This window comes from Sphingomonas sp. PvP055, from assembly GCF_040546365.1.
Taxonomy (GTDB): Bacteria; Pseudomonadota; Alphaproteobacteria; order Sphingomonadales; family Sphingomonadaceae; genus Sphingomonas; species Sphingomonas echinoides_A.
The window spans coordinates 3,138,897-3,196,041 of sequence record NZ_JBEPNS010000001.1 but is presented as its reverse complement, the minus strand read 5'-3'; the positions used below and the strand labels follow the sequence as shown (position 1 = coordinate 3,196,041).

At 64.9% G+C, this 57,145-nt stretch carries 51 protein-coding genes, 1 tRNA gene and 1 pseudogene (2 of these 53 only partly in view); 28 read left to right on the top strand and 25 right to left on the bottom strand.

All coding sequences use genetic code 11. The features are described from left to right. The 3 genes from gntA to hppD all read right to left on the bottom strand — a co-directional run. Positions 1-696, bottom strand: partial view of a guanitoxin biosynthesis heme-dependent pre-guanitoxin N-hydroxylase GntA gene (gntA, locus tag ABIC16_RS15080; RefSeq protein WP_277971509.1) — the 5' portion only. It extends 12 nt beyond the left edge of the window; the window shows 696 of its 708 coding nt (coding positions 1-696); the start codon lies at positions 694-696; the stop codon falls past the left edge of the window. 56 nt (positions 697-752) lie between these two features. Further along, complete coding sequence (gene hmgA / locus ABIC16_RS15075) at positions 753-2,039, bottom strand: homogentisate 1,2-dioxygenase (RefSeq protein ID WP_354291710.1); 1,287 nt, start codon at positions 2,037-2,039, stop codon at positions 753-755. A gap of 156 nt (positions 2,040-2,195) precedes the next feature. After that, a complete protein-coding gene (gene hppD, locus ABIC16_RS15070; protein ID WP_354291709.1) occupies positions 2,196-3,260 on the bottom strand; it encodes a 4-hydroxyphenylpyruvate dioxygenase in 1,065 nt (354 codons plus the stop codon). Between the two features lie 80 nt (positions 3,261-3,340). Between hppD and ABIC16_RS15065 the strand changes: the two genes are divergently transcribed. The 12 genes from ABIC16_RS15065 to ABIC16_RS15010 all read left to right on the top strand — a co-directional run bounded on the left by ABIC16_RS15065 (position 3,341) and on the right by ABIC16_RS15010 (position 22,756). Beyond that, positions 3,341-3,793 carry a MarR family winged helix-turn-helix transcriptional regulator gene (locus ABIC16_RS15065; RefSeq protein WP_277970982.1) on the top strand — a complete coding sequence of 151 codons (453 nt, stop codon included), beginning with the start codon at positions 3,341-3,343 and terminating at the stop codon, positions 3,791-3,793. A 135-nt stretch (positions 3,794-3,928) separates the two neighbouring features. Continuing rightward, the gene (locus ABIC16_RS15060; protein WP_354292345.1) at positions 3,929-6,061 is read left to right on the top strand and encodes an autotransporter assembly complex protein TamA; all 2,133 of its coding nucleotides are present in this window, start codon (positions 3,929-3,931) and stop codon (positions 6,059-6,061) included. Next, a complete protein-coding gene (locus tag ABIC16_RS15055) occupies positions 6,061-10,284 on the top strand; it encodes a translocation/assembly module TamB domain-containing protein (RefSeq protein ID WP_354291708.1) in 4,224 nt (1,407 codons plus the stop codon). Before ABIC16_RS15060 ends, ABIC16_RS15055 begins: the two co-directional genes overlap by 1 nt. Positions 10,285-10,346: 62 nt before the next feature. Next, a complete protein-coding gene (locus tag ABIC16_RS15050) occupies positions 10,347-11,840 on the top strand; it encodes a flavin-containing monooxygenase (RefSeq protein ID WP_354291707.1) in 1,494 nt (497 codons plus the stop codon). A gap of 108 nt (positions 11,841-11,948) precedes the next feature. After that, positions 11,949-12,584 (top strand): CerR family C-terminal domain-containing protein, encoded by a 636-nt coding sequence (locus ABIC16_RS15045; protein ID WP_354291706.1) that lies wholly within the window; start codon positions 11,949-11,951, stop codon positions 12,582-12,584. Then, positions 12,581-13,723 (top strand): HlyD family secretion protein, encoded by a 1,143-nt coding sequence (locus tag ABIC16_RS15040; RefSeq protein WP_354291705.1) that lies wholly within the window; start codon positions 12,581-12,583, stop codon positions 13,721-13,723. Before ABIC16_RS15045 ends, ABIC16_RS15040 begins: the two co-directional genes overlap by 4 nt. Position 13,724: 1 nt before the next feature. Continuing rightward, a complete protein-coding gene (locus ABIC16_RS15035) occupies positions 13,725-15,326 on the top strand; it encodes a DHA2 family efflux MFS transporter permease subunit (protein WP_354291704.1) in 1,602 nt (533 codons plus the stop codon). Then, positions 15,323-16,828: an efflux transporter outer membrane subunit gene (locus ABIC16_RS15030; RefSeq protein WP_354291703.1), complete on the top strand. Its 1,506-nt coding sequence runs from the start codon at positions 15,323-15,325 to the stop codon at positions 16,826-16,828. The genes ABIC16_RS15035 and ABIC16_RS15030 overlap by 4 nt, the downstream gene beginning before the upstream one ends. A 37-nt stretch (positions 16,829-16,865) precedes the next feature. Further along, positions 16,866-18,035 carry an acetylornithine deacetylase gene (gene argE / locus ABIC16_RS15025; protein WP_354291702.1) on the top strand — a complete coding sequence of 390 codons (1,170 nt, stop codon included), beginning with the start codon at positions 16,866-16,868 and terminating at the stop codon, positions 18,033-18,035. A gap of 395 nt (positions 18,036-18,430) precedes the next feature. Then, positions 18,431-19,810 carry an EAL domain-containing protein gene (locus tag ABIC16_RS15020; protein WP_354291701.1) on the top strand — a complete coding sequence of 460 codons (1,380 nt, stop codon included), beginning with the start codon at positions 18,431-18,433 and terminating at the stop codon, positions 19,808-19,810. Between the two features lie 46 nt (positions 19,811-19,856). Further along, a complete protein-coding gene (locus ABIC16_RS15015; protein WP_354291700.1) occupies positions 19,857-22,304 on the top strand; it encodes an ATP-binding protein in 2,448 nt (815 codons plus the stop codon). A gap of 62 nt (positions 22,305-22,366) precedes the next feature. Further along, entirely contained in the window at positions 22,367-22,756 is a 390-nt protein-coding gene (locus ABIC16_RS15010) for a response regulator (RefSeq protein WP_354291699.1), read from the top strand. A gap of 30 nt (positions 22,757-22,786) precedes the next feature. On the opposite strand, the gene ABIC16_RS15005 is transcribed toward ABIC16_RS15010, so the two are convergent. Further along, positions 22,787-23,689: a methyltransferase domain-containing protein gene (locus ABIC16_RS15005; RefSeq protein WP_354291698.1), complete on the bottom strand. Its 903-nt coding sequence runs from the start codon at positions 23,687-23,689 to the stop codon at positions 22,787-22,789. On the opposite strand from ABIC16_RS15005, the gene ABIC16_RS15000 reads away from it, so the two are divergent. The 5 genes from ABIC16_RS15000 to ABIC16_RS14980 all read left to right on the top strand — a co-directional run bounded on the left by ABIC16_RS15000 (position 23,683) and on the right by ABIC16_RS14980 (position 26,153). Continuing rightward, the gene (locus ABIC16_RS15000) at positions 23,683-24,408 is read left to right on the top strand and encodes a ComF family protein (RefSeq protein ID WP_354291697.1); all 726 of its coding nucleotides are present in this window, start codon (positions 23,683-23,685) and stop codon (positions 24,406-24,408) included. The two genes, ABIC16_RS15005 and ABIC16_RS15000, sit on opposite strands and share 7 nt — an antisense overlap. Positions 24,409-24,453: 45 nt before the next feature. Beyond that, positions 24,454-24,711, top strand: coding sequence for a glutaredoxin 3 (grxC, locus tag ABIC16_RS14995; RefSeq protein ID WP_354291696.1), 258 nt, complete (start codon positions 24,454-24,456; stop codon positions 24,709-24,711). Next, positions 24,708-25,541, top strand: coding sequence for a carbon-nitrogen hydrolase family protein (locus tag ABIC16_RS14990; RefSeq protein ID WP_354291695.1), 834 nt, complete (start codon positions 24,708-24,710; stop codon positions 25,539-25,541). Before grxC ends, ABIC16_RS14990 begins: the two co-directional genes overlap by 4 nt. Then, complete coding sequence (locus ABIC16_RS14985; protein WP_354291694.1) at positions 25,538-26,008, top strand: DUF1178 family protein; 471 nt, start codon at positions 25,538-25,540, stop codon at positions 26,006-26,008. Before ABIC16_RS14990 ends, ABIC16_RS14985 begins: the two co-directional genes overlap by 4 nt. Before the next feature lie 68 nt (positions 26,009-26,076). Continuing rightward, positions 26,077-26,153 (top strand) — tRNA-Arg (locus ABIC16_RS14980). 91 nt (positions 26,154-26,244) lie between these two features. On the opposite strand, the gene ABIC16_RS14975 is transcribed toward ABIC16_RS14980, so the two are convergent. The 5 genes from ABIC16_RS14975 to ABIC16_RS14955 form a co-directional block, all read right to left on the bottom strand. Beyond that, the gene (locus ABIC16_RS14975; protein WP_354291693.1) at positions 26,245-26,880 is read right to left on the bottom strand and encodes an SOS response-associated peptidase family protein; all 636 of its coding nucleotides are present in this window, start codon (positions 26,878-26,880) and stop codon (positions 26,245-26,247) included. Between the two features lie 100 nt (positions 26,881-26,980). Next, positions 26,981-27,964: a phospholipase C/P1 nuclease family protein gene (locus ABIC16_RS14970; RefSeq protein ID WP_354291692.1), complete on the bottom strand. Its 984-nt coding sequence runs from the start codon at positions 27,962-27,964 to the stop codon at positions 26,981-26,983. A 25-nt stretch (positions 27,965-27,989) separates the two neighbouring features. After that, positions 27,990-29,126 carry a YdcF family protein gene (locus tag ABIC16_RS14965; protein WP_354291691.1) on the bottom strand — a complete coding sequence of 379 codons (1,137 nt, stop codon included), beginning with the start codon at positions 29,124-29,126 and terminating at the stop codon, positions 27,990-27,992. A 35-nt stretch (positions 29,127-29,161) separates the two neighbouring features. Then, positions 29,162-31,690, bottom strand: coding sequence for a TonB-dependent receptor (locus ABIC16_RS14960; RefSeq protein ID WP_354291690.1), 2,529 nt, complete (start codon positions 31,688-31,690; stop codon positions 29,162-29,164). 170 nt (positions 31,691-31,860) lie between these two features. After that, positions 31,861-32,730: a CE1 family esterase gene (locus ABIC16_RS14955; RefSeq protein WP_354291689.1), complete on the bottom strand. Its 870-nt coding sequence runs from the start codon at positions 32,728-32,730 to the stop codon at positions 31,861-31,863. Between the two features lie 200 nt (positions 32,731-32,930). Here ABIC16_RS14955 and ABIC16_RS14950 point away from each other — a divergent pair. Then, a pseudogene (locus tag ABIC16_RS14950) lies at positions 32,931-33,041 on the top strand (methyl-accepting chemotaxis protein); the annotation flags it as partial. A gap of 40 nt (positions 33,042-33,081) precedes the next feature. Beyond that, entirely contained in the window at positions 33,082-33,894 is an 813-nt protein-coding gene (locus ABIC16_RS14945) for a cache domain-containing protein (protein WP_354291688.1), read from the top strand. A gap of 2 nt (positions 33,895-33,896) precedes the next feature. Here ABIC16_RS14945 and ABIC16_RS14940 read toward each other — a convergent pair whose 3' ends face one another. The 4 genes from ABIC16_RS14940 to ABIC16_RS14925 all read right to left on the bottom strand — a co-directional run bounded on the left by ABIC16_RS14940 (position 33,897) and on the right by ABIC16_RS14925 (position 38,254). Beyond that, positions 33,897-34,925, bottom strand: coding sequence for a potassium channel family protein (locus tag ABIC16_RS14940; RefSeq protein WP_354291687.1), 1,029 nt, complete (start codon positions 34,923-34,925; stop codon positions 33,897-33,899). 99 nt (positions 34,926-35,024) lie between these two features. Then, a complete protein-coding gene (locus tag ABIC16_RS14935) occupies positions 35,025-35,306 on the bottom strand; it encodes an SWIB/MDM2 domain-containing protein (RefSeq protein WP_277971004.1) in 282 nt (93 codons plus the stop codon). Between the two features lie 43 nt (positions 35,307-35,349). Next, complete coding sequence (locus tag ABIC16_RS14930) at positions 35,350-35,553, bottom strand: hypervirulence associated TUDOR domain-containing protein (protein WP_354291686.1); 204 nt, start codon at positions 35,551-35,553, stop codon at positions 35,350-35,352. A gap of 118 nt (positions 35,554-35,671) precedes the next feature. Continuing rightward, positions 35,672-38,254 carry a TonB-dependent receptor gene (locus ABIC16_RS14925; RefSeq protein WP_354291685.1) on the bottom strand — a complete coding sequence of 861 codons (2,583 nt, stop codon included), beginning with the start codon at positions 38,252-38,254 and terminating at the stop codon, positions 35,672-35,674. A gap of 253 nt (positions 38,255-38,507) precedes the next feature. On the opposite strand from ABIC16_RS14925, the gene folE reads away from it, so the two are divergent. From folE to ABIC16_RS14910, 3 genes are read left to right on the top strand one after another with little or no spacing between them, the layout of a single operon-like run. Continuing rightward, positions 38,508-39,128 (top strand): GTP cyclohydrolase I FolE, encoded by a 621-nt coding sequence (folE, locus tag ABIC16_RS14920; protein ID WP_277971007.1) that lies wholly within the window; start codon positions 38,508-38,510, stop codon positions 39,126-39,128. Continuing rightward, on the top strand, positions 39,128-39,892 hold the full coding sequence (locus tag ABIC16_RS14915) for an SDR family oxidoreductase (protein WP_354291684.1): 765 nt from the start codon (positions 39,128-39,130) through the stop codon (positions 39,890-39,892). Before folE ends, ABIC16_RS14915 begins: the two co-directional genes overlap by 1 nt. Then, entirely contained in the window at positions 39,889-40,251 is a 363-nt protein-coding gene (locus ABIC16_RS14910) for a dihydroneopterin aldolase (protein WP_354291683.1), read from the top strand. Before ABIC16_RS14915 ends, ABIC16_RS14910 begins: the two co-directional genes overlap by 4 nt. Before the next feature lie 42 nt (positions 40,252-40,293). Here the strand turns inward: ABIC16_RS14910 and leuA are convergent, their stop codons facing one another. Continuing rightward, positions 40,294-41,952: a 2-isopropylmalate synthase gene (gene leuA, locus ABIC16_RS14905; RefSeq protein WP_354291682.1), complete on the bottom strand. Its 1,659-nt coding sequence runs from the start codon at positions 41,950-41,952 to the stop codon at positions 40,294-40,296. Between the two features lie 236 nt (positions 41,953-42,188). Between leuA and ABIC16_RS14900 the strand changes: the two genes are divergently transcribed. Beyond that, positions 42,189-42,581, top strand: a complete 393-nt coding sequence (locus tag ABIC16_RS14900; RefSeq protein ID WP_277971011.1) for a BLUF domain-containing protein — start codon at positions 42,189-42,191, stop codon at positions 42,579-42,581. A gap of 43 nt (positions 42,582-42,624) precedes the next feature. On the opposite strand, the gene ABIC16_RS14895 is transcribed toward ABIC16_RS14900, so the two are convergent. From ABIC16_RS14895 to miaA, 5 genes are all read right to left on the bottom strand, one after another. Continuing rightward, complete coding sequence (locus ABIC16_RS14895; RefSeq protein ID WP_277971012.1) at positions 42,625-43,245, bottom strand: YceI family protein; 621 nt, start codon at positions 43,243-43,245, stop codon at positions 42,625-42,627. A gap of 244 nt (positions 43,246-43,489) precedes the next feature. After that, positions 43,490-44,509, bottom strand: coding sequence for a ketol-acid reductoisomerase (gene ilvC, locus ABIC16_RS14890; RefSeq protein WP_354291681.1), 1,020 nt, complete (start codon positions 44,507-44,509; stop codon positions 43,490-43,492). A 118-nt stretch (positions 44,510-44,627) separates the two neighbouring features. Beyond that, positions 44,628-45,143 (bottom strand): acetolactate synthase small subunit, encoded by a 516-nt coding sequence (gene ilvN / locus ABIC16_RS14885; protein ID WP_277971083.1) that lies wholly within the window; start codon positions 45,141-45,143, stop codon positions 44,628-44,630. 133 nt (positions 45,144-45,276) lie between these two features. Next, the gene (locus ABIC16_RS14880) at positions 45,277-47,022 is read right to left on the bottom strand and encodes an acetolactate synthase 3 large subunit (RefSeq protein WP_277971084.1); all 1,746 of its coding nucleotides are present in this window, start codon (positions 47,020-47,022) and stop codon (positions 45,277-45,279) included. A 77-nt stretch (positions 47,023-47,099) separates the two neighbouring features. After that, the gene (miaA, locus tag ABIC16_RS14875; RefSeq protein ID WP_354292344.1) at positions 47,100-48,029 is read right to left on the bottom strand and encodes a tRNA (adenosine(37)-N6)-dimethylallyltransferase MiaA; all 930 of its coding nucleotides are present in this window, start codon (positions 48,027-48,029) and stop codon (positions 47,100-47,102) included. Between miaA and serB the strand changes: the two genes are divergently transcribed. After that, positions 48,022-48,903, top strand: a complete 882-nt coding sequence (gene serB, locus ABIC16_RS14870; protein WP_354291680.1) for a phosphoserine phosphatase SerB — start codon at positions 48,022-48,024, stop codon at positions 48,901-48,903. The two genes, miaA and serB, sit on opposite strands and share 8 nt — an antisense overlap. Before the next feature lie 4 nt (positions 48,904-48,907). Here the strand turns inward: serB and ABIC16_RS14865 are convergent, their stop codons facing one another. Beyond that, a complete protein-coding gene (locus tag ABIC16_RS14865; RefSeq protein WP_502958353.1) occupies positions 48,908-49,807 on the bottom strand; it encodes an SPOR domain-containing protein in 900 nt (299 codons plus the stop codon). Positions 49,808-50,005: 198 nt separating this feature from the next. Between ABIC16_RS14865 and ABIC16_RS14860 the strand changes: the two genes are divergently transcribed. From ABIC16_RS14860 to ABIC16_RS14850, 3 genes are all read left to right on the top strand, one after another. Continuing rightward, positions 50,006-50,173: a hypothetical protein gene (locus tag ABIC16_RS14860; protein WP_354291678.1), complete on the top strand. Its 168-nt coding sequence runs from the start codon at positions 50,006-50,008 to the stop codon at positions 50,171-50,173. Then, positions 50,170-51,465, top strand: coding sequence for a tetratricopeptide repeat protein (locus ABIC16_RS14855; protein ID WP_354291677.1), 1,296 nt, complete (start codon positions 50,170-50,172; stop codon positions 51,463-51,465). Before ABIC16_RS14860 ends, ABIC16_RS14855 begins: the two co-directional genes overlap by 4 nt. Positions 51,466-51,554: 89 nt before the next feature. Beyond that, positions 51,555-52,640, top strand: coding sequence for a PA0069 family radical SAM protein (locus ABIC16_RS14850; protein ID WP_354291676.1), 1,086 nt, complete (start codon positions 51,555-51,557; stop codon positions 52,638-52,640). Positions 52,641-52,682: 42 nt separating this feature from the next. Here ABIC16_RS14850 and ABIC16_RS14845 read toward each other — a convergent pair whose 3' ends face one another. The 3 genes from ABIC16_RS14845 to ABIC16_RS14835 all read right to left on the bottom strand — a co-directional run bounded on the left by ABIC16_RS14845 (position 52,683) and on the right by ABIC16_RS14835 (position 55,429). After that, complete coding sequence (locus tag ABIC16_RS14845; RefSeq protein WP_354291675.1) at positions 52,683-53,081, bottom strand: cupredoxin domain-containing protein; 399 nt, start codon at positions 53,079-53,081, stop codon at positions 52,683-52,685. A gap of 129 nt (positions 53,082-53,210) precedes the next feature. Next, on the bottom strand, positions 53,211-54,446 hold the full coding sequence (locus ABIC16_RS14840) for a dihydroorotase (RefSeq protein WP_354291674.1): 1,236 nt from the start codon (positions 54,444-54,446) through the stop codon (positions 53,211-53,213). Next, complete coding sequence (locus ABIC16_RS14835) at positions 54,443-55,429, bottom strand: aspartate carbamoyltransferase catalytic subunit (RefSeq protein WP_277971092.1); 987 nt, start codon at positions 55,427-55,429, stop codon at positions 54,443-54,445. Before ABIC16_RS14835 ends, ABIC16_RS14840 begins: the two co-directional genes overlap by 4 nt. Positions 55,430-55,684: 255 nt before the next feature. Here ABIC16_RS14835 and ABIC16_RS14830 point away from each other — a divergent pair, with 255 nt between their 5' ends. Further along, complete coding sequence (locus ABIC16_RS14830; RefSeq protein ID WP_277971093.1) at positions 55,685-56,263, top strand: PEPxxWA-CTERM sorting domain-containing protein; 579 nt, start codon at positions 55,685-55,687, stop codon at positions 56,261-56,263. 68 nt (positions 56,264-56,331) lie between these two features. Here ABIC16_RS14830 and ruvX read toward each other — a convergent pair whose 3' ends face one another. Both ruvX and ABIC16_RS14820 read right to left on the bottom strand, forming a co-directional pair. After that, positions 56,332-56,796, bottom strand: coding sequence for a Holliday junction resolvase RuvX (ruvX, locus tag ABIC16_RS14825; protein ID WP_354291673.1), 465 nt, complete (start codon positions 56,794-56,796; stop codon positions 56,332-56,334). Continuing rightward, on the bottom strand, positions 56,793-57,145 hold the 3' portion of the coding sequence (locus tag ABIC16_RS14820) for a DUF3089 domain-containing protein (protein ID WP_354291672.1). 802 nt of this gene lie beyond the right edge of the window; only the last 353 of its 1,155 coding nucleotides appear in the window; its start codon lies off the right edge, out of view — the gene reads right to left on this strand; the stop codon is at positions 56,793-56,795. Before ABIC16_RS14820 ends, ruvX begins: the two co-directional genes overlap by 4 nt.

Here is a 57,145-nt window from a genome sequence, read left to right as displayed (position 1 = left end):
GCCCGAATAGCGGAACGGGCAGGCCCAGGCTTCGTCGACCACGCGCCCGCTATATTGCCGCGCTTCGCTCATCTCGCCGTGGCGCGCGAGCATCGGGTTGCGCGAGCCGGCGAGGACTTCGTCGCGCGTCAGGATCTTCTCGCGCATGCCCTCATATTTGCCCTGTGCGCGCAGCGTCTCGAACTGGTCGTGCAGGTTGAACACCATGGTCGGACGCGCGAAGCGGCGTGCGGGGCGGCTGGCGTTGGGGTGGAGGCCGACGATGAAGAACGCTTCGCCGCCGAAGCTCAGCGAGAAATGCGGGCTGTCGGGGTCGGTGCTGACCGTCGTGTCATAGTCCTGGCCACGCCAGACGTCCTTGTCCGAGATCGACTGGACACGTTGCCACAAAGCCGCCTCGAACTGTGCCTCGCTGAGATCGTCCGGCCCGTCGAAGATGACCGCGAAGCTGCGGAACAGGCCAGGGTCCTCGCGGTAGGCGGCGGCGAAATGCATCAGCCCGTCGTGGATGCGCAGATCGTCCCACGCGCTGTCGAGCCGATCGCACGCGAGGACGGACAGCGTTCCTTTCGCAAGCGCCGCCTTGGCGCCGACACAGGGGAAGTCCGCTTCCGCGACATGCGCATCGAGCAGGGCCTGAAAATCGTGCTGCGCACGATGTTTCCACGGGAACAAGGGAGTCTGGGGCGTAGGCATAGACCAACAAGACTCTTGCATCGCATGCCAGTTCCGCGAATTCTTGCTGATAAGGGTCAAGTGTTCGGCAGTTGCGCTTTGGGAAAGCCCGACCAAGCCGAGTCGTAATCTTCGTCCAGCGAACTCGTTTCTGCGGCGAACCGGGTTGGCGTGAAGACCCAGCGGCTTTCGATCATGAACGCCATCGTGCCATCGATCCGGCGCGGCGCGAGTGGCGCAGTGCTTGCCGCGGACCAGGTCGCGACGTCGGGGCCATGCCCGCTCATCTGATTGTGGAGCGACAGCGCGCCGGGGACGAAGCCGTCCGCCTTGGCGTCATATTCGCCTTTGATGAGGCCCATGCACTCGCTCATCGTGTTGCGGTGGAACCATGGCGGGCGGAACGTGTCCTCGGCCACCATCCAGCGCGGCGGGAAGATGACGAAGTCGACGTTCGCGGTGCCGGGCACGTCGCTGGGCGAAGTGAGGACGGTGAAGATCGACGGGTCGGGATGATCGAAGCTGATGCTGCCGATCGTGTTGAACCGCGCAAGATCATATTTGCACGGCGCGTAATTGCCGTGCCACGCGACGACGTCGAGCGGCGAGCGGCCGAGGTTGGTGGTCCACAGGCTGCCGAGGAATTTCTGGACGAGTTCGTAGTCGCCCTCGACGTCTTCGTACCAGGCGACCGGCGTTTCGAAGTCGCGCGGATTGGCAAGGCCGTTCGCGCCGATCGGGCCGAGGTCGGGGAGGCGGAAGGGGGCGCCGTGGTTTTCCGCGACATAGCCGCGGGCGGTGCCATCGGGGAGCGTGACGCGGAAGCGGATGCCGCGCGGGATGATCGCGATTTCGCCTGGAGTGAGGTCGATCCTTCCGAGTTCGGTGTAGAGCGTGAGGCGGCCTTGTTGCGGGAGGATCAGCAACTCGCCGTCCGCCGAGACGAACGCGCGGTTCACCATGTCCTTGGTTGCGCGGTAGATATGCATGGCGACGCCGGTCTGCGTCTTGGGGCCTTCGCCCGCGACGAGCATTGTCGTGAGCGAGTCTAGCCAGTCGGCGTCTTGTGGTTCGAGTGGGCCCCAGCGGAGGCGGTTGGGGGCGAGGGGTTCGTCGGTGGTGCCGGGGGCGAAGAGCGGGGCGCCTGCGTAGCGCGTGAAGGCGGGGTGCGCGGCGGAGGGGCGGAGACGGTACAGCCACGAGCGTTTGTTCTCGTGGCGAGGGGCGGTGAAGGCGCTGCCGCTAAGCTGTTCGGCGTAGAGGCCGAACGCTGGTTTCTGCGGCGAGTTGCGGCCGATCGGGAGCGCGCCGGGGATGGCTTCTGTGGCGAAGTGGTTGTTGAAGCCGGTCATGGGGTTGGTCATTTCGGTCTCCAATTATTGGGATGTCGCTTGTTACGGCCCCACCCCAACCCCTCCCCTGAAGGGGAGGGGCTTCTCGGTTGCGCTCGTCTTCTTCTTTAGCCCCTCCCCTTCAGGGGAGGGGTTGGGGGTGGGGGACGCCTCGCAGAGACTAACGCCTCAAGCCTCAACCGCCCCCGGCACCACGCCCCGCCGGATCTGGTCCAGCTCGATGCTTTCGAACAACGCCTTGAAATTCCCCTCGCCAAAGCCGTCATTGCCCTTGCGCTGGATGATCTCGAAGAAGATCGGTCCGACCATATTCTCGGTGAAGATCTGCAGCAGCAGCCCGCCACCCGTCTCCGGCGCGCCGTCGATCAGGATGTCGCGCTTGCGCATTTCTTCGACGTCGTGATCGTGCCCGGGCAGGCGCTTGTCGATCAGGTCGAAATAGGTCTGCGGCGTCGTCTGGAAGCGGATGCCGTTCGCGCGCAGCGTGTCGACCGTCTTGAAGATGTCGTCGGTCGCGAGCGCCAGATGCTGGATGCCTTCGCCCTTATAGTCCTTGATGAACTCCTCGATCTGCGAATGCTCGTCCTGGCTTTCGTTCAACGGGATTCGGATCTTGTCGTCGGGCGCGGTCATCGCCTTGCTGAACAGGCCCGTCGCTTGGCCTTCGATGTCGAAATAGCGGATCTGGCGGAAGTTGAAGATCCGCTCGTAATAATCCGCCCAATAGGCCATCCGCCCGCGCTGGAGATTGTGCGTGAGATGGTCGAGCGTGTGGAGCCCGACGCTGTGATCGTCCACGCCCGCGCCCGCGACGGGGGTGAAGTCGGTCTCATAGATCCGCGATTTCTCGTCGACCAGATACAGGTTCGCGCCGCCGATTCCCTCGATCGCGGGAAGGTCGAGCTCGTCCGGACCGACGGCGCCCTTCACCGCGACCGCGCCGCGCTCGACCGCCATCTTGAGTGCATCCTCGCCATCGGCAACGCGGAACGCCATCGCGTTGGCCGAGGGGCCGTGCGCGTTGCGGAAGCCAGCGACTTGCCCCGCGTCATCCATGTTGAGCAGGAAGTTGATGTCGCCCTGCGCATAGCGGCGGACGTTCTTGGACTTGTGGTTGCCGACGTGCGTAAAGCCCATCTTGACGAACAGGTCGGCCATCGCCTCGGGGTTGGGCGAGGTGAATTCGACGAATTCGAACCCGTTCAGGCCCATCGGGTTTTCGGTGGCAGTCATCGCATCGGCTCCGAGATGGTTTCAGATGAAACGATATAGCGGTCTTGCCAACACCGGTCCATCCCTTATCCCTTTGTTCCATGACGACGCTCAAGCTCGACCAGTTCCTACCGTATCGCTTGTCGATCGTTTCGAACCGCGTTTCCTCCGCGGTGGCGAGCACGTACCAGGCGCTGTTCGGGCTCAAGATCCCGGAGTGGCGGCTGGTCGCGATCATCGCCGAGGGGGAAGGCGCGACGCAGCAGGCGCTTGGCGTTGCGACGCGGATGGACAAGGTGACGGTCAGCCGCGCCGCCGCCGCGTTGGTCGAGCGCGGGCTGATCGAGCGCAGACCCAATGCGAACGATCAGCGATCGCACATGCTGACGCTGACCGAAGCGGGGCGAACGTTGTACGAGAATGTCGCGCCCAAGGCGCTCGAGCTGGAATCGCAGGTTTTCGCCGGGTTCACCGCGGCGGAGATCAAGGCGTTTCGCGCGATGCTCGACAGAATAGAGACGTCCGCGGCCCCGTTTGACGCCGATCGTGCCTGAAACGGTTCGTCGCATGTGCGGCAACCATGGCAAATTGCGTGGAAACCATTTTGAATTCACGCGTTAGGGGCGCTAAGCGAAGGACCTGCAAATCTGGCCGTCGTGTGAAGTGGGGAAGCGTAAGTCTTGATATCATTGGCGTATTCGAGCGGGCTTCTCGCCATCGCGGTAGCTAGTCTGCAACAGGCGCCTTCTCCTGTGACGGCTGCGCAACAGAATCCTGGGCAGGCCGCCGGACAGGCATCCGAGCCGCCGATCGTGTCGGATCCGGAGTTCGACAAGGCGTTGCCGCCGCTCAGCAACGATATCAACGCACCGCTCGAACCGATGATCCCCGTGCCCGTCACGCCAGCCGGGGTACCGGTCGCGCCACAGCCGACGGCCGTTGCACCCGTGCCGGGTGCTCCGGCAAGCGGGACCGCAGCGAACCCGACGCCTGTACCAAACATTCCGGCCGATCTTGCACAGCCGCTCGCGCCCCTCGCCAGTTTCGATACGACCCCGCTGGTCGACGTTGCGGTCAAGGACGAAAAGGCTCCCGAGATCCGTTACGAAACGGTGATCCGCGGGCTCGATCCACTCAAGCTGACCGCGCAGTTCAACGGGTTGTCCGCGCTCAAGGGCGGCAAGGGCAAGGCGCCCAACGGCACCGTTATCGCCGCGCGCGGTCGTGAAGACGAGCAGCTGGCGATCCGGCTGATGAAGAGCCTGGGATATTATGACGGTACCGCGGTTTCGACGATCGAGACCGTTCCCAACGACAAGACGCGCGTCAAGGCGATCGTCTCCGCGACGCCGGGGAAGCAGTATAAGCTCGGCACGATCGTGGTGAAGGCGGATCCGACGATCCCGCCGACGCTGATCCGCGACGCGCTGCCGCTCAAGGTCGGCGAGCCGATCGACGCGTTGCGCGTGCAGGGGGCGGAAGCCAACGTCGCGCTGACCTTGCCGCAACAGGGCTATCCCTTTGCCAAGGTCGGAGAGCGCGACATCCTGCTCGACGATCTGGCGGGCACGGGCGACTATACGTTGCCGGTCGAGGTCGGGGCGCGGTCGTCGTTTGGGACGACCACGACCGAGGGACGTCTCGCGTTCGGGGCGGAGCATGTCCGGGTGTTGCAACGGTTCAAGCCGGGCGAACTCTACGACAACCGCAAGGTCGACGATCTGCGCGCGGCGCTGGTCGCGACCGGGTTGTTCTCGACCGTATCGGTCGAGCCCAAGCCGACCGGGAACATCAACCCGGACGGTACCGAGCAGGTCAATCTGCTGGTCGAGCAGGAACGCGGCAAGCCGCGCTCGCTTTCGGCAAGTGCCGGATATAGCACGGGGCAGGGCGTGCGGGTCGAAGGGGCGTTCACGCATCGCAACGTCTTCCCGCCGGAAGGCGCACTGATCGGGACCGCGGTCGTTGGGACGCAGGAACAGGGCGTCAGCGGGACGTTCCGCCGCTCCAACGCCGGGCGGCGGGACCGTACCGTGACGCTGGGCGCTGGCGTCAATCACTCCAATTATGACGCGTTCGACGCCTTTACGGCGACGCTTTCGGGCCGGATCTCGTACGATTCGACGCCGCTTTGGCAGAAGAAGTTCACTTATGCCTACGGTTTTGAAGTCGTCGGCACGAACGAGAGCGTTTATGACTTCAACCGCGGCGAACGGGTCCGCGGCACCTATTTCATCGCGGCATTGCCGGGGCAGGTTCAGTTCGATCGGTCGGACAGCTTGCTCAATCCGACCAAGGGCTATCGCCTCAAGCTCAGCGTCAGCCCCGAGACGTCGGTGCGCGGCGCGGTGCGCCCGTATGCGCGCACGCTGATCGAGGCGAGTGCGTATTATCCGATTGGGCAGAGCATCGTGATCGCGGGGCGCGTTCGGGCCGGCGCGATTCCGGGGATCGAGCGCGACGATCTCGCCCCCTCGCGGCGCTATTATGGCGGCGGCGGCGGATCGGTGCGCGGGTACGGCTATCAGCGGCTCGGGCCGCTCGACCCGCAGGGCAATCCGGTCGGCGGGCGCAGCATCAACGAATTCGCGATCGAGGCCCGCTATCGCTTCGGCAATTATGGGATCGTGCCGTTCATCGACGCCGGTAACGCCTATTCCAGCGTGCTGCCCAAGGGATCCGACTTGCGCTTCGGCGCGGGGATCGGCGGGCGTTTCTATACCAATTTCGGGCCGTTGCGCGTTGACGTCGCAACGCCGCTCAACCCCCGCAAGGGCGACGGCAAGGTCGCGCTCTATATCTCGATCGGACAGGCCTTCTGATGGCGGACGAAGAAACCGCCGTCGTTGTACGGCGCCCGTTGTGGCAGCGGATTCTCAAGTGGATTGCAGTCACGCTCGGCGTGCTGGGCCTGTTGGCGATGGGGATCGTCTTCGGGCTGGATACCGCGCCGGGTCGGCGCGTGATTGCCAATTTCATCGGGGATTATAAGACCGCGGGCGGGCTCAACATCCGTGTCGGGCGGATCGAGGGATCGATCTACGGCAAGATGGTGCTCAACGACTTGCGCGTGAGCGATCCGCAGGGCGTGTTCCTGACGTCGCCGCGGATTGCGGTCGACTGGCGGCCGTTCGATTACGTCAACAACCATATCAACGTGCTGTCGGCACAGGCGAACCTCATCACGATGACGCGCTCGCCGGTGTTCAAGCCGACGCCGACCGACCCCAATGCCCCGATCCTGCCCGATCTCGACATCGATATCGGTCGCCTGACCGTCAACCGGATGGTGCTCGGCAAGGCCGTGATGGGCACGGCGCACATCATCAAGATCGACGGCGCGACGCATATTGCGGACAAGCGCGCGCAGATCACCGCGAACGTCGATGCGCTGACCGGCCCCGGCATTGCTGGCGGCGATACGTTGCGTTTGAAGCTCGACGCGGTACCGGATTCGGACCGGCTCGGGATCGACGCGCGGATCGTCGCGCCGGCCCGCGGCGTGGTTGCGGAGATGAGCGGCATCAAGGCGCCGCTCGACTTCACCATTGCGGGCAAGGGCGGCTGGAAGGCCTGGACCGGCAAGGCGACGGGGACGCTCGGCGGCGCGCAGTTCGCCGACCTCAACCTTGCCGCGCATAACGGCTTCTTCCAGGTGCGCGGGACGACCAAGCCCGGACTCTATCCCGGTGGCGCGCCCAAGGACGAGGCGACCCCGACCAACCCGATCGCGCGGATCACCGCGCCAGCGCTCGAAGTGTCGATCGACGCGCGGCTCAACGAACGCAAGGTCGACACCGTCGTCGCGCTCAAATCGGACGCGATGGCGGTCAACGCCAAGGGTCTGATCGATCTCGCACAAAGTGCTTTCGGGCAGTTTGCGGTCGAGGCCAAGCTGCTCAAGCCCGGTGCGATCTTGCCCAACCTCAACGGACGTGACGTTGCGGCGCGGGTCGTGCTCGACGGCAAGTTTGCGACCCCAACGGTCAATTACGTCATCAGCGCAGGCGTGCTGGGCTTCGGCGAGACCGCCGTGCAGCAGCTTTATGCCTCGGGTCTGGCGCGCGTGAACGCCGACCATATCGTCATCCCGGTCGCCGCGCGCGCCGCGCGCGTCACCGGTCTCAACGCAGCGGCGGGTGGTTTGCTCGATGCTGTCGCGATCAATGGCAGCTTCGCGATCGCCAACGGTAAGGTCCTGTCGGACAATCTGCGGATCCGCTCGCGCAAGATCGATGCGACCGCGCTGGTCGTCGCGGATCTCGCCAAGGGCACGTATCGCGCCGCGCTGAACGGGCGGGTGAACGATTACCGGGTCGAGAGCTTCGGGATCGTCAGCGTCAAGACCGACGCCAAGCTCGTCACCATGCCCGGCGGGTTCGGCATCACCGCGCATGTCGCGGCACGCACGTCGCAGATCTTCAACGAAGGCGCGCGCAACTTCCTCGGCGGCAACGCTGCGGTGACCGCGGACGTCGGGTACGATCCCAACGGGATCATCACCTTCCGCAACCTGCGAATGAACGCTCCTCAGTTCCGCGTGACGCGCGGGCAGGGGCGCTATGATCCGCGCGGGCCGCTTGCGGTCGATGCGGATGCCTATTCGACCCAATATGGCCCGCTGTTCGCGCGCGTCACGGGCACTGCGACCAAGCCGGTCGTGTTGCTCCGCGCACCGCGTCCGGGCGTTGGGATCGGGCTCGTCAATCTGGAAGCGCGCGTCCGGGGCACGGGCACGAGCTACCTCGTGCTTGCCAAGGGCGGCACCAATTACGGGCCGTTCACCGCCGACCTCAATGTCGTTCCGGCGGCTCCGCTAACGGTCGACATCCGCAATGCGCGCTTTGCCGGGATCGACTTCAAGGGTCGCGTCCAGCAGCTCGCCGCCGGGCCATTCGGCGGTCGCATTACCTTCGCGGGCTCGGGCATCAGTGGCGCCGCCTTGCTCGGTGCGCAGGGGCAGTATCAGAAGGTCGATGTCGCGGCACGCGCAAGCAACGCCAAGATTCCGGGGATGGTCGACTTCACGATCGGTCGCGCGATCGTCAATGCGCGCGCCATCCTGACCCCGACGCCGCAAGTCGTCGCGGACGCACAGGTCGCGGATCTGCGCTATGGGCCTACGGTTATCTCGACCGCGCGTGCCAAGGTGAACTACGCCGGTGGTTCGGGCACCGCGCAGCTTGTCGCTGCGGGATCGAACGGCGTGCCGTTCCGCCTTGCCGCCAACGCGCGGCTCAGCCCGAAGCAGTGGCTCGCGGCGCTTCAGGGGCAGGCCAATGGCATCGGCTTCCGCACCGCCAACCCGGCGCGGATCGACATCGATGGGTCGACCTATCGCCTCCAGCCGACGCGGATCGACTTCGACAATGGCTCGGCGCGCGTTGCGGCGGTTTATGGGTCGGGGCTTTCCGCGCAGGTACGGCTCGACAAGCTCGACCTGTCGGTGGCGAATGCATTCGTTCCCGATCTCGGGCTCGGCGGCGCGGTGACGGGGTCGATGGATTACGCGCAACCGCGCGGCGCTTCGGTGCCGAAGATCGCGGGTCAGTTCCGCATCGCCAACTTCACGCGCTCGAGCCTCGCCAGCGTATCCGAGCCGGTCGACGTGGTCGGCCAGATCGGCCTGACCGATGCGGGTGGTGAAGCGCGTGCGCTCGTCCAGCGCGGCGGGACGACGGTGGGCCGGATGGTCGCAACGTTGCGGCCCTTGGGGGGCGGCGACAGCTGGGTCTCGCGGCTGATGGCGGCGCCGCTTTCGGGGGGCATTCGCTATAACGGTCCGTCGGGTGTGCTGTTCTCGCTTGCCGGACTTAGTCGCCAGCAATTGTCGGGTCCGATCGCGATCGCTGCCGACTTCGGCGGGCGGGTCGATGCGCCGCAGCTCAACGGCATCATCCGCGCGGATTCGCTGACCTATGACAATGAAGTCTACGGCACGCGGCTCAGCCAGATGAAGATCCTCGGGCGGTTCACCAACGACCGGCTCGAGATCACGCAACTTTCGGCCCGCGCTGGTGACGGTACGGTTCAGGCGCGTGGCTCGGTCGGGTTCGCGGCGGCTTCGGGCTTCCCGATCGATATCCAGGCGACGCTCAACAATGCGCGGCTTGCGCGGAGCGATGCGCTGGGCGCGACCGCGACGGGCACGATTGCGATCACCAACTCCAAGGCGAATGGCGGGCTGATCAAGGGCGATATCCGCATTCCCAACGCGCGCTATGAGATCATTCGCCAGGGTCAGGCCGAAGTGCCTGAGCTGACCGGGGTCCGGCGCAAGAGCGATCTGGTCAAGGCTGCGGGCGCACCGCAGGCCGAGGCTCCGGTCGGGCTGTTCAAGCTCGATATCCGGATCCGTGCGGACAACGAGCTGTTTGTTTCCGGCATGGGGCTCGAGTCCGAATGGGAAATGGACATGCGCGTTGCGGGCACGTCGGCGGCACCGCAGGTGATCGGCCGGCTGCAACTTGTGCGCGGGACCTATTCGTTCGCGGGCAAGCGGTTCGAAGTCACAAAGGGCGACATCCGCTTCAACGGCGGACCGCTGACCGACCCGGAGATCAACATCAGCGCGACCACCACGACGAGCGACGTCGAAGTGACGATCAACGTGACGGGGACGGGGCAGAAACCGCAGATCGCGTTCACCTCGACCCCGGCCTTGCCGCAGGACGAAGTGCTCAGCCGCCTGTTGTTCGGGAGCTCGGTGACCAACCTGTCGGCGATCCAGGCGGTCCAACTGGCGTCGGCGCTCAATTCGCTGCGCGGGTCGGGGGGTGGGCTCAACCCGCTCGGCAAGCTGCGCTCGGCGACCGGAATCGACCGGCTGCGGGTGCTCGGGGCGGACGATGCGACTGGTCGCGGCACCTCGCTGGCCGCGGGCAAGTATCTGACCGACAACATCTACGTCGAAGTCATCACCGATGCCCGCGGGTTCACCGCTACGCAGCTGGAAGTTTCGTTGACCAAGGCTTTGAGCGTGCTGTCGCAAGCCGGGTCGTTCGGTGGGTCGAACATCACGGTGCGCTACAAAAAGGATTTCTGATCGCAACCTAATGCTTCCCCGCGGGTCTCAGATCGAATATTGAGTATCCTCGGAGAGCGATCATGAGCGAGCGAGCAGCGGAGCATTTCGACGTGGTCGTGGTCGGTGCCGGAATATCCGGTATCGGCGCGGGCTATCATCTGCAGACGCAGAGCCCGGATCGTTCCTACGTCATCCTGGAAGGGCGGGGGCAGTTGGGCGGGACGTGGGACCTGTTCCGCTATCCCGGGATCCGGTCGGATTCGGACATGTACACGCTGGGCTATTCGTTCCGGCCGTGGACCGAGGCCAAGGCGATCGCGGACGGACCCTCGATCCTCAACTACGTGACCGAGACCGCGCGCGACTTCGGGATCGACCGGCACATCCGCTTCGGCCACCACGTCAAGCGCGCGGCCTGGTCGACCCCGGATGCGTGCTGGCGAGTCGAGGCGGACGGGCCGGACGGGCCGGTGGTGTTCACCTGCGCGTTCCTGTTCATGTGCAGCGGCTATTACAATTACGCGCAAGGGCACACACCCGAATGGCCGGGGACCGAGGCGTTCGCCGGGCGGATCGTTCATCCGCAATTCTGGCCCGGTGATCTCGACTATGCGGGGAAGGAAGTCGTCGTCATCGGCAGCGGCGCGACCGCGGTGACGCTGGTGCCCGCGATGGCGGACACCGCGTCGCATGTGACGATGCTCCAGCGCTCTCCGACCTATGTCGTGTCGCGTCCGGCGGAAGATGCGGCGGCCAACTGGTTGCGGCGCAAATTGCCCGCCAAGCTTGCGTATCGGCTGGTGCGGTGGCGCAACGTGTTGATGGGGATGCTGTTCTTCAATCTCGCGCGCAAACGGCCGGCACAGACCAAGGAACGGCTGATCGGGCTGGTGCGCGATCAGCTCGGGCCCGACTATGACGTGGCGACGCATTTCACGCCGAACTACAATCCGTGGGACCAGCGGTTGTGCCTGGTGCCCGACGCCGATCTGTTCGAGGCGATCAAGGAGCATCGCGCTTCGGTCGTGACCGATCGGATCGTCCGGTTCACGCGCAACGGGCTGCTGCTGGAATCGGGCACCGAGCTTCCGGCGGACGTGGTCGTCACCGCGACCGGGCTGGAATTGCAGTTGCTGAGCGACGTCGCGTTCAGCGTCGACGGGGTGCCGGTCGATCTGGCCGACACGTTCAACTATAAGGGCATGATGTACAGTGACGTGCCCAACATGGCGTCGTCGTTCGGTTACACCAACGCGTCCTGGACGCTCAAGGCGGACCTGACCTGCGGCTACGTCTGCCGGTTGCTCAACACGATGAAGAAGCGCGGGGTGCGCCAAGCCACGCCGCGGGTCGGCGGGGCGGATCTGGCACCTGCGCCGTTCCTCGATTTCACCTCGGGCTATGTCACGCGCGCGATGGCGAAGTTTCCGAAGCAGGGGAGCAAGGCGCCGTGGCGGGTGCATCAGAATTACGCGCGCGACCTGCTGGCGCTGAAATACGGGTCGGTGGATGACGGGATGGAATTCTCGAACCCCGTCCCCGTTCCTGCGCGAAAGGTGCCGGTCTCGGCCTAGCCTCGAAACGCTTCGTAGAAACCGGGAACCCCACCCGTATTCAAATGTTTCTCGGGCATTGCTGCAATGCAACTTGTGCCGTTCGTTCGAACGAACTAGAGGCGCGGTGTGCTGCAGCAACGACTCCTGGACATTGCGATCGTCGAATTCGGGGCCAAGGGTCTTGAAGGCGCGAGTACGCGCGGGATCGCCAAGGCCGCAGGGACGGCGATGTCGTCGATCACTTATCACTACGGCGGCAAGGAAGGGCTGTACCTTGCCGCGGCCGACCATATCGCCGCGCGGCTTGGCGAACATATGGCACCCGCCCTTGCGCTCGGCACGCTGTCGCCTGGCATGACTGCGCGCGCCGCGCGTACTGCCATCCAGCACATTCTGGCCCGTTTCATCGAGATGATGGGCACCAAGAACAGCGCCTTCTCGCTGTTCATCGTCCGTGAGCAAATGGAGCCGACCGAAGCGTTCGACCGGATCTATGGCGGCCTGATGGGCAAGCTCCTCGAAACGATCGTCGAGCTCGTGCGCATCGCGACGGGACGCGACGATCCGCTTGCGTGCGAGGTCGCGGTCCTGACGCTGATGGGCCAGATCGGCATGCTGCGCGCTTCGCGAGCGACCGCGCTCAAGGTGCTGCGCCGCCCGTCTCTCGATACCGAAGTGCTGACCGCGCTTGCCGCGCGGATCGCCGCCAATACCGACGCCATTCTCGACCGCATGATCGCCGAACGACAGGAGCTTCCATGAGCGACGACCACAACGCCGCCAAGCAGGACGACGCCCAGGAGGCGGACAAGCAGAACGATAGCCAGGACGGTGCAGACAAGAACGACGCCCCCAAGAAGCCGTCGATCTTCAAGAAGCCGCTGTTCTGGATCATCCTGATCGCGGTGGTCGCGACGGTCGCGATCGGCGGGACGCTCTATTATCTCGACGCGCGCCAGTATGAATCGACCGACGACGCGTTCGTCGACGCGCATATCGTGCGGCTCGCGCCCAAGGTCGCAGGGACGCTCAAGGCGGTTGCCGACATCGACAACCGGCATGTCGAGGCAGGGCGGTTGCTCGCGGTGATCGAGGCGTCGAGCAGCGGCGCGCAAGTTGCCGAAGCACAGGCCAATGTAAAGCAGGCCGAAGCGCAGTTCGAGCAAAGCCGCGCGCAAGTTGCCGCGGCGCAGGCCAATCGTGACCAGGCGGTCGCCTCGGCACGCGCACCGCTCGCCACCGCGGCAAAGGCGCAGCAGGACCTGGCGCGCTACGAAGCGTTGCTGCGGATCGATCCGTCGGCGGTGGCTGGGCAGCAGCTCGACGCCGCCCGCGCGACTGCGCGGTCGACTGCGGCGGATGCCGCCGCCGCGCGCCAGCAGATCGACAGCGCGGATGCCAACATCCTCGTCGCGCGCAAGCAGGTGAACGCATCACGCGCGGTGATCGATGCGCGCAAGGCTTCGGTCGAGCAGGCGAACATCACGCTCGGCGACAACCGGCTGGTCGCGCCGGTGTCGGGGCAGGTGGTCAACCGTTCGGTCAACGTCGGTTCCTATGTCGGCCCCGGCACGCAGTTGATGGCGATCGTCCCCGATCACGTCTGGGTGACCGCGAACTTCAAGGAAACGCAGTTGCGCGACATGAAGATCGGCCAGCGCGTCGAGATCAAGGTCGACGCCTATCCCGACGTCAAGTTCGTCGGCCGCGTGGACTCGGTTCAGCGTGGCGCGGGCCAGGCGTTCGCGCTGCTCCCGCCCCAGAACGCCACGGGCAATTACGTCAAGGTCGTCCAGCGCGTTCCGGTACGGATCGAGTTCGACGCGAAGAACGGCCCCGATCCGCGCAAATATCCGCTCGGCCCCGGCATGTCGGTGATCCCGACGGTCAAGGTCCGCTGAGATGGCAACCGCCGTCGCACAGGACGGCTGGGATCCGTCGCGATCGGGCGCGGGCAGTTACAGCCCGTGGCTGATCGTGGGGATCATCAGCATCCCGACGTTCATGGAGGTGCTCGACACCTCGATAGCCAACGTCGCGCTTGATCATATCGCGGGGGGCCTGTCGGTCTCCAACGATCAGGCGACGTGGGTGCTGACCAGCTACCTCGTCGCCAACGCGATCGTCATCCCGATCAGCGGGTGGCTGTCCGACGTGATCGGGCGGAAACGCTACTTCCTGTTGTCGATCGCTCTGTTCACGCTGGCATCGCTGCTGTGCGGGCTTGCGCCCAACCTCACCACGCTCGTTATTGCGCGCGTGCTGCAGGGCATTGGCGGCGGCGGCCTCGCGCCGGTCGAGCAATCGATCCTGGCGGATACTTTTCCCCCCAAACAACGCGGGATGGCGTTTGCCGCCTTCGCGATCGTCGTCGTGGTCGGGCCGGTGCTCGGGCCGACGCTCGGCGGATATATCACCGAGAATTCGAGCTGGCACTGGGTCTTCCTGATCAACGTGCCGATCGGGATCGCGTCGGTGTTCCTCGTCAACATCTTCGTCGACGAGCCCGATGCGATCAAGGAAGACCGCGCGAAGCTGCTCAAGCGCGGGATCCGCGTCGATTACGTCGGGATCATCCTGATCGTGCTCGGGCTCGGCTTCTTCGAGCTGACGCTTGATCGTGGCTTACGAGAGGACTGGTTCGCGAGCAGCGTCATCATTACGACCGCGAGCATCGCGTTCGTGTCGCTGGTGTCGCTGGTGTTCTGGGAGTTCAACCACGACGAGCCGGTGATCGACCTCAAGCTGCTCAAGAGCCGCAATTTCTCGCTGACGCTGCTGATCATGGGGATCACGGGGATGATCCTGTTCGGGACGACTCAGCTGATCCCGCAGATGTTGCAGCAGGTGCTTGGGTACACGTCGTTCCAGGCGGGGCTGGCGCTGACCTTTGGCGGGATCGCGACGCTGGTCGCGGTGCCGTTCGCGGGAAGGTTGTCGGGTGTGGTCGACGTTCGGCTGATGCTGTTCCCGGCGTTGCTGGTCCAGGCGTTCGCCTTGTGGAACATGACGCATCTAAATGCGGACATCACCTTCCACGATGCCGCGATCGCGCGTCTGTTCCAGGCGATGGCGCTGCCGTTCCTGTTCGTGCCGATCAACGCGGTCGCCTATGTCGGGCTGCCGCAGAACAAGACCGCGCAGGCATCGAGCCTGCTCAACATCGCGCGGAACCTGGGCGGGTCGATCGGTATTTCGACCGCGCAGACCTTGCTCGCGTCGGGGCAGCAACGCCACCAGTCCGAACTGGTCCAGAAGCTCAACCCGCTCGATCCCAATTATACCGACTGGCTGTCGAAGGCGCAGGGCGCGTTTGGCGGGCAAGGGGATCCGGGGACGACCTCTTTGGCGGTGCTGTACCAGACGGTCCAGCGCCAGGCGTCGATGCTCGCGTTCCTCGACGTGTTCCGTTCGCTGATGATCGTGGTGCTCGTCGTGGCACCGCTCGTATTCCTGATGCGCTCCGGCAAGTCCGGTGGCGGTGGTGGAGGCATGGCCCATTGACCCGCTCGCTTTTTTCTCTCGCGCTGCTGGGAAGCACCCTGCTCGCGGGCTGTACCGTCGGGCCGAACTATACCGCGCCCAAGCTCGCCGTTCCGCCCGCCTTCGCCGAACGCCAGCTTGCGCCGGCCCCCGGCGCGCAGGTCGATCCGGCACGCTGGTGGTCCGCGTTCGGCGATCCGCAGCTCGATTCGCTGGTCGATCGCGCGCTGAAGGGTAGCCCCGACATCGCAATCGCGGCGTCGCGCGTGCGGCAGGCGCGGTTGCAGGAAGTGTCCGCGCGCGCGGTCGGCAAGCCGACGCTCGATGCGGCAGGTAACGTCAGCCATATCGAATTCAGCAAGAACGCCGGGCTGGCCTCAATTGCGAAGGCCTTCTCGGGCGGGAGTGGCGGCGGGACCGGGGCCGGGACTGGCGCGGGGAGCAGCACCGGCTTCGCGCTCCCCGGCAGCGGGATCACGACCTTCTCGGCCGGGTTCGATGCGAGCTGGGAGCTCGATCTGTTCGGCGGCGGTCGTCGGGGTGTCGAGGCTGCGGGCGCGCGGGTCGAGGCGGCGGAATGGACCCGGCGCGATGCCGCGGTGACGCTCGCGGCCGAAGTCGCGCAGGCGTATTTCGCGTTGCGGCTCGACCAGGAACAGATCGGCGTGATCGAGAGCGAGCTGGTGTCGCAACAGCGCTCGCTCGACATCGCAGGCAATATCGCGCGGGTCGGGCTGGTACCGTCGATCGACGTCACGCGGCAGCGCGGATCGATCACCAGCACGCAGGCACGGCTCGAGCCGATCCGGGCGGACGTGCGGGTGCGGATCCATGCGCTGGGCATCTTGTTGGGGGTCGAGCCTGAGACGCTGGACGGCGAACTGACTCGGCCCGGCGTTCCGCTGGTCGCGCTTCCGGTGGTGCCGGCGGGACTTCCGTCGGATCTGCTGCGGCGGCGCCCCGATGTGCGTGCGGCGGAGCGGCAGCTTGCGGCATCGACCGCGGACATCGGCGTCGCGGTCGCGGACCTGTATCCCAAGTTCAACCTGACCGGGATCGCGCAACTGCTGTCGACCTCGCTCGCCACGCTCGTCGCGGGGAACAGCGTGCAGCTGACCGGGACCAGCGCGGTGCAATTCCCGCTGCTCGACTGGGGACGCCGCAAGGCGACGATCGGGATTCGCAAGGAAGACCGCGAACAGGCCTATCTGCAATATCGCACCACCGTGCTCGGCGCGCTGCGCGACGTCGAGGACCCGCTTGCCCGGCTTGATGCCGAGCGTGCGCGCAACGCCGCGCTGCAACGCGCAGTCGCGGACGCGCAGGCGACGGCGCGCTCGGTCGAGGCGCAATATCGCACCGGTTTCGTGACGCAGACGTCGCTGCTCGACGCGCAAGTCAGCGTGCTGACCGCGCGCGAACAGCTCGCGGCGAGCAACGGCCAGCTCCGACAAGATACCGCAGCGTTGTTCAAGGCGATCGGCGGCGGATGGGAAGAACCTGTGCGCAATCCGACGGGATGACTGGAAAACGCGGTAATACGTGCCTAAACCCAAGGGCATGGACACGCCTGAACAGCTTCATGCCGCCGCACTGACGCATCTGGATACGCTGATCGGCTTCGACACCACGTCGCGGGATTCGAACCTGCGGCTGATCGAATATGTCGAAGCGTTCCTGCGCGCGCAGGGCGTCGCCAGCCGCCGGGTCGCCAATGCCGAGGGGACCAAGGCCAATCTCTACGCGACCGTCGGCCCGGTCGTGGCGGGCGGGGTGGTGCTGTCGGGGCATACCGACGTCGTGCCGGTCGACGGACAGGCGTGGAGCAGCGACCCGTTCGTGCTGACCCGGCGCGGCGACACGCTGTTCGGGCGGGGCACATGCGACATGAAGGGGTTCCTGGCGCTTGCGCTCGCGGCGGTGCCGGGGTTCGCGCGCGGGGAGACTAAACGCCCGATCCATCTCGCTTTCTCCTACGACGAAGAGATCGGCTGCCTGGGCGCCCCGTCGATGATCCGCGAACTCGTCACCGAACTTCCGGCGCCACTTGCTGTGATCGTCGGGGAACCGACGAGCATGGAGGTCGTCAGCGGGCACAAGGGTATCTCGACCTGGCGCGTGACCGTGACCGGGCACGAAGCGCATTCGAGCCTGACGCATCTCGGGCTGTCGGCGAACATGATCGCGATCGAACTGATGGAGCGGCTGCGGCAGATCGCCGTGGAGTTGGCGCGGCATGGTGACCCGGCGTCGCCGTATCATCCACCGCATGCAACGCTGACGGTCGGGCTGATGCAGGGCGGCACCGCGGTCAACATCCTCGCGCGCGAATGTACGTTCACGTTCGATTTGCGGACGCCGCCGGGGCAGGACCCGGACCAGATCATTGTCCCATTTCTGGACGCCTGCGAAACGGCTCATCGCATGGCGCGGGAACGATTTCCCGGTTCAGGCGTGGCGGTGATTCGCCGATCGGCCACGCCATCGTTCGCACCCGAGCCGGACGGCGCCGCGGAGACGCTCGCGCGACGGCTGGCAGGCGACAACGGCCCGACGCGCGCTGCGGCTTATGCAGCGGAAGCGGGGCAGTTTCAGGGAGCGGGGTTCTCGACGATCATCTGCGGGCCCGGATCGATCGAACAGGCGCATCAGGCGGATGAATTCATTACGCTGGCGCAAATGGAACGCGGGGCGGCGTTTATGGCACGACTTGCTGAGGCGATGATGTGAATTGGCTGAATGTTGTAACTGTCGTAAGGTCTTACGTATTTTTTCTGTCCGAGAAACAACAAGTCGGTCTATTTAGCGGTCAGACTATGACGTGCAGGGCTTGGACGAGGCAAAGTCTTGCAGGTATTCGGCTCGGCCGGGACGTTGCGGCGGTGTCGCCTGCGCAATCCATTGTTGGCCGAGCCGTAACAGGTGGTCTTACCAGGGGCGGATGGTTTCGCCCCAAACCAGACCAATGATGAACTTGATCATGACTTTTCTCCATTGTGTGCTCAGGCGAGCACGAGGGAGAATTAATGACTTATTAAGGACAACGCAAACGCAATGGTGTCTCCGGTGTCCGCTTTCGGGCCAGTTTAACCGTTCCTTGAGATTGGGCTCCTACAGATTGGAAAATGGCGCGCGCTCAGAAATTATCATTGCCGGTCGTCGGTTCGTTCGAGGTGGTTCGGGTGCCTGACGCGCTACCCGCTGAACAAGCTCGCGACTCAGCGACCGAGCATGCAATCCCTGATCCCGCCGAGGGTGTGATACCGGGGGATTGGAGGATGAGCTGTCTCGTCGAAGTCGCTAACTTTTCCCATATTCGTCGCCATCTTGGCAGTGTCGAAGCGGAACATCTTGTCGCCGAGCTGACGGCCCGGGTTGCGCAGTCCATACCAACGGTCGTGACTTCCCATGTTGGTCGCGCAACCGTTCAGTTCGATCTAGTTAGCGCGTCACGATGTGGTCTCGAACCGGTGGTTCGAAGGATCGCCGACGCGTGCGCCGCGACGTTCTCGATTGACGGCGTCGAACATACGCTGACTGTAGTAGTGGGTGCGGCGGCATGTCCTGTGACGCAGGTTGACGATGTACGATTGATCGAAGAAGCCGAAGGCGCGCTGGATGAAGCACGGCTCAGTTCAGGACCGGTGTTCCGTGACATCTCGTCGGGTGCTCCGACGCTGGATCGATTAGCGCTCATTCGCGATCTGCCTGCAGGCATCGAGCAGGGGCAGATGTTCCTGCAGTATCAACCCAAGGTCCACGTCCGCCGCCAGGAAATCAACAGTGCGGAAGCGCTCATTCGGTGGCAGCACCCATCCCGTGCGCTCATCCCGCCAAATGATTTCATTACGATCGCCGAAGAAGCCGGCTATATAATGCCGTTGACGCTCTGGACGTTGGAGCAAGTCATTGTTGATCAGCGGCTGATCGCCGAAGACGGAAACGCGATCACAATTTTCATTAATATATCTGGGCAATTGTTAGGCAACGACGCTTTCATCGAGCAGGCGTGCAAGCGAGTGGCCGAAACAAAGGTCATGATTGGCTTCGAAATCACGGAAACTGCCGTTATTCGGTATCCGGAGATTGCGATAAAAAACCTGATGAGATTGGCGGACGTCGGAATTTCGATCGCGATCGACGATTACGGTGCTGGATTGTCGTCGCTTGCCTACCTAAAGCAGCTTCCGGCAAAAGAACTGAAAATCGATAAAATGTTTGTTCTTCAGCTGACAAGCAATAGTAGGGATCCATTGATTGTTCGTTCTACCATAGATCTCGCGCATGCGCTTGATATGGAAGTCACAGCGGAAGGCGTAGAAACACCCGCTGCACTGGCTCTTCTCTCTGTGATGGGGTGTGATATCGTACAGGGATATTTGATCAGCCGTCCGCTTTCAATCTCAGACTTTCGCGAGTTTATGTCAGCGGACCGCAAACTATCCTTGGCTGTGACAAGTCAACCGACGTTTACCCGTGCCGCGTCGTTCTGGAAAAGCGCGTAAACGCCAAAGATAGTTCGTAGTGATGCAAACGACGTAGGACGGCTCGATGAATGTGAGTGCTTTGGGCCTGACGTTGCGTTTGGCGATCGTCTTGGTCCTGAGTGGATCCGGGGCAGTAGCGGCACCGCAGCAAACGGGCGGGGGAACCTTCGATGCTCATGTTGCCGCCGCCAAGGCTGCCATGCTCGGAAGCCCGATGCAGGCACAAAAAGAAGCCGAGTACGCGGCTCGGATTGCAAAATCCTTCTCGCCTGATCGAAAGCCGGCCGCCATTGCAACGGCAGAATGGCTTCAAGGAGAAGCGTATCTCCGGATGAACGACGTTCAGAGCGCGAGGCCCTTGATCGATCACGCGTTGGCAACGATTAATCCTGATCGACATACGAGCAAATTGGCTGCAGACCTTCTCCTGTCACAAGGCGGGCTGCGAACCCAAGTTGCAGACGTTTCCGGCGCGCTTCAATCGTACCAAAAAGCGTTTAAAGTATTCCGCGAAATAGGGGAAATTCGAAGCGAAGCAATCGCGATAATAAGTATTGGCGTTCTCTACACAGAGGCGGCAGACTATCGGTCTGCATTGCGATACTTCATGCAGTCTCGTGAGATATATTCAGGTGATCCGCAACTTCTTCTTTCCGTTCATAGCAACAGTGCGGTTTCGCTCCAGGAACTGAACCGACTTCCGGAAGCCCAAGCGGAGTTCAGGAAGGCTCTAGCGATTGCCAAAAGCCTCGGAAGTCCGGGTTTGGTGGCACGGACATATCGTAACATTGCGCGTGGTTATCTCCTTTCGCACCGTGTGGATTTGGCGAATAAAGCGATCGCGGACGGTATGGTTTCGGCGCGCGGTGAAGACGGCGAAATCAGCCGATTGTTGCCCTTGATGGCGTGGTCAGCGCATATCGCGAAGCATGACGATCGCGCAGAAAAGCTGATCAGACGCTTTTTCGACACAGTCGATCCGCACGCGTCGTCGATGGACCTGCGCGAGGGCCATCAAGTCGCTTACGATATTTACAAGGCTGCGGGCGAAGACGCGCTGGCGCTACAGCATCTGGAAGCCCTCAAGGAGCTCGACGACAAGACATCGACGCTGGCGGCATCCGCGAATACCGCGCTGGCGGCCGCGCGGTTCGATTTCGCCAATCAGGAACTCAAGATCGAGAAGCTGCGCCGCGCCCAGCTGCAGCGCGACATCGATGACGCAGCCCTTCGCGCCCGCACGCAGCGCACGATCTTCGGTGGGCTCTCCATTGCGGGCGGGATCATCGTGGGAATGCTCGTCTTCGGCTTGATCACGATCCGCCGCAGCCGCAACGAGGTGCGCGACGCCAACGTCGATCTGGCGGAAACCAACGCCGCGCTCGGCAAGGCGCTCGCGGCGAAGACCGAGTTTCTCGCGACGACGAGCCACGAGATCCGGACGCCGCTCAACGGCATTCTCGGCATGACTCAAGTGATGCTCGCCGATCCGAAGATTGATCCCGCGGTGCGCGACAGGATTACGGTGGTGCACGGCGCCGGCGTCACGATGCGCGCGCTGGTCGATGACATTCTCGATGTCGCCAAGATGGAAACCGGCAATCTGACGATCGAGGCGGTGTCGTTCGATCTGCGTGCGACCCTGCGCGACGTTTCACGCCTGTGGGAGGATCAATCGCGCGCGCGCGGCGTGGCGTTCGTGCTCGATCTCGACACTTGCCCGGATTTCATTGTCGGCGATTCGGCACGGCTCCGGCAGATCGCGTTCAACCTCCTGTCGAACGCCCTCAAGTTCACCGAACGCGGGACGATCACGCTGCGGGCGATCGATGAAGGCACCACGATGGCGCTGTCGATCGAGGATAGCGGGATCGGCATTCCGGCGGACAAGATCGACCTCATCTTCGAATCCTTCCGTCAGGCGGATGCCGGGACGACGCGCAAATTCGGCGGCACCGGGCTGGGGCTCGCAATATGTCGCAATCTGGCGCGCGCGATGGGCGGGGAAATTTCGGTGGCGAGCGTCCCGGGAACGGGATCGACCTTCACGGTCCGCCTTCCCCTGGTGCGGGGGGTGAACCCCGACTCCGCCGCGGCGCGCGCCGACCAACCGGTGGACGCGCTGATGATCCTCGACCGCAATCCCATTTCGCGCAGTATGTTGCGGGCTATGCTGGAGAAGCGTGCCGGCGCAGTGGTGGTGGCTGCGTCGGTGGATGAAGCAATGCCGCGGCTGGCACGTGGCGGCTTCAGCCGAATCCTCGTCGATGAGGCGACCATTCGGGCAGAACCGGACTTCGACATCGCGCTGGCCCGGATTGGAAGCAGCGGCGTGCCGTCCTTCTTGTTATGGTCGAGCCCGAAGGATGCCGATGTTGCTCTTTTTCAGGCGCAAGGCATCGATCAAGTCATCGCAAAACCGATTGCAGGAAATATCCTGTCCGACCGCTTGTTTGGCAACGACAGTGAACAAAAATCCACGATTTCCGGACTTGTTTCGAAGGCCGCGTGATCCGATAGAGGAGCGATGCAGTCGGATGGATCGCCTTTTATGTATCATGTTGAGGTGAGCCGGTGAATATTCTCTTCATCGAGGATGATCCGATGAACCGGCGTGTCGTGAAAGACATGCTAGACGTTGCCGGTGCTGTCATGACCGGCGCCGAGAGTGCGGAGATCGGTCTCGACCTGATCGAATCCAACGATTATGCGATGATTCTGCTCGATTTGCGCATGCCCGGAATGGATGGGTTCGAGGCGCTTCGGCGAATTCGCGCACGCGGCGATGCCAAGGCGAAGCTGCCCGTCATCATTCTCACCGCGGACACTGCGGTCGACTTGCGCGACCGCTGTATCGAAAGCGGTGCGGACGACATCCTGTTCAAACCAGTGGCGATGGAGTCGCTGTTCGACGCGATCGGGCGGACGCTGGCCAAGAATGCCGGCGACGGCATGATCGTCTGATCCCTATCGGATCGTGAAACCGGCGCGGCGCTACTCGGTCTTCGGCGCCGGGAAGCGGGCGAGCGCGGTCTTGAGCGATTGCGTGCCGCTGCCACGCCGCGCGGGTTGTGGCTGGCTCGGCGCGGGGGCCCAGCCGGTCAGGTAGATGATGTCGAACTGCTCGGCGGTCTTGCCGTCCGGATCGGCACGCGCGGCAAATGCCTCGGCGGCGTGCGCCAGCGTATCGCGCCGCAACGGAACCCGATCGCGCAGGATGTTGGTCGCCGCCATCCCGCGCAGGTCGCGCAGCAACCCGCCGATATCGGAATAGCGCACCGTCAGCGGTTCAACGTCGGCGACCGGCAGGGCGAACCCCGCGCGCATCAACAGGTCGCCGGCCGACCGCACGTCTACTTGCGGATGGATACGCGCGGCGGGGCGATCCCGCTCGACCTCGCGCAACGTAGCGCGCAGCGTGGAAAGGGTCCCGGCGCCGCAGAATGCCGCGAGGAACAGGCCGTCCGGCCGCAACATGCGCCGCGCCATTGCCAGCGCACCGGGCAAGTCGTTGACCGTATCCAGGACCCCCGCCGACACGATCAGATCGAACGATTCGGACGCGAACGGGAGCCTGTCCTCGTCCGCCTGCACGCCGCCCGCCGCTTGAGCGAACGTCGCGCCAGCATCGCAGCGCGTGACCTGCACACACGGCGGGGCGGGGAAGGCCGCATCGAAACAGCCCAGATCGAGCATGTCGGTAAAGTCGCGTTTTACGGTGTCGAGCCGGTCGGCCAGCCCGTCGACCATCACTGCGCGGAGGAAGTCGTACGCGGCATAGTCCGGGGCGGCGCGGTCGCGGTGAAGTCGTCGCGCGACGCGGTCGAAGATTTCGGGAGCACTCACCGCGTCGCTTGTGCCGCGTGGCAGGCCGCGCGACAAGGGGCGACGTGGCATCCTGGCTTTTCCCGCTGCGCCTCGTCGCCGATTTCGCGCTGCCACCGCGGTGTCCGGGATGCGGGGCGGTGACGGCCGCGGATCATCAGTTCTGCGCGGCGTGCTGGAGGGATCTCCGTTTCCTCACACCACCATGGTGCGCCGCCTGCCATCAGCCGTTCGTGTTCGATCGCGGCATCGCTGCGGTGTGCGACCGCTGTAGCGCCGAGCCCCCCGTGCATGCCGGCGTGCGCGCTGCGGTCGCTTATGGCGATGTCGCGCGGACGGTCGCGTTGCGGCTCAAATATGGCGGGCGGATCGCGTTTGCGGAGACGATCGCGCGGCAATTGATCCGGCTGATGCCGACCGAGGCGGAGGTGATCGTCCCCGTGCCGTTGCACCGCTGGCGCTTGTGGTCGCGCGGTTTCAACCAGGCGGCGCTGATCGCGGCGGCGGTGTCGCGGTCGAGCGGGGTGCCGAGCGATCCGCTGCTGTTGCGGCGGACGCGGGCGACGGCGCCGTTGCGCGGCATGGGCGCGAAAGCACGCGCGCGGACGGTGGCGGGGGTGTTCCGCGTGACCGACCCCGCCGGTTCGGTCTGCGGCAAGCGGGTGGTGCTGATCGACGACATCCATACCAGCGGCGCGACGACCGACGGCTGCACGCGCGTCCTGCTCGACGCGGGGGCACGGAGCGTGACGATCCTGTGCTGGGCGCGCGTGCTCGCGCCAACCGAATGAGCCCGGAAGATTGACATTCGGCGGGTCACCCCACATTTCTGCATCATGGCAAAAGTTGAAATCTACACCAAAGCGTTCTGTCCCTATTGCGCGCGCGCGATGAAATTGCTCGCGTCGAAGGGCGTTACGCCTGAGGAATATGACATCACGATGGGCGGTCCGAAGCGCGCAGAGATGCTCGAGCGGTCGAACGGGCGCACCACGGTGCCGCAGGTGTTCATCGACGGGCAGCATGTCGGCGGGTCGGACGATCTCGCCGCGCTCGAGCAAGGCGGCAAGCTGGACGCGCTGCTCGGTCTGTGAGGATCGCGCTCGCCCAGCTTACCAGCGGGATCGATCCCGCGCGCAATGCGGCGGTGCTGGTCGACGCGGTGGAGCAGGCGGCGCGGGGCGGAGCGGCGATGCTGTTCACCCCCGAGATGTCGGGGCTGGTCGATCAGGATCGCGTGCGCAGTGCGGCAGTGTTGCGGAGCGAAGCCGACGACGTCGTGCTTGCCGCGGTTCGCGATGCGGCGAAGCGGCACGGGATCTGGGTGCATCTCGGGTCGTTGGCGGTGCGGATCGAAGACGGGCGCCTCGCCAATCGCGCGTTCGTGATCGACGATACCGGCGCGATCCGCGCGCGGTACGACAAGCTCCACCTGTTCGACGTGGACTTGCCGACCGGCGAGCGTTGGCGCGAGTCCGCTTCCTACGCGCCGGGGCAGGGCGCGGTCGTGGTCGATACGCCGGCCGGGAAGCTCGGACCGTCGATCTGCTACGATCTGCGCTTTCCCGACCTGTACCGGGCATTGAGCGATGCGGGGGCGACCGTCCTCGCGGTCCCGGCGGCGTTCACGCGGCCGACCGGTGCGGCGCACTGGCACGTGCTGCTGCGCGCGCGGGCGATCGAGGCGGCGGCCTATGTCGTAGCGGCGGCACAGACCGGCGAGCATGAGGATGGCCGCGCGACCTATGGCCACTCGCTGGTGGTCGATCCGTGGGGCGAGATCGTGCTCGACATGGGGGAGGCCGCAAGCGTGGGCTTCGCCGAGATCGATCCGGCGCGGGTGACCGATGTTCGCGCGCGGATCCCGGTGCTGACGCATCGCCGCGAGATTCCGGTCGTTCAGCGGGACGCCGACGCGCGATGATCGTGTTCGACCTGCGCTGTTCGTCCGCGCACGTGTTCGAAGCGTGGTTCGGGGCGAGCGCAGCTTATGATGAGCAGCGCGAGCGCGGGTTGCTGTCCTGCCCGTTGTGCGGGGATACGGACATCAGCAAAGCGGTGATGGCGCCCAACATCGGCACCAAGGGAAACCGCGCCAGCGAAGCGCCGGTCCCCGCAACCACCCCTTCCGCGCCCGCGTCGATGCCCACACCGGCGGCGGTGAAGGCCGCGCTGCAAGGGCTCGCGCAGGCGCAGGCCAAGATGCTCAGCCAGTCCAAATGGGTCGGCCGCGGCTTCGCCGAAGAAGCGCGCGCGATGCACGATGGCACCGTCGAGCAGGCGCCGATCCACGGCCAGACAACGGTTGCCGAAGCCAAGGCGCTGATTGAGGAAGGGATTCCCATCGCGCCCTTGCCGATGCCGTTCGTTCCCCCGGAAACGGTCAACTGACGATCTTGCAGCATGCGGCGGGTGCTTCGATTGACCCGTTCCGATCGACCCATTACGGTCCGCCTCGCGCCCCCGTAGCTCAGGTGGATAGAGCGACGGTTTCCTAAACCGCAGGCCGGTGGTTCGAATCCACTCGGGGGCACCAGCTTTTCTGCCGTTTTTCGGAAAGGCCAACCTTGGCGCTCAGGGTCGGTCGGGGTCGCAGTGGCACGCAAGATGAGCGTACCCTCAGCCGTTCATTTTTCGCTGCGTCGGGTGGGAAACACGGGGCCACGCACCGTCATCCGGTTGGCCTGATATGGCTGCTGCAACGCGACGACGTCGTCATAGCTGCCCTGCAGCCACTGCGCATGATCTTCGGGCGCGAGGATGGTGATCATCGCCTTGGGGTGAATCGGCGCGACGAGCGCGTTCGGGGTGCATGTCACCATGGTGAAGCCGTTCCCCTTCGCAGTCGGTTGCCAGAACCCGGCGACGGCGAACACCGGCTGGTCGGTGACCTGAAACCACATCTCCCCTTTGAGCGGTTTCTTGCCATCGCCGAGATCATGCGCTTCGGGTGTCCATTCGCAGAATTCGGTGAGCGGGACGAGGCAACGGTTCGCCGGATTGGCCGCCAGCGTCCGCCATTGCGGCAGCCCGAGGTTGCGGACGTTCGTCATCGGCCAGGCGGCGGCACCGCCGAGCACGTCCCACGCCATGATGTCGAGCGCGCGTCGCCCGTCCTGCTCGCGGATGACATAGGCGCGACCGCGCGGCATCAGTTCGACCGGGTTGAACCGGTTGTCCATCGGCCGATCCACCCCGAAGGCGATGCCGAAAACACCGTGCAGCGTCTCGGGATCGTAGCTGTTGCGGGCACGGTTACACATGGCATTCCCCGTCGGGGTTCGCGCAGCACCGTCTGCCGAACCGCCTTCCGACCGCGACCATCGCTCCGATCCGGTCCGTCGGCAAGCGGGCACGCCGCGGTCAGTCCGGCGCGGATCCGGTTTCGGGGTTGAACCGGGGGTTGGCGAAATCGATCGGGGAGGGCTCGACCTTGGCGGAAGGCGCCGCGCTTTCCGCCCAGGCGCGGCAGAGCATGTCGCGCAGCATCACGGCCCCGGCGGCGGTCTGCGCATAGACCAGTTCGCGCACGTCCTTGTCCGCGTAGTCGGCGAAGCCTGCGCGCTGCTCGAGTTTGTAGACGGTTTCCATCTTGTCCCCGGTCGTGTCGAGGAACGCGAGGACGCCCGTGAACATGTCGCCGCTGCGGTGGCCGGGGGTGCCGATGCGCGGCGCGATGTCCTGCACCGTCAGCTTCATGCCGTCGACGAGGCGGCTTTCGAACCGGCCATGGATCGATCGGTCGGTGGTGTAGCCGTGCGGGTTGGCGCCGCGCCAGCCGTCGCTGTTGACCGAATCGTGGAGCGGTTGCGCGCCATCACCGATATAGTGGCCGAGCCGGATCACATCGAACGCGCAATGCTGTTCGGGCACCGCCGCATCGCGGTGCGCGGCCTCGGCCAGGCGCACCTGGCGCATGCACACGACGATCCGGTCATAGGCTTCGATCGCGGCGTAAGGCAGCGTGCCGGTCCAGCGCACGTTGGTGCGTGCCGCGGTGGCGGGGTCGCTGTCCTTGATCGTCTCATAGTGTTTGTACAGCGCAATCACGAATTCGTAGCGCGACCGCGGGATCGGCTTGAGGAACGCGAATTGTTCGCGGAACCAGCCGTGGTTGGGATCTTCCTCGATCTTGGAGAAATTCTCCGCATTGCCGCGCCAGCTGTCGGGCAGCGATGCCGACTGGCCGATGTACTCCTCATATTTGCGCAGGAACACCGGACCGTCGGCGGGAATGGCCTCGATCGCGGCCCGGTCGATCACGCTGTGCGCGGTGTCGCCCCACGCCTGCACGCTCGCGGGCACGGCAAGCAGGACGATCGCGGCAAGCGGGGCAAGGTGGCGCATGATGGTCTCTTGCTTCCTACGGTGGTCAGGGATCGAGCGGATCGCGCGGATCGATCCGTGCGGACTGGGGTGCCGGGCGGAACACGAGCGCGGTCGGCGATAGGCGCGGCCCGACGGTGCCGGGCTGATAGCCGAGTTCGCTCCGGTTGCGTTCGACGAAGGCGGGGCTTTCGATCGTCGCGCTCTGGCCCGGATTGGAGACGATCACCGTCTCCATCGCAAGCGGCGCGCCGATCGCGGCCAGCAACCGCGTCGCGTTCCGCAGGTTGGTCGTGGTGTGCCGCGCATAGGGTTCGATCAGGATCGCGTCGGCGGGAATCGCGTAGCGCTCGATCAGCGCGCGGCGCATTTCCACTGCTTCGGTGAAGCGCGTCGCACGCGGATGCGCGCGGCCCCCGCTGACGATGAGGAACGCGGCATCCCCTTGTGCGAACCGGTCGGCGGCGAGGCGCAGATGATATTTGCCGAACGCGCTGAGCGGCGTCTCGGGAGTCTCGGGGCCGACCCCGGTGACGATCAACGCACTGTAGCGATAGCGACTCCAGGCAAGGCCGCGCGATCGCTTCACGGCAGCGGCATTGTACCCGCCGGTCAGCGGCTCGAACCCTGCCGCGTCGGCCCGGTCGTTGACGTCGAGCAAGGCCAGCGCGAAATCCACGCTCGGATCGACCGTCTGCACCGATCCCGCGCGCGGGGTCGCGGCGAGCCAGACGGCGGCTTGCAGACGCGCCTTGGCGTCGCGTGGATCGACCGTCCCGGGGCCGTCGATGTCGGGGTAGCGGGGCACCTCGCCCAGCGCGTAGGTGCGGATGATCGTATTGATGCCGACCAGTTCGCGACGCGCCTGCGCCGCCGCGCCGTCGTCTGCGGCGTATGCGTCGGCGGGGATCGCCGCCGAGACCGCCGCGGTTTCGGTATCGTGCCAGAGCATCGCGCGCGCGCGGCATGGCAGGTCCTGGTCGCACGCTTCCCGCCGCGTCTGCCGCGCCTCGAGCACGGCGGGGATGCCCGCCCGTGCCGTGAGCGCCGCCAGCGCGCGGGCATCGTGACCGATCGCGTCGAACAGCGGGAATACCCTGTGCGACAACGCCTCGGTCGCGCTGTCGCCGGCACTCCCGGCAAACACCGGGGCAGGCGCCACGGCGAGCGTCGCCATCAGCATGGCCGCCGTCCTTGCCCGCATGCCCCGGCGGCCGCTCACCAGGATTTGCTGACGACGAGGCGGAAGTTGCGACCGAAGATCGGTCGCCCGTAGATCGCCTCCGCATTCCCCTGGCCGCTCAGCGAATCGGTGCGCGTATTGCCTTCGGTCAGGCCGTGCGCGTTGAACAGATTGTCGCCGACCACCTGGACCTGCCACGCCCCGTTGCGCAGCGTCACGCCCGAACCGACCGTGCCATAGGCCGGTAGCGCGGTGTTGTTGTACAGATCGACGAACCGCTTCCCCATGTAGGTGTAGCGCCCATAAACCGAGACGTGGGTGTTGTGGGTCTCGAAATCGAAGCTCGGGCGGATGTTGCCATAGACCTTGGGCTGGCGGACGATCTGGTTGCCCTCCGCCTTTGCCGGATCGGCACCGCTCGAACTCTTGAAGTTCTTGTACTTCGGATCGCTGATCGTCAGCGCACCGTTGAGCGAGAACCACGGCATCACTTGCCACGCACCGTCGAACTCGACGCCCTTCACCTTCGCCTGGCCGATGAACGGCACGTTGACGTCATTGCGCCCCGTGGTCGGGTCGAACGCGAGGAACGAGGCGTTGAGCGGATCGAAATTCGTATAGAAGCCCGTCACGTAGAGATACGAACGGCCCTTGGCGAGTTTCAGGCCCGCCTCGAACTGGTCGGCGACGGTGGTCAGGATCGTCGGGTTGATGCTCATCACCGTCTGGACGCTGGGCGGCGTTTCTAGATGCGAGGCGCGACCGTACACGCCGATATGTTTGCTGAAGTCGTAATTGGCGCCGACCGTCCAGTTGGTCGCGGTGGGCGACAGTTTCTGGTTGAGGATCGCGCCCGTGAACGCGCGCGTCGTGTCGTCGGCCAGCGTCGTCGCGTCGCCGAGATTGGCTTGCGCGGTCAGCGCGGCATAGCCTGTGTAGCTATAGCGTTCGTGCCGGATCCCGCCGTCGATGCGCAGCCCCGGCACGATCTCCCACGTGTCGTTGGCGTAGAAGGCGAACATCTTCGCATCCGAATCCCCCTGGCTGAGCGTGGCGGAATAGTTGAGCACGCCGTTGTCGGTCACGCGCCCGAGCGCGGTGCCGGCCGCCGAATAGGCGACGAGGTCGAGCGTGCGGGGCTTGCCCGCAACCTCGATCAGATAGTTCTGATATTGGGTGCGGCTGTCCTCCCCGTACAGGCTGCCGTAGAAGCCGAGTTTCAGGTCATGGCTGCCGATGCCGGTTTCGAACCGCTTGGCGACCGACAGGTTGGTCTGCGCCGAATAGAAGCTCGAATGGATGTCGCGATACTGCCCCTGCATCACCAGCCCGGAGGCGCTGTTCGGGTCATACACCGTGTTCGTCCCCGCCAGTACATAGCCAAGCCGCGAGACGGCACCGAACGCCGCGGTCGTCCGTGCGAGATAGCTGTTGGCGAAGGCCGTTCCGTCCACCGGGTTGGTGGTGGAATAGAAGGCGGTGAAATCGAGCTTGCCCTTGGTAAAGCCGCCCTTCGCTGAAACCAGCCAGCCATCGAAATCGGCATCATACTGCGCGCCGAAGTTGATCATCTGCATATGACGCCCGTCCGACAGGTCGCTCGTCCGGTTCTGCAGGACGCCAGCGCCGTCCCGGTTCTTCAGGTTGACGTTGCGCAGTGCGGGCGAGTTCATCGTGCCACTGAAATAATCGATGTACGGATTCAGGCTAACATTTGGGTTGCGCGGGTCCGCGGTCGGGATCGGAAGATAGAAGACGTTGTGATCGTTGACATAATTGACGTTCAGCTTGATCGTCCCATTGTCGAGATCATGCGTGAGGTTGGCGCGGATCTGGCCCCCCTTGTCGTTGGGGAAACCATTGTCGCGATAGCCGTCATGATAGCGCAGGAAGCCGCCGACCGCATAATGGGTGTCGCTGGAAATCGCGCCGGCCTGATACGCATCGAGCCGGTATAGCCCGGTGTCGCCGAGCGTCACCTGCGCCCGTCCGCGGGTGGTGTCCCGGCCGGTCACGGTGATCGCATTGACGATCGCGCCCGAATAGCTGGCATAGACCGGCGCCGGCCCGCCGCGCACGACTTCGACGTGATCGGTCATCAAATCCTGCTTCAGGATCGCGTCACCACGGAAAAACACGCCGTCATTCTCATGGAACAGCGGCAGGCCGTCCTGCTGGAAACTCACGAAGCCGCCATCGTTGGGCAAGCCGCGGATGCGGTAGATGTTCTGCACTTCGCCGCCGGTGATTTCGGTCTGGAAGCCGGGCAGCTGGCCGATCAGATCGGCGAAGTTGACGGGCGCAATCTTTTCCACGTCTTCGCGCGAGATCGTGTTGATCGCGTACGACACGTCGAAGCGGCGTTGTGCGCGGGTCGACCCGGTGACGATGATGTCGGTTCCGACCTGGTCCGCCGCATCGGCCGCAGCCTTGTCGGTCGGCGCTGGCGTGGCGGTGGCAGGGGCAGCCGGCGGCGTGTCGGTCGTTTGCGCGTGCGCGGGTGCGGCACCGGCGGCGCACAGAGCGACCAGCGCAGTGCCGGTGGCGAGAACAGTCTTGAGCATGGGCCCCCCAGGGAATTCATCTCGCCGAAACGGCGACGTCGCTCCCCTTGGTGGCGCAATGTGACAATCGCGATTGTTTCAGCAAAATTATTTTCGAAAGTATAGGGTTTGTCCGTCGCATGCGCCGGTCGCGATGCGCATCGGAGCAAGCCTACGGGGAGGCGGCCCGGTCAGCGGCTGTGCTGTGCCAGGAACGTCCACAGCGCTTCATTGTCCACGACCGACCAGCTGTGCTGGCCGCCGCGGGTTACGCGCACCGCGGTCTTCGTGGTGCCCGGGCAGCGGGCGTAGCCCTGTTCGTACACCGTTGCGCTGATGTTGCGCGCATAGGGTTCGCTGCAATGGTTGAGCGCCGCCCAGCGTTGCAACGCGATCGCTTGCGAATATTGCCAATAGGACGCGCCGCCACCCTGGATCGGATTGGTCGTGTCGGCATCGCCCGAAAAGGCGAGCACCGGTAGCGGTGCGTCGGGACGGCATGTCTTGGCGTCCGCCTGCTTGGGGTCGGACTTGCGGGGCCGCCCGGCGCGCAAGCCGACGACGGGGGCGATCGCGGCGAAGCGCCGGGGCACGACGCAACCGAGCAGCGACGTCATGCGCCCGCCACCCGACAATCCGGTCGCATAGACGCGACGACGATCGACGCAGCCTGTGGCGACCAGCCGGTCGATCAGGCCCGAAACATAGGCCACATCGTTGCGGTCGCGCTTTGTGGGCAAGGCACCCGTCACGGTCGGCACACCGGGGATGTTCCACACATAGCCACGCCCCGATCGAATCCCGCCGTCGGGCGCGACGACGATGAAACCGTGCCGGTCCGCCGTCTCGGCGAGACGGCTCTGCTGCAACATCTCGGTCCCGGTCCCCGTGCTCCCGTGGAACAGGAGGACGAGCGGCACCGCCGCGGCAGGGGCCGGGACGGGAAGGTGGAGCTGGGCGCGTTCGGGGACGGCGTCGATCGCGCTGACGCGACAGTCGGCGTGGGCGACACCCGCGACCAGGAACGGGATGAGGAAAGCGGGAAAGCCAAGCGTGCGCATCGCTCAGATCTATACCCGCACTGCGGCGTTGCCTAGCACCGCTTCGATCGCCGAACGCCGCACTGGCGCAATTCCATTTTAACGATGCCGCGATAAAATCATCGAATTGTTGAAGAAAGATCCCGATGCCCCGACGCATACGCTCCCTGCTGACCACGTTGAGCGACCAGGTTACCGCGCACGTCCGTCAGGCCGAGGTGATCGCCGGACACACCAATCTGCTCGCGCTGAACGCCACGATCGAAGCGGCGCGTGCCGGGGATGCGGGGCGCGGCTTCACCGTCGTGGCGCAGGAAGTGAAGACGCTCGCCGGGATGGCGGGGGACGTCCGCGTCCAGTTTCCGCGACGAGGTGCTGGGCTACCTCCAGCAAGGCACTGCGATTGCGGATGAGCTTGCGCGCGAAATCGAGGGCGGGCGCCTTGCCGATCTCGCGCAGTCGATCGCGGATACGCTGGCCCGGACCTTGTACGACCGGTCGATCGACGTGCGGATGCTGGCGACCGACTATTCGATCGTCGAGGCGTTGATGGTCGACCAGGCATCGCCGCGGATCGCGGCGCGCGCGGTCGACCGGCTGCGCGCGCTGCTCGGCTGCTCGCCGTATTTTCTCAACGCGTTCGTCGTGAACGGCGATGGCGACATTGCCGCGTGCGCGCATGAGAATGCAGCGGTGCTCGGCGTCAATTTCAAGGGATACGGTCAGTTCCAGCGCGCGATGGCGGCGGCGCCCGACGTCGGGTGGATGACCGACGAGGTCTGGCAGAACCCGTGGTCGGACGATCGCAAGGTGGTCGTCTATGTCGCGCCGGTCCGGATCGAAGGCGCCACGATCGGTGTCTGCTACCTCGAGTTCGACTTCGAGGGGCAGGCGGATGCGATCATGCGCGTGGTCGACAAGACCGCTGCGAACGGGATCGCCTCGATCATCGATGACCGCAACCGGGTCGTCGCGACGACCGGCGGCTACGCCTATCACGTGCGCCATCCGCATGCGCTCGCCGGGGAGGGGGCGCAACGCGCCTCCACCGATGGCCTCAACGTCGCGCAGGCGAGCGTGGTGTCGGATCGCGGAATCAGCGGGCTCAACCTCCGCTGCATCATCGAGGAGCATGTCGCGACCGAGCAGGACATCGCCGCCGCGGTCTTCCGCCACCGCGGATAGCGTTATCCCTCGGCGCGCGGCACCACTTCGACGATCTGGTCGTCCGCTTCGAGCCGCGCCGCCTCGGGCTCCCAGAAACCGAAGACCTGTTGCCCGCGATAGATCCGGTGGCCGAGGCCGGTCGTGATGCCGGACAAAGGCTTGCCCACTTCCTCCGCAGTGACGGCGCGTTCGCGCAACGCGACCCGACCTCCGGCAGCGGCAAGATCCGCCATATAGTCCGCGGTGTGCGCACCATGCGTCGACCCGGCGAGCAACAGGCCCGCGAAGCTCGCGGGATTGATCACGGTGTTGGCGCCCGCCTGATGCGCGATCGCCTCATTGTCCTGCGACCGGATCACCACGCTGATCGGCACGTCGGGCGCCAGCCGCCGCGCGGTCAGCACGATCAGGATCGAGGTGTCGTCGCGTCCGGCGGACACGATCACCGCGCGCGCGGTTTCGATCCGCGCCGCTTCCAGCGCGGCATTGCGCGTGGCGTTGCCCTCCATCACCGTCGCGCCGCAAGCCTCCGCCTGTTGCAACGCCCGGGCGGAATCGTCGATCACCACGACCGTCTGCGGATCGGCACCGCGCCGGACGAGCTCGCGCACCGCCTCGGATCCGCTGGTGCCGTAGCCGGTCACGATGACATGATCGGTGAGACGACGCTGGATCACCGTCATTCGCCACTTCTCCCAAACGCGTTTCAACAGGAAATCGTACGCCGTCCCCAGGAAGATCAGCCATACGAACAGCCGGATCGGCGTGACCACGAACGTATCGAACATCCGCGCCTGCTGCGTCACCGGGACGATATCGCCGTAACCCACCGTCGTCACGGTGATCATCGTAAAATATAGGATATCCGCAAAGGTGACGGGCTCGCCCGAATTCTGCCGGAGCCCGTCGCGGTCGAACCAATGGACCGCGAGCGCCACCCCGAGCAACGCCAGCGCCAGCAACGCACGCCACGACAGCGACAGCCATACCGGCGTACGGCTCTGGCGACGCAGGCGATATTTCGGCGTGTCGGCGTCGTCGCTGCGCATACGGATTCGTAGCGTCTTTCGCGGTCGAGGCAAACGCATATGGAAACGGCCGCGGCACCCAGGGGTGTCGCGGCCGTTTCGGAACCGGTGAACGCGGTCTTACGCCTTCATGTGGCCCGCGAGATGCTTGTTCATTTCGAACATCGTCACGCGGTCCTTGCCGAACACCTTCTTCAGCGCTTCGTCGGCGACGATCTCACGCTTGTTCTCGGGGTTCTGCAGGTCATGCTTCTTGATATATTCCCAGACCTTGCTGATCACTTCGCTGCGCGGCAGCTTGTCGTTGCCGACGATCGCACCGAGTTCGGGCGATGGCTGGATAGGCGCGAAGATGCCGCCGGTCTTGGGGGCGTCGCTCTTTGCGGTTGGAGTCTTGGCCATTTTGTTGGTCCTTCCTGGTGTGTCGTTACAGCCGACATCGGTTTCACGCCTTGTGGAGCGCTGCGCTCTTGTGCGCTGCCTTGCCGCCATTGTCACTCTTTACGATGAACTGGGGCTCTTCCGGCGAGGCGGCGACCTTGTGACCCTTGATCTTGGTCGGGCTGGTCTGCTTCTTTTCGACAACACCATGCGCGGTGCCGCCGTGAGATTTCCAAGTGACCGCGTCACCCTTTTTCAGCTCTGTCATCGCGTGTCTCCGTTGACGTGGAGCATCAGCGCGCGAACCGCCGGATCGTTGCACCGTCCAACGCAAACGGCCTGCCCCTCGTCCCGAGCGGCAGGCCGTCCATCGTGTCTGCGCCGGATCAGAACCCCTTGCGGAGCGTGATCCCGTAGGTGCGCGGTTCGTTGATGTACGCGCTGTAGCTGCCCGACTGGATCACCGTGTTGAACGCCGACAGATAGTAATTGTCGTTGCCGAGGTTGCGGACCCAACCCTGGATCTGGAACGCGTCGGGCAGGTCGAGCCCAATGCTGGCATTGACGGTCTTGACCTCGCTGCTCGCGATCGAGGCGGGGACGGTGTCGGTCAGCGCGGTTTTGCTGGTGTAGACGAATTCGCCGCGCAGGAAGCCGCTGATCCGGTCGGTGATCTGCTGCGTATAGGTCGCGTTGACGTTGCCCGAGAATTCGGGGACGCCGCCCGGCCGTGCGCCGGTCAGGTCGCGGAACTGCGGGGCGAGCGTACCGGCGGGCGACCCTGCGGCCACCTGGCAGCGGGGATCGAACGCGAAGCACGGCGCGCGCGTGAAGCTGTCGTACTTGGCATCCAGGTACGTGCCGGAGGCGTTGAGCAGCAGCGCGCGGAACGGCTTGTACGAGGCCTCGACTTCGACCCCGCGGACCGACTGGCTGCCCGCGTTGACGAGCGCGAAGCCGGTCCCGGTGAAGCCGTTCGACTGGAAGCCTTTGATCTTCTCGTCGAACACGGCGACGTTGAAGTACCCTCCGTTGAACCGTGCCTTCGCGCCGATTTCATAGACCTCGACGTTTTCCGGCGCGGCGGTGCGACCGACGCCGTTGTTGGGCGGACGGCTATCCGACGAAAGGTTGTACGCGCCCGCTTTCCAGCCGGTCGAATAGCTCGCGTAGACGTTGATGTTGCGCGTGAAATCGAACTTGGCGCGCGCCAGATAGGTGAATTTGTCGCCCTTCAGCACGCCGCTTTCGCTCGCGTTGGGGAAGTTGACCGGACCGTGATTGGCGGTGTCGGGATAGAAGAACTGGAGCGCGTTGAGCCCCGCGAACAAGTTGGTCGGAATCCGCGCCCCGGCGGGGGCAAGCGGGTTGAGGATCTGCAAGGGGAGGAAGCCCAGCTCGGGGACGTTGCGCAGGTTGAGCTGCGAGAAGCGATCGGTCAGTACGACATTCGAGAAGGCCGATTTACGATCGTTGAGATAGGCACCACCCACGGTCAGCGTTAGACGCTCGAACAGCTTGTAATCCGCTTGCCCGAAGATCGAATAGGAAATGTCGTTGAGGCGGTAATTGTCGAGAATGCCCGTGCCTTGCGCGAAGTAGGTCTGGCCCGGAATGACCGTGGTATTGCCCCCGGCGCGTTGCAGCGCCTCGAGCTGGGTGATCGGCGAGGTGCCCGTCAGCGCGCCGCCGGTCGCCGCCAGCGCGGCGGCGTTGGCGAAGCGCCGTCCGTCCGCGCCGTACAGAATGTTGCGCCCGGTCTTGATCCGTTCGTCCGAGTAGAAGCCGCCGAGCAACCAGTTGAACGGCCCCGCATAATCCGACGCGAGCCGGATTTCCTGTGTGAACGTCTTGATCGTGTCGTCGGTCGTCTGGTTGGAGATGTCGCCGCCGGTGAAATCCACGTCGAGATCGGTGCGGTTGGTCTGGCGACGATAGGCGGTGATCGAGGTCAGCTTGGCGAAGCCGAGGTTCCAGTCGATCTGGCCCGACACGCCCTTGCCGTTCAAGCGGTTGTTGGGCGCCGTGTTATAGACGACTTCGCGGTTGAACGGAGTGGCGGCATTGCCGACGAGTCCGCCGACACCGCCGATCGATCGCGGGAGGCCAATCAACTGCGTCAGCGGGCCGTTGGTGATCGTCACCGCGCCGCAGCAGACTTCGTTGATGTTGTTGAGATCGCCGATGATGCGGACCGAGAAGTTGGACGATGGTTCGAACAACAGGTCTGCGCGGAGCGACTGCCGATCACGACCGTTGACCTTCACGCCGTTGAGACGGTTGGTATAGAATCCCTCGCGCTGGTTGACGCTGCCGAACACCCGGAACGCCACCGTGTCGGTAATCGGTCCGGTGATCGATGCGCGCGCCTCGATGTTGCCCAGATTGCCGACGGTCGCCTCGGCATTGCCGCCCCAGGTGAATTGCGGGCGCTTGGTCACGATCGAGATCGCGCCCGCCGCGACGTTTTTGCCGAACAGCGTCGATTGCGGTCCGCGCAGCACTTCGATCCGCTCGAGCTCAGGAAGATCCGAAATCGACGAGGCGGAACGCGACCGGTAAACGCCATCGATGAAAACGCCGACCGAGCTTTCGATCCCGATGTTGCCGTTGCCGTTGCCGAAGCCGCGGATCGTGAAGTTGGTCTGGCCTGCGCTTTGAAACTGCGTGACCTTGAGCGAGGGGACGCTCGCCTGGAGGTCGATCAAGTCGTGGATCTTGGCTTTCTTGATCGTGTCGTCGCTGGTCACTGCGACCGAGACGGGGACGTCCTGCAACGTCTGCTCGCGCTTGGTCGCGGTCACGATGATGTCGTCGGTGTCGGTCGCACTGCGATCGATCTGCGGCGCGGCGGAAGTTGCAGCGGGGGCGCCCTGCGCTTGCGTGGTGGGGGGCGTATCCTGCGCAAAGGCAGGCGCCGCGTACAGCAATGCGATTGCCGACGCGCCAAGCAGGTCCGACTTCCTCATCTGTCATCCTCTCGCTGCCACAGGTGCCGGTCTTCCCGCCGGATCTGCATTTTCGAATGTAGGGTTTGTGAAATAGCGTGTCGTTGAATCCGCCGTCAATCGCATAATGATACGTAGTTACGGAAGCGATGGGGCAGCGTTACCCAAAGGATACAGTTGCAAAGCAGGACCAATTCGGCTCCTTGAATAGCAACAGGCACGACGCGACGATTGCCGTAGCGTCAAAGCCGTTCCGGCAACCGAAAGAGCGACGATGGATGACGATGGAGCCCCGTTGAGTGAGGGCGATCTGGTGGCCGCGCCCGCAAAGCTTTTCGTTCCCGAAGACGTCGCCGAGGCCGTGCGCACGCTGATTCGCTGGACCGGCGACGATCCGACACGCGAAGGGCTGATCGAAACGCCGCAGCGAGTCGCACGCGCGTGGAAGGAATATTGCAGTGGATATCAGGATGATCCCGCAGTCCATCTGAAGCGCGTGTTCGAGGAAGTGGGCGGCTATGACGAGATCGTCCTCCTTAAGGACATCCCGTTCCAGTCGCATTGCGAACATCACATGGCGCCGATCATCGGCAAGGCGCACATCGCGTATCTGCCGTCGAACTGGGTGGTCGGCATTTCGAAGCTGGCGCGGGTCCTGCAGGCCTATTCGCGCCGGTTGCAGGTGCAGGAGCGGCTGACCGCGGAAGTCGCCAATTGCATTTGGGACAATCTCAAACCGCTGGGTGTCGCTGTCGTGATCGAGGCCAACCACGCGTGCATGACCGCGCGCGGCGTGCGGACGCCAGGCGTCTCGATGGTGACCAGCCGCATGATGGGCGTGTTCCGCGACGACGAGCGCAGCCGGAAGGAAATCCTCGCGCTGATGGGGTGCTGATGCAAGCCGAGCGAACCGTTCTCGTCACCGGCGCCGCCCGGCGCCTGGGCGCGACGATCGCCCGGCATCTGGCGGATTTGGGCGAGGGGGCAGGGTGGCGTGTCGCGATCCACCACCACAATTCCGCGGAGGAGGCAGAGGCCTTGTCGCGGCAGCTCGGCGGATCGATCGTGCTGACCGGAGACTTGGCGGACCCAGCGACCCCCGCCGCGCTGGTCGCGGCGGCGCGTAGCGGGTTCGGTGCGCCGCTGATGGCGGTCGTCAACAGCGCGTCGCTGTTCGATTACGATACCCCGCCTGCTGTTTCCGCCGCGTCGCTGGAGCGGCATGCGCGCGTCAATCTCGATGCGCCCGTCCTGCTTGCCTGCGCGCTGGCCGCGCAGGAAGATCTTCGCGATGGTGCGGTGGTCGACGTGCTCGACCAGAAGGTCGCCAATCTCAACCCCGACTTCTTCGCCTATAGTTGCGCCAAGATCGCGCTTGAGGGCGCCACGACGATGCTCGCGCAGGCGCTCGGCCCGCGGATCCGGGTCAACGCGGTTTCGCCCGGGTTGACGCTCCCGAGCGCGGACCAGAGCGAGGCGGAATTCCGGGCGGTGGCATCGCGCAACACGCTGCGCCGGCCCGTCGATCCAGAGGACGTGGCGCGCGCGGTGGCGTTCCTGCTCGATGCGCGCGGGATCGCCGGACAGAATCTTTTCGTCGATTGCGGGCAGCGGTTCCTGCCGTTGCCCCGCGACGTCATGTTCGAAAATCGGGTATGACCGGGCCGGTCCGCTTCACCACCGTGCTCGACGGGCTTGAGCTCGTCATGGGGCTGGGAATTCACCCGGGCGAACGCGCTGCGCCGCAGCGCGTGATCGTGTCGGTGCGGATGGAGGTCGTCTATCCTGCGACGCCAGCCGACGACCGGATCGATCAGGTGCTCGATTATGATTTCGTGCGCAGCGGGATTCACGCGCTGGTGGCGGATCGTCACTTCGACCTGCAGGAAACGCTGTGCGAAGCGATCGCCGCCCTATGCTTCACCGACCCGCGCGTCGAGCGTGTGACGGTGCGGACGAGCAAGCCCGACGTCTATCCGGACGCCGCGGTCGGGTGTGAGATCGAGCGGGTGCGGTAGCGCCACCCACCCCGGCGCAGGCCGGGGTGGGTGGCGCTTTCGTTACACCCGGTTCGCCGCGCTCAGCACGGCGCGCACGCTTGCGGTGGCGACGTCGGCATCAATCCCCACGCCGAACACGGTGCGACCATCCGACGTGCGGCATTCGACATAGGCGACCGCCTGCGCATTCGCGCCATGCCCGATCGCGTGCTCATTATAGTCGACCACGTCGAGCGTCGGCCCGGTCGACCCCTCCAGCGCCGCGATCACGCCCGAGATCAGCCCGTTGCCCCGTCCGGAGATCGATTGCTCGGTCCCGTCCACGGCGACATGCCCGACGAACACCCGGTCGCCGACACTGCCGCTTTCCTGATAATCGACCAGCCGGAACCGGTCCGCATCGCGCGCCAGATAGGTCGCGGCGAACTGTCCCCAGATGTCAGCGGCATTGAGTTCGCGGCTCGTCTCGTCGGCAAGCCGCTGGACGTGCCGGCTGAAGTCCGCCTGCAACCGCTTGGGCAGCTTGAGCCCCTTGTCCTGCTCGATCACCCACGCGACGCCGCCCTTGCCCGATTGCGAGTTGACGCGGATCACCGCCTCGTAGCTGCGCCCGAGGTCGGCCGGGTCGATCGGCAGATAGGGGACTTCCCACAGCGGATCGTTCTTCGCTTCTTGCGCGGCGAAGCCCTTCTTGATTGCGTCCTGATGGCTGCCCGAGAACGCCGTGAAGACCAGGTCGCCAGCATACGGCGTGCGCGGATGGACCGGCAGCTGCGTGCAATAGTTCACCGTGCTGACGATCTCGTCGATGTCCGAGAAGTCGAGCCGGGGATCGACGCCCTGCGTGTACATGTTGAGCGCGACCGTCACGAGATCGCAATTGCCGGTGCGCTCGCCATTCCCCAGCAGGCAGCCCTCGACCCGGTCCGCGCCCGCCATCAGGCCGAGTTCGGCGGCAGCGACGCCGGTGCCGCGGTCGTTATGCGGATGGAGGCTCAAAGCGACGCAGTCCCGGTTCCGGATGTTCCGCCCGAACCATTCGATCTGATCGGCATAGACATTGGGCGTCGCGCATTCGACCGTCGCGGGCAGGTTGAGGATCAATTTGTGGTCGGGCGTCGGGCGCAGCACGTCCATCACCGCCTCACAGACCTCGAGCGAGAAATCGAGTTCGGCGGTCGAGAACGTCTCCGGACTATATTCGAAATACCAGTCGGTATCGGGCTGCGCGGCGGCCTGATCACGCAGGATCATCGCGCCGTCGATCGCGATCTTCTTGACCTCCTCGCGCGTCATCCCGAACACGATCTTGCGCCATGCCGGGCTCACCGCGTTATAGAGGTGGACGATCGCACGCGGCGCACCGCGCAACGATTCGAAACTGCGCTCGATCAGGTCGCGGCGCGATTGCGTCAGCACTTGAATCAGCGTGTCGTCGGGGATGCGGCCCGACTGGACCAGCCCGGAAATGAAGTCGAACTCGGTCGCGCCCGCGGCGGGGAAGCCGACCTCGATCTCCTTGATCCCGACCTTGACGATCAGGTCGAACAGCCGCGTCTTCTTCTCGGCGTCCATCGGGTCGATCAGCGCCTGGTTGCCGTCGCGCAGATCGGTCGACAGCCAGCGTGGGGCGGTATCGATGATCCGGGACGGCCACTGCCGGTCGGGCAGGGCGATTTGCGGAAACGGTCGGTATTTGATCGAAGGGTCGCGCAGCATGATAGGTCTCGTCGGCAGAAGGGGGACGGGATTGGATCAGGCCCTCAGGCGCGTCGTGCGCAACGCGCACGCGGGAAGTCCGCGCCTAAGGGCGCGTAAGTCGAAGCAGGCGGAGGGCTTGGACAGACTTCATGGCTGCAACCTGAATAGCGTGATCCGCCTTCCCCTGTCCAGAGCCTGCGTGCCCTGATCCAAATCAGTGTGCAGCGCCGCGATCGGTGGTACCGCAAGGGCGTATGCGTCAGATCATTTACACCAGCGTGACGACCAAGACGACCGGGCGAGCGGCGGACGACTGCACCGCGATCCTGCGGGTGGCGTCGGGACGCAACGGGCTCGATGGCATCACCGGGCTGCTGTACACTGAAGAGGATTCATTCCTCCAGGTGATCGAGGGGCCGGAAGAGAGCGTCGCCGAACTGCTCGAGAGCCTCTACGCCGATACGCGGCACCGCGACATTCGCATCCTCGTCGACCAGATCGTCGAGCATCGCGAGTTTGGCGACTGGATGATGCTCCACCGCGACCGGCGCGAGACGTCGGACGCGTTCGACGATCGGCTGCGTGTCCGGCTGTCGCGCGTTTCGCCGGAGACGGCGAGCTATTTCAAGGCACTGACCGCAGCCTGAGCGGAACCGCTCGACCCGTCGGGCCGAACGATGCCGTCGGACGTTACTCCGCTTCGAACGCCGCGTTGATCGTCAGGTCGACCTTGTCGCCGACCAGCGGCAGATAGCCGTTGATCCCGAAGTCGCTGCGCTTGATCGAGGTCGTCGCAGCGAACCCGACGTTGGTCTTGTGCGCGCCGAACAGCGACGGGCCGGCACCGATGAAGCGCGCCGCGAGCACGACCGGCTTGGTCACGCCGTGCAGCGTCAGATTGCCCGTGATCGTCGCGTTCATGCCGTTGACCGCAACCTTGGTCGACACGAAGCGCGCCTCGGGGAATTTCGCGCCATCGAAGAATTCCGGCTTCTGGAGATGCTCGTCGAGCGCGGCGACCGTCGTCGACACCTTGTTGACCGGGAACACGATCTCGACCTTCGCAGCGGCGGGGTTCTTCGGGTCGATCGTCAGCGATCCGGTCGGCTGCGTGAACTGGCCGGTATATTCGCTGAAGCCGAGATGGTTGAGCGAGAAGACGACCTGGGTGTGGCCGCTGTCGACCTTGTAGGTGCCGGCGGCGACCTTGGCGACGCTGCGCGTGCCGGGCGGGGTGGTCGGCATCTGCGCGACGAGCGGGGTTGCGGCGATCGCCGCGACGGCGGCGAGAAACATGGGTGTGCGCTGCATGGGAATACTCCTGTTGGAGCATCGTTCTGCGGCAGATTGCGCGGATGCGACAAGCCCCGATTCGGCAACATACGGTTTCGTTGGCGGGGGGCGCGTGCGGGGGCGTGGCGTTGCTGGGCTTCCCCACCCCAACCCCTCCCCTGAAGGGGAGGGGCTAAGAAGCAGTGAAACAGAAAAGCCCCTCCCCTTCAGGGGAGGGGTTGGGGTGGGGCAGTGCCTCGCAGAGCACACCCCCCCATCCCGATCAGTTCTTGTCCTTGTCCACCAGCTTGTTCGCGCCGATCCACGGCATCATCGCGCGCAGTTCCGCGCCCACCTTCTCGATCGGATGCGCCGCCGCCTGCTTGCGCGCGGCCTTCAGCTCGGGCTGGCCGGCGCGGTTGTCGAGCACGAAGTTCTTGACGAACCGGCCCGACTGGATGTCGGCGAGCACGCGCTTCATCTCGGCCTTGGTCTCATCGGTGATGATCCGCGGGCCGGTGACGATGTCGCCATATTCGGCGGTGTTGCTGATCGAATAGCGCATGTTGGCGATGCCGCCCTCATACAGCAGATCGACGATCAGCTTGGTTTCGTGCAGGCATTCGAAATACGCCATTTCCGGCGCATAGCCCGCCTCGACCAGCGTCTCGAACCCGGCCTGGATCAGATGGGTCACGCCGCCGCACAGCACGGCCTGCTCGCCGAACAGATCGGTCTCGCATTCCTCGCGGAAGTTGGTCTCGATGATGCCCGAACGCCCGCCACCAACGCCGCTGGCATAGGCAAGGCCGATGTCATGCGCGTTGCCGCTCTTGTCCTGGTGGATCGCGATCAGGCAGGGGACGCCGCCGCCCTTGACGTATTCGCTGCGCACGGTGTGGCCGGGGCCCTTGGGCGCGATCATGATGACGTCGAGATCGGCGCGCGGCTCGATCAGGCCGAAATGCACGTTGAGGCCATGCGCGAAGGCGATCGTCGCGCCCTGCTTCAGGTTCGCGTGGAGATCGTCGGCATAGATCGCGGCCTGATGCTCGTCGGGCGCGAGGATCATCGTGATATCGGCCCAGGCGGCGGCTTCGGCGTTGGTCATCACCTTGAAGCCAGCGTCGGTCGCCTTCTTGGCGGTGGCGGAGCCGGCGCGGAGCGCGATCGCAATGTCCTTGACGCCCGAATCGCGCAGGTTCTGCGCATGCGCGTGGCCTTGGCTGCCGTAGCCGACGATGGCGATCTTCTTGCCGGTGATCAGGTTCAGGTCGGCATCGGCATCATAATAAACGCGCATGGTATTCAGCTCCTAAGGACGTCACCCCGGCCTCGTGCCGGGGGCCACCGCGCCTCATGCACGGTGGGGGTGTTGGATGGAGGGACCCCGGCGCACGGCCGGGGTGACGGAAACTGGTCTAAACCGCCTTCGCGCCGCGGGCCATTGCGACGATCCCGGTCCGCGCGACTTCGCACAGCCCGACTTCGCGCATCAGCGTGACGAAGGTGTCGATCTTCTCGCGTCCGCCGGTCACTTCGAACACGAAGCTGGTCGTCGTCGCATCGACCACGCGCGCGCGGTAGACGTCGGCGAGGCGGAGCGCCTCGATCCGGTGATCGCCGACCCCCGACACCTTGAGCAACGCAAGCTCGCGTTCGACATGCGGGCCGAGCGCGGTCAGGTCGGTGACCGAATGCACCGGGATCAGCCGGTCGAGCTGCGCGAGGATCTGCTCCATCGTCGCATCGCTCGCCGAGGTGACGATCGTGATCCGGCTGACCGCCTTGTCGGCGGTGACGTCGGACACGGTCAGGCTCTCGATATTATAGCCACGCGCGGTGAACAGCCCCGCGATCCGCGCGAGGATGCCGGGCTCGTTGTCGACCATCACGGCGAGCGTGTGGCGGGTTTCCTTGGCTTGAGTGATATGCATTATTTCTCCCCTCCCGCTTGCGGGAGGGGCTGGGGGTGGGCTCCCGACCTCCACAAACGGTACGTTTGCGCAAAGCGCGCGCCCACCCCTCGGTCCCCTCCCGCAAGCGGGAGGGGAGGCAGAAGACTATCCATCACACCAGCGCCTTCGCTTCGTCGTCCATCTCGCCCGAGACTTCGCTCGCCTGGAGCAACATCTCGGTATGCGCGGCACCCGACGGAATCATCGGGAAGCAGTTCGCCAGCTTGGCGACCCGACAATCGACGATCACCGGCCCGTCATAATCGAGCATCGCCGCGATCCCGTCGTCGAGCTCACCCATCGTCTGGATGCGAATGCCCTTCCAGCCATAGGCTTCGCCGAGCTTGACGAAATCAGGAAGCGCATCGCTGTAGCTTTCCGAATAGCGGCTCGAATAGGTCAGCTCCTGCCACTGGCGGACCATCCCCATATATTCGTTATTGAGGATGAAGATCTTGACCGGCAGGCGATATTGCGAGGCGGTCCCCAGCTCCTGGATGTTCATCTGGATCGAGGCTTCGCCCGCGATGTCGATCACCAGCGCCTTCGGGTTGCCGACCTGCGCGCCGATCGCGGCGGGCAGGCCGTAGCCCATCGTGCCGAGACCTCCGCTGGTCAGCCACTTGTTCGGTGCCTCGAACCCGAAGTGCTGCGCCGCCCACATCTGATGCTGGCCGACTTCGGTCGTGATGATCGGGTTGCGCTTGTGCGTCGCCTCCCACAGCGCGCGGATCGCGCGTTGCGGCATGATGTCGCTCGGCAGGTCGGTGAAGGCGAGGCTGCGCTTGTCGCGCCATTCCTCGATCATCGTCCACCATGCGCGCAAATCGGGCTTGGGATGACGCCGCGCCTTGAACACGCGGACCATGTCCTCGAGCGCATGACCGACGTCCGCAACGATCGGCAGGTCGACGCGCACGTTCTTGTTGATCGAAGACCGATCGATATCGACGTGAATCTTGCGCGAATGGGGACTGAACGCGTCCAAACGGCCAGTAACCCGGTCGTCGAATCGCGCGCCGAGGCACACGACGAGGTCGGCCTTGTTCATCACCATATTGGCTTCGTAGGTGCCGTGCATCCCGAGCATGCCGAGCCATTGCGGCCCGGTCGCGGGATAGGCCCCCAGGCCCATCAGCGTCGAGGTGACGGGCGCGCCGCTGATTCGCGCGAGTTCGCACAGCAACTGGCTCGCCGCCGGCCCCGCGTTGATGATCCCGCCGCCGGTATACAGCACCGGGCGTTCCGCCGCGGCGAGCATGTCCATCGCCGCTTCGATGCTCGGCTGGTCGGCCTTGACCTGCGGGCGATAGGTCTTGTGGCGGATCGGGCCGGGCTTGGCGTAGCGCGCGGTCGCGACCTGCACGTCCTTGGGGATGTCGATCACCACCGGGCCGGGGCGCCCCGAGGTCGCGATATAGAACGCCTCGTGGATCGTCGCGCCGAGCTTGGCCGGGTCCTTCACCAGATAATTATGCTTCGAACAATGCCGCGTGATTCCAACGGTGTCGGCTTCCTGGAACGCATCGGTCCCGATCAGCGCGGTTGGCACCTGACCCGTGATCACCACCATCGGGATCGAATCCATCAGCGCATCGGTGATCCCGGTGATCGCGTTGGTCGCGCCCGGGCCCGAGGTGACGAGCACGACGCCGGGCTTGCCGGTCGAGCGGGCATAGCCCTCCGCCGCATGCGTCGCGGCCTGTTCGTGGCGCACCAGGATGTGCTTGATCCGGCCTGAGCGGAACAGCGCGTCATAGATCGGCAACACCGCACCACCGGGGTAGCCGAACACGACTTCCACGCCGAGATCGCACAGCGCCTCGATCAGGATGTCGGCTCCACTCAACTCGGTCACGCTCGTTCTCCTTGCGGATGCTGCATGGCAGCAATGGGAGAGGGGCGGCTAAACGTACAAAACATGCGTGTCAACCTTTATCTAAGTAATATTGTGTCGAATATCTTGTCAGTATCGGTCTTTTCTGACTCGGTAATTCGCAACCAGCTCTTCGGAGGCTGATTTCGGAACCATGTGTACTGCCGTTTCGCATATTGCCGCGTCGCCAGCCGCACCGCTTCCAGCGCCTGCGCCCGTGTGCTGTCCCCCGCAAGCAGCGCCGCCACTTCGGGCACGCCAATCGCCCGCCGGATCGTCGCGTCGGCCGGCAGATCGTCGCGCGCGAGTAGCGTCCGCACCTCCTCGACCGCGCCCTCGTCAAACATCGCAGTCGCGCGCGCATCGCATTTTTGCAGCAACCACTCTCTGTCCGGCAGCAGCACGACCGCCGCCTGTGCAACCTTCGCCGCGATTCCTCCTTTGCGCTCCGCCTGCCAAGCCGCCAGCGTCCGCCCGGTCGACCGCACCACCTCGAGTGCCCGCGCCACCCGCGTCGTATCCGCCGCCGCCAGCCGCCCCGCCGCCGCCGGATCGAGCGCGGCCAATTCGGCGTGCGCCGCCGCGACCGGCAGCGCCCGCACCTCGGCGCGGATCGCAGGATCGATCTCCGGCACCGGCGCGATCCCGTCGAGCAAGGTGCGCAGATACAGCCCGGTCCCGCCGACCAGCACCGGCAGCTTCCCCGCCGCGTGAACCGTTGCGATCTCCGCCGCCGCATCCTTCGCCCAGCGCGCCGCCGAGCAGCTTTCGGCGCCATCGATATAGCCGAACAACCGATGCGGCACCCGCGCTTCGTCGGCAGGGGAGGGGCGCGCAGTCAGCACGCGCAAATCCCGATAGACCTGCGCCGAATCCGCGTTGATGACGATTCCGTCGTGCCGTTCGGCTACCGCCATCGCGAGCGCGGACTTGCCGCTGGCGGTCGGCCCTGCGATGAGCGCCAGCATCGGGAGATTGTTTGTGTTCATTGCCACGCTGATAGCATTCGAGCGGCTCGCCGCGGGGGATATTTCGACCGCCAGGGACCGGCTCGACGCCGCGGGCTGCTCCGCGGTCGCCGATGGCTGGATCGAGCAGGGGCACGCCGCGGACGTGATGTTCGCCGCTGCGCCGGATGCCGCGCGGGCGGCGCTGGAGGGCGCGTTCGCGGGCGTCGACGTCGTCGTGCAGCAGGCCGAGGGCCGCGAGAAGCGATTGCTGATCGCCGACATGGACTCGACCATGATCACGGTCGAGTGCATCGACGAACTCGCCGATTATGCCGGGATCAAGCCGCAGATCGCCGAGATCACCGAGGCCGCAATGCGTGGCGAGCTCGATTTCGAGGCGGCGCTGGACGCGCGCGTGGCGTTGCTGGCGGGGCTGGACGAGCGCGTGATCGCGCAATGTCTCTCCGACCGGGTCGTTGACACGCCGGGCGCGGCGACGCTGGTCCGCACGATGCGCGTGCGGGGCGCCACCGCGATCCTAGTGTCGGGCGGTTTTACGCGGTTTGCGGAGCCCGTCGCCGAGCGGATCGGCTTCCATTATGCGATCGCCAACCGGCTGGAGATCGCCGACGGTGCGCTCACGGGCCGAGTCGAACGGCCGATCGTCGGCGCGCACACCAAGCTCGAAACGCTCCGCGCGGCGGCGGCCGATCTTGGTTTGCCGCCCGAAGCCACATTGGCGATCGGCGATGGCGCGAACGATCTGCGGATGATCGAGGCGGCGGGGCTGGGCGTGGCGTATCGGGCCAAACCGATCGTCGCGGCGGCGGCGGGCGCCCGGATCGACCACGCGGATCTCACCGCGCTGTTGTACGTGCAGGGCATTCCTCGCGCGGCGTGGGTCGAAGGCTGACCTTCTAGCTGTTCACCGCGATGCACGGACGGATCGCGCGGCAGGCCTGCGATGCGCTTGCGCGAGATGGATATGGACCGATCAGAACGCGTGTCATGACGCCAGCCTTGACGTAGCTGACGTTGGCGCCCGGAAAGCTGGCTGCGGTCTGCGTCCACAGCCGCCGCGCGTTTGCGGCGTCGCCGAACGCGCCGAGCTGTAACCGCCAGCTCCCGCGACTCGCCACGACCGGCGCAGGCGGCGGCTGTGTCGGTTTGCGTGCTGGCTGCATTCGCGCGACGGACGGCGGCGCGACGGCAGAAGCCAGCGCAACGCGCACGGGTGCCGGCGGCGGTGGGGCGATGGGTAGTTGCGGGCGTTTTGCCGCGGCTTCGTCGTCGCGGGCGAGCAGAAGGCCCTGCTGGCGTTCCGCGATCGGAATTACCTTGTCCATCTGCGCCTGGACTTCGGACGCGCGCGGCACATCGGCCGCCGCTGCGCGCACGATGAGAGCATAGGCCCGCGGCCAATCGCGCGCGACGCCGTCACCATTGTAGAGCATCGTTCCCAACACGAGTTGAGCCCGTGGTTCGTGATGCGCCACTGCCTTTTCGAGCCAAGGGGTCGCCTCGGCGCGCTTGCCCTGATCGAACAGCAACAAGCCGAATTTGGCTTGGGCGGCGGCATGGTCCTGCAGCGCGGCCCTGCGGAACCATTCTGCCGCGGTCGGCATGTCCCGCGGTATGCCGCGGCCGAGCAGATAGGCTTGGGCAAGATTGAATTGCGCGTCGGCGTCTCCGGCCGTCGCCGCCGGGCGCCAGGCAGCCACCGCTGGGCCGTAGGCGCCGCGACTCCACGCATCGACGCCGTCGCGGACATCGGCACTGGCCGGTGCTGCGGACACGCTAAGCACAGCCAATCCCAACAACAGCGCTCCGTGCGTGCCGCGCATTCTGTTGGCTTCGGATCGAAAAGTCATGCGAGCCGTGTACGTCCGACATGGCAAAGAAATCGTTAGCTTCACGTGCCAACACGCTCTGCCGCATTAACCGATTGTTGAATCCTAGATGGCACAGCGGTGGCGAACAGGCGGGAGGATCACGGTCTCATGCAGGTCACCGGCGTGACATCTCAGAAAGGCGGGGCGGACAGGATCAGCCGGTCTGGTCGTCTCGCGCCTGCCGCCTTCGCGGCCACCCCGGTGTTCGACCTACGCTACATCTTCCTGCCAAGACGCGACGGGCTGCCGTTCCAGCCGTCGGTTGCGGCCAAGCGCCAGAGAATATCATGAAGTCCAGGTCCGCAATCGCTCTTGGGCCCGTCACCCTCGGCTTGTCCGCCCTGTTGGTCGCCGGATCGATCGGCGCCGTCGCCACGTCGATCGCTGACGCGTCGTCACGCGCGCAATCGCGCGCCGAACGCAACGCTCTGCACGAGATCAAGAAGGCCCGGTCTGCAATCGGCAAAAAGAACGTGGCGGCTGCTATCTCCCACGCCGAAGCGGCGGTGGCGCTACAACCAGAGGTTGCGGAATATCGCATGACGCTCGGCCAGAGTTACGTTCGGGCCGGGCGGTTCAGCTCGGCGCGCGAAGCCTTCGGGGATGCGCTGGCGTTGGATCCAGCGAACGGGAAGGCCGCCTTGCAACTTGCGTTGATGCAGATCGGCACGGGGGATTGGGCGGGCGCTCGGTCGACGCTCGACGCGCATGCCGCCCACATTCCGGTGAGCGACCGCGGACTCGGCATGGCGCTGGCGGGGGATCCGGTGTCGGCGGTCGAATTGCTCGATCCCGCGGCGCGCGCAGCCGGGGCGGATGCGAAGACACGGCAGAACTTTGCGCTCAGCCTGGCGCTGGCAGGGCGATGGCAGGATGCGCAGACGGTGGTCGAGATCGACCTTGCCCCGGTCGAGGCTGCGCGCCGCCTGCTGGAATGGTCGACCTTCGCGCGTCCGACGTCGGCGTCGGATCAGATCGCCGCCTTGCTCGGGGTCGTGCCGGTGGTTGACGCCGGTCTGCCGCGAGCGCTCGCGCTCAACCGCGAGCAATCGACCGCGGTTGCTGCCGTGGAAGTCTCGCACGGTGCGGACGTTGCCGTACAGGAGCCGCAGGGGCAGGAGACCGTCGCGGTTGCGGCCTCCGTTGTGCCGTATCCAGTTGGTCCTGCGATTGGTGGCGTCGTCTTCGCGCCGCGTAGCGAAGTCGTCCAGGCCCTCCCGGTTGCCGTTGCGACGCGCAGCGCGCCGTCAAGGCAACCTGCTCTCGCGCAGGGCCGGCGGAGCGTGGCGCGAGGCAATTTCTACGTTCAGCTCGGTGCCTATGATACGCCCGCGGTCGCCCAGGATGCGTGGATCCGGGCTGGTCGCCGGTTCGCGGCTTTGTCGGGGCATATTCCCCAGGGAATGGGCGTCGCACGGGGCGGGGCCAATTTCTACCGGCTGTCGATCGGTGGTTTTTCCAGGGACGAGGCAACCGCCCTGTGCCGGGGCTATCGGGGGAAGGGCGGCAATTGTTTCGTGCGCGCCGGCGCGGGGGATCAGATCGCTGCATGGGCGAACCGGCGCGAGCTGGCTTCCCGGTAGCTGCTAGCACAGCGGGTCTGACCGATACGGCAAAACGTGCGCTAGTCTCCTTGTTCCTATTCTGTTCTTAATGTGATATCAGCCCTGGCATGGCGACCGTCAGGACGAAGCGCGCGATGCGAGGCGCAACCGGAAACGCGCTTAGCGTGCGTTTTGGTATTCCTACGATGGAAGACGATGGCGATTGGCTCGACGCTCGCGACGCGATCGATGGACCACGTCCGACCGTCAGGACATCGGTGCAGGACGTACAGTCCAGAACCATCCTGAGTTACAATGAGTCGCCGGACGTTCCGTTCGATCGTAGCATCAACCCATTTATCGGTTGCGAACACGGGTGCATTTATTGCTTCGCACGGCCGACCCACGCCTATCACGACCTGTCGCCGGGCCTCGATTTCGAAACCAAACTGTTCGTCAAACGCGATGCCGCGCAGATTCTGGAAGGCGAACTCAGACGCAAGGGGTATGACCCCAAACCGATCGCGCTGGGGGCGAACACGGACCCCTATCAACCGATCGAGCGCGAATACCGAATCACGCGAAGCATCATCGAACTTCTGGCGAAGGTCGATCACCCCGTGACGATCACGACCAAGTCGGATCGTGTCGTGCGTGACATCGATCTGCTCGCCCCGATGGCGGCGAAGGGTTTGGTCGCGGTTGCGGTTTCGGTAACGTCGCTCGTTCCCGAGATCGCCATGACGATCGAGCCACGGGCACCGCACCCGGCGAAGCGTCTTGAAGCCGTCAGGATCCTGGTGGACGCCGGTATTCCAACCTACGTAAACATCGCTCCGGTCATTCCCGCGATCACCGACGACGAGATCGAGGCGATCATCGCGCGAGCTGCCGAGGCAGGGGCATCGAACGTATCCTACATACCCGTCCGATTGCCGCTGGAGGTGGCGCCGCTCTTTCGTGCGTGGCTCGATACGCATTTTCCCGACCGTGCCGCGAAGGTCATGGCGATCGTCCAGTCGCTTCGCGGCGGGCGCGACAATGATCCGAACTTCTTTTCACGGATGCGCGGCCAGGGACCCTGGGCGGAATTATTGCGCACGCGTTTCAGAATCGCGAAGGCTAGGCACGGGTTCCCCAGCGGGAGACGCGTTTTGGCATTGCGCTGCGACCTGTTCCGCCCCCCTGCCGGACCACAGGGCGAGTTGTTTTGAGGGTATGCGGCGCCCGTCCGGGACTCGACGCCGCGGCCACTGTCAGCGGATCAGGAACACCCCCGTATAATCCTTGCCGGCATCGCCGAGCGTCGTGCTGCTGAACTGGTACGTCCCACCGCGGCGCGTGACGGGTGCGCGGAACCGGACGGTCATACCTTCACCGGACGCCAGCACGATCTTGCCACCATGGATCTTGTTCCGGTCCCGGCCCGCAACCTGCGCCTGATCGAAAAATGCTTCCTGCGTGAGGTTGTGGCCCTTGTCCGAACGGTTGACGATCCGGAGAACGTAAGGGGCGCCCTGTCGAACCGGAATGCTGCGGGGAATGAACCCGTCGTCGGTCATCCGGATCGAGATCGGCTGCGCCTTGCGCCAATCCGGCGACTGCGCAGCAACCGGCGTTGCAAGAGCAATCATTCCGAGAAGAATGGGTTTCATCGTATTTCTCCAGTGCAAAAGACTGGCGATTAATGAAGGATGGACAGCTTCGTTCCGGTAAGCCGCCCGGCTTGTCGCACGCTGCGGCAGGCGGCACCGGTCGCGTGACCAGATGCAGCCTGTTGACCATCACCCGGGGAGCGTCACCGCAGTCCCACCCTTGAACAGACGCCGGACTTTGCCCTCGACCGGGAGGCCATCGAACGGTGTGTTGCCCGCTTTGGCGTGCATGTCTTCACCCATGATCTGCCACGGCGCACGCGGGTCACATATCAGAAGGTCGGCGGGGGCACCGACCGTCAGCGTGCCGGTGTCGACGCCCAGCACACGCGCCGGGTTGGCGGAGAGTAAAGCGAAGAGACGGTCGAGCGTGATATGCTCGTCACGCACAAGTCCGAGGCCCAGCGCGAGGAGCGTCTCTGCCCCTGCCATGCCGGCCGACGAATCGCCGAAGGGCAACCGCTTTTCTTCAGGACCATGCGGATCGTGCGCGGAACACAAGACGTCGATCGTCCCATCCGCAAGCGCAACCAACGCGGCCCGCCGGTCACCCTCGTGGCGGAGTGGGGGGGAGATATGCGCAAAGGTGCGGAAATCGCTCATCGCAATATCCGACAGCAGCAGGTGGGCGGGGGTGATGCCGCACGTGACGCGAACACCGCGACGCTTGGCCGCGCGGACCAAATCGAACCCTGCGGCGGTGGTGACGGTGCGCAAATGCAGCGACGCGCCGGTTTCCTCGGCCAGCATCAGATCGCGCGCGACCGCCAGCGTCTCCGCGACCGATGGCGCTGACGATAGCCCCATGCGCGTCGCAGTTTCGCCTGCCGTTGCCACGGCACCGGCGGTGATCCCGCCGTCTTCGGCATGCGTGATTACGGTGAGGCCGAGGTCGTTGGCGTAGGCGAGCACCTTTCGCATCACGCCTGAGTCCGCGATCCAGCTGGCACCGGTGCCGACGGCACGCGCACCGGCGTCACGGTTGATCGCCATCTCGGCGAGATCCTTCCCCGCCAACGCACGCGTGGCAGCGGCGATAGGGTGAATCCACAGGCCTGGGCGACCGATCAACGCTGCACGTTGCACCACGCCGGGATCGTCGAGAACGGGCGACTGGTCGGGCATGAGTCCGACGCGGACGATCCCGCCCGCATGGAAGGCGGGAACGTCGATCGCAAAGACGCCGAGGTCGACGATCGCAGGGGCAAGGACGAGGCCGCGGCAGTCGATCGTTTCCGCACCCTCGGGAACATCGATCAACCCGGTCGCCGCAATCGTGTCGTCCGCGATCAGCACGCCACCGCGCGACACGCCGCCGACCGGGCACGCGAGCGTCGCGTCGAGCAAGGCGATCATTCGGCTCATGCCCAGCCCGTCACGCCACGCGATCGACGCGTCAGTACATCAAGACACGCCATCCGGACCGCGACTCCCATCTCGACCTGCTCCGTGATCGCGGAGCGGGCGTGGTCCGCAACCACCGAATCGATTTCGACGCCGCGGTTCATCGGCCCCGGGTGCATGACCAAAGCGTCCGGCTTTGCGAGCGCGAGACGTTTTTCGGTAAGGCCGTAGCGCAAGTGGTATTCCCGATTCGATGGGACGAACCCGCCGTTCATCCGCTCGTTCTGCAGGCGCAGCATCATCACCACGTCCGCGTCCTGAAGCGCGGCATCGAAATCGGTAAAGGGCGTCACGCCCATCCGCTCGATCGCAGCGGGCATCAGCGTGGTCGGCGCACAGACGCGGACCTCGGCGGCAAGCGCGGTGAGTGACAGAATGTTCGATCGCGCGACTCGGCTGTGGAGCAGATCCCCGCAGATCACGACGCGCTGCCCCGCAATCGTTCCCCGCCGCCGGCGAATCGTGAGCGCGTCGAGCAACGCCTGCGTCGGATGCTCGTGCTGCCCATCGCCTGCGTTAAGGACCGGACAATCGACCTTGTCCGCGATCAGGCGCACAGCGCCGGACGACATGTGACGAATGACGATCATGTCCGCGCGCATGGCGTTGAGCGTCATTGCGGTGTCGATCAGCGTTTCGCCCTTCTTCACGCTCGACTGTGCGGCGTGCATGTTGACGACGTCGGCGCCGAGCCGTTTCCCGGCGATCTCGAACGACAGCAAGGTCCGCGTGCTGTTTTCGAAGAAGGCGTTGATGAGCGTCAACCCACCAAGCCGCTTGTCGGCGATCGCGCGCGTGCGGTTGGCGGCGACCCAACCGTCGGCTTCATCCAGGAGGAACAGGATTTCGTGGGGCTGCAATCCCTCGATCCCGGTCAAGTGCCGGTGCGGAAACACGGCGCGGCCCGGGATGAGCGAGGCGGGGCGGTGGTCGGAGCGTTGCATCGAGCGTGTCGGTTAGCGAGGCGGCAAGGCGGACGCAAGCTGGCAAAGCCGTGGCCGCCGGCCAAGGCGTATTTGATTGCGAACGGCCCCAACGAATTCAGCCCCGCCGCGATGCGCAAATGATTGATCGTCAACAACATAGTACACGTCATGGGCAAAAGTAGACCCATTGTAGGACACCTACGCCGCTTGTAATTCACTCGGTTCATCGTAAACGAACCGTTAGCGTAGTATTGCCGGCGACAGGAAACGATCATGTTTGGATTGAGAACGACGCTCGCGTTGACGATTGCAGGCGCTTTCGCCGCAGTAGCCACCCCCGCCATGGCCGCCGAGTTCCAGTACAGCTATTTCAGCGGTGACGTTTTCGCGTCGGGGATCTTCACCACGACCGATACGACGACGACCGTCGATGGACGCGAAGCTTATACCGTAACCGGAATCAGCGGCTCGCGCGGTGGTGTTCTCATCGCCGGGCTGAACGCTCTCTATCCGGGCGCATCAGGGGGTTCCGACCAATATCTGTTCGCGACCGGCGTGCCCGTCACGGGCTTCGGCATCGGTTTCGACTACGTCAACGGCCTCAGCGGCAACCTCTTTTACGGCGTGAACGGCAATGAGGCGTTTCTCGGGGAGTATTACGGCAATACCGGGACCGATCGCGACGCTCAGTTCGGTCCTCAGCAATTCACGCTGACGCCCGTCACCACGCCGCCGGTGACACCACCGGCAGTTCCCGAGTCCGCGACGTGGATCATGATGATCCTAGGGTTTGGGGGAATCGGCGCTGCGCTGCGGTCGCTCCGGCGCACGCCGCAGCTTGCCGTCGCCTGAAAGCGTTCGCCTTCAGCGCTCGCAGGCACGTTTAATTCGTTACTGAAGCAGCGCGGGTAAAGCGTGCTTCAGATCGCGACCAGCGCGTCGATCGCGCTTTGCAGGATGTAGGCCGCCGCCATCTTGTCGACCAGCTCGGCGCGTTTCGCCCGGCTGGCGTCTTGCTCGATCAGCGTGCGCGTCACGGCTTGCGTCGACCAGCGTTCATCCTGGAGGAAGATCGGCAGCGCGAGATCCGCAAGGTTGCGGGCGAAGGCGCGGCTCGACTGGCTGCGCGGGCTTTCGCTGCCGTCGGTCAGGTTGAGCGGGAGGCCGATCACGATCCCCTTCACCTGCTGCGCCGCGATCAATTCGGCGAGCGCGATCTTGTCCTTCTGGAACTTGGTCCGGCGGATCAGCAGCGCGGGCGAGGCGAAGCTCCAGCCCGCGTCGCACAAGGCGGTGCCGATCGTCTTGGTGCCGACATCCAGGCCGATCAGCCGCCCCCCGGTGGGGAGGGCGGCGCGGAATTCGAGGCGGTCGGTCGTGATCATGACAGGCGGCTTGTTCGCATGGCGCGCCGGCGTTGCCCAGCGGGGACCGACGCCGCAGTGAACGTCGCGAGCCGGCGGGCCGCATCGGCGCGGACGTTCGCCCAGAACAGGCTGTAGTCGTACACGTGGTAATTGTTGCCGGGCAGGACATAGCCGCCGAGCGACGGCGGATTGCCGATCAGCAAAATCCCACGCGGGTCGCAGCGGGCGGCGACTTGCCCGGGTTCGATCGTCGCGCTCGTCAGGTCCGCCGAAGGGAACAGCGTGCCAAGGTTGGCGGTCGCGGGGGCGGTCGCGTCGGGCATGCCGGTCAGCGGGTTGGTGCAGATCATCGGCGTGCCGCGGCGGG

What these genes read in the sequence shown, in the direction of transcription:
- ABIC16_RS14850 (WP_354291676.1), top strand. Translation starts at nt 51,555, where the DNA reads ATGGCGACCGTCAGGACGAAGCGCGCGATGCGAGGCGCAACCGGAAAC.
- ABIC16_RS14975 (WP_354291693.1), bottom strand. Translation starts at nt 26,880, where the DNA reads ATGTGTAACCGTGCCCGCAACAGCTACGATCCCGAGACGCTGCACGGT.
- ilvC (WP_354291681.1), bottom strand. Translation starts at nt 44,509, where the DNA reads ATGCGCGTTTATTATGATGCCGATGCCGACCTGAACCTGATCACCGGC.
- ABIC16_RS14915 (WP_354291684.1), top strand. Translation starts at nt 39,128, where the DNA reads ATGCAAGCCGAGCGAACCGTTCTCGTCACCGGCGCCGCCCGGCGCCTG.
- ABIC16_RS15015 (WP_354291700.1), top strand. Translation starts at nt 19,857, where the DNA reads ATGAATGTGAGTGCTTTGGGCCTGACGTTGCGTTTGGCGATCGTCTTG.
- ABIC16_RS14985 (WP_354291694.1), top strand. Translation starts at nt 25,538, where the DNA reads ATGATCGTGTTCGACCTGCGCTGTTCGTCCGCGCACGTGTTCGAAGCG.
- ABIC16_RS14840 (WP_354291674.1), bottom strand. Translation starts at nt 54,446, where the DNA reads ATGAGCCGAATGATCGCCTTGCTCGACGCGACGCTCGCGTGCCCGGTC.
- ABIC16_RS14830 (WP_277971093.1), top strand. Translation starts at nt 55,685, where the DNA reads ATGTTTGGATTGAGAACGACGCTCGCGTTGACGATTGCAGGCGCTTTC.
- ABIC16_RS14965 (WP_354291691.1), bottom strand. Translation starts at nt 29,126, where the DNA reads ATGCTGATGGCGACGCTCGCCGTGGCGCCTGCCCCGGTGTTTGCCGGG.
- ABIC16_RS15005 (WP_354291698.1), bottom strand. Translation starts at nt 23,689, where the DNA reads ATGCCACGTCGCCCCTTGTCGCGCGGCCTGCCACGCGGCACAAGCGAC.
- ABIC16_RS15065 (WP_277970982.1), top strand. Translation starts at nt 3,341, where the DNA reads ATGACGACGCTCAAGCTCGACCAGTTCCTACCGTATCGCTTGTCGATC.
- ABIC16_RS14895 (WP_277971012.1), bottom strand. Translation starts at nt 43,245, where the DNA reads ATGCAGCGCACACCCATGTTTCTCGCCGCCGTCGCGGCGATCGCCGCA.
- ABIC16_RS15040 (WP_354291705.1), top strand. Translation starts at nt 12,581, where the DNA reads ATGAGCGACGACCACAACGCCGCCAAGCAGGACGACGCCCAGGAGGCG.
- ABIC16_RS14935 (WP_277971004.1), bottom strand. Translation starts at nt 35,306, where the DNA reads ATGGCCAAGACTCCAACCGCAAAGAGCGACGCCCCCAAGACCGGCGGC.
- ABIC16_RS14900 (WP_277971011.1), top strand. Translation starts at nt 42,189, where the DNA reads ATGCGTCAGATCATTTACACCAGCGTGACGACCAAGACGACCGGGCGA.
- ABIC16_RS14970 (WP_354291692.1), bottom strand. Translation starts at nt 27,964, where the DNA reads ATGCGCCACCTTGCCCCGCTTGCCGCGATCGTCCTGCTTGCCGTGCCC.
- ABIC16_RS14855 (WP_354291677.1), top strand. Translation starts at nt 50,170, where the DNA reads ATGAAGTCCAGGTCCGCAATCGCTCTTGGGCCCGTCACCCTCGGCTTG.
- leuA (WP_354291682.1), bottom strand. Translation starts at nt 41,952, where the DNA reads ATGCTGCGCGACCCTTCGATCAAATACCGACCGTTTCCGCAAATCGCC.
- ABIC16_RS15050 (WP_354291707.1), top strand. Translation starts at nt 10,347, where the DNA reads ATGAGCGAGCGAGCAGCGGAGCATTTCGACGTGGTCGTGGTCGGTGCC.
- ABIC16_RS14940 (WP_354291687.1), bottom strand. Translation starts at nt 34,925, where the DNA reads ATGCGCAGCGACGACGCCGACACGCCGAAATATCGCCTGCGTCGCCAG.
- ABIC16_RS15020 (WP_354291701.1), top strand. Translation starts at nt 18,431, where the DNA reads ATGGCGCGCGCTCAGAAATTATCATTGCCGGTCGTCGGTTCGTTCGAG.
- miaA (WP_354292344.1), bottom strand. Translation starts at nt 48,029, where the DNA reads ATGAACACAAACAATCTCCCGATGCTGGCGCTCATCGCAGGGCCGACC.
- folE (WP_277971007.1), top strand. Translation starts at nt 38,508, where the DNA reads ATGGATGACGATGGAGCCCCGTTGAGTGAGGGCGATCTGGTGGCCGCG.
- hppD (WP_354291709.1), bottom strand. Translation starts at nt 3,260, where the DNA reads ATGACTGCCACCGAAAACCCGATGGGCCTGAACGGGTTCGAATTCGTC.
- ABIC16_RS14955 (WP_354291689.1), bottom strand. Translation starts at nt 32,730, where the DNA reads ATGCGCACGCTTGGCTTTCCCGCTTTCCTCATCCCGTTCCTGGTCGCG.
- ABIC16_RS14925 (WP_354291685.1), bottom strand. Translation starts at nt 38,254, where the DNA reads ATGAGGAAGTCGGACCTGCTTGGCGCGTCGGCAATCGCATTGCTGTAC.
- ABIC16_RS14960 (WP_354291690.1), bottom strand. Translation starts at nt 31,690, where the DNA reads ATGCTCAAGACTGTTCTCGCCACCGGCACTGCGCTGGTCGCTCTGTGC.
- ABIC16_RS14930 (WP_354291686.1), bottom strand. Translation starts at nt 35,553, where the DNA reads ATGACAGAGCTGAAAAAGGGTGACGCGGTCACTTGGAAATCTCACGGC.
- grxC (WP_354291696.1), top strand. Translation starts at nt 24,454, where the DNA reads ATGGCAAAAGTTGAAATCTACACCAAAGCGTTCTGTCCCTATTGCGCG.
- ilvN (WP_277971083.1), bottom strand. Translation starts at nt 45,143, where the DNA reads ATGCATATCACTCAAGCCAAGGAAACCCGCCACACGCTCGCCGTGATG.
- ABIC16_RS14910 (WP_354291683.1), top strand. Translation starts at nt 39,889, where the DNA reads ATGACCGGGCCGGTCCGCTTCACCACCGTGCTCGACGGGCTTGAGCTC.
- argE (WP_354291702.1), top strand. Translation starts at nt 16,866, where the DNA reads ATGGACACGCCTGAACAGCTTCATGCCGCCGCACTGACGCATCTGGAT.
- ABIC16_RS14835 (WP_277971092.1), bottom strand. Translation starts at nt 55,429, where the DNA reads ATGCAACGCTCCGACCACCGCCCCGCCTCGCTCATCCCGGGCCGCGCC.
- ruvX (WP_354291673.1), bottom strand. Translation starts at nt 56,796, where the DNA reads ATGATCACGACCGACCGCCTCGAATTCCGCGCCGCCCTCCCCACCGGG.
- ABIC16_RS15055 (WP_354291708.1), top strand. Translation starts at nt 6,061, where the DNA reads ATGGCGGACGAAGAAACCGCCGTCGTTGTACGGCGCCCGTTGTGGCAG.
- ABIC16_RS15035 (WP_354291704.1), top strand. Translation starts at nt 13,725, where the DNA reads ATGGCAACCGCCGTCGCACAGGACGGCTGGGATCCGTCGCGATCGGGC.
- ABIC16_RS14845 (WP_354291675.1), bottom strand. Translation starts at nt 53,081, where the DNA reads ATGAAACCCATTCTTCTCGGAATGATTGCTCTTGCAACGCCGGTTGCT.
- hmgA (WP_354291710.1), bottom strand. Translation starts at nt 2,039, where the DNA reads ATGACCAACCCCATGACCGGCTTCAACAACCACTTCGCCACAGAAGCC.